Source organism: Streptomyces mutomycini (assembly GCF_001700505.1).
Lineage (GTDB): Bacteria > Actinomycetota > Actinomycetes > Streptomycetales > Streptomycetaceae > Streptomyces > Streptomyces mutomycini.
On the sequence record NZ_MAPV01000170.1, the window covers coordinates 1 to 52,499 of the forward strand.

Annotated in this window: 52 protein-coding genes and 1 pseudogene; 24 read left to right on the forward strand and 29 right to left on the reverse strand. The window is 70.6% G+C overall.

Annotated elements, in window-relative coordinates:
• Positions 1-831 (reverse strand): oxidoreductase (locus BFF76_RS23350; RefSeq protein ID WP_065848996.1); only part of this gene is annotated, 831 nt, incomplete at its 3' end.
• A gap of 58 nt (positions 832-889) precedes the next feature.
• Here BFF76_RS23350 and BFF76_RS23355 point away from each other — a divergent pair.
• A complete protein-coding gene (locus BFF76_RS23355; RefSeq protein ID WP_031098444.1) occupies positions 890-1,264 on the forward strand; it encodes a MerR family transcriptional regulator in 375 nt (124 codons plus the stop codon).
• Between the two features lie 135 nt (positions 1,265-1,399).
• The gene (locus tag BFF76_RS23360; RefSeq protein ID WP_053928885.1) at positions 1,400-2,371 is read left to right on the forward strand and encodes an SDR family oxidoreductase; all 972 of its coding nucleotides are present in this window, start codon (positions 1,400-1,402) and stop codon (positions 2,369-2,371) included.
• A 37-nt stretch (positions 2,372-2,408) separates the two neighbouring features.
• On the opposite strand, the gene BFF76_RS23365 is transcribed toward BFF76_RS23360, so the two are convergent.
• Positions 2,409-4,985, reverse strand: coding sequence for a bifunctional FO biosynthesis protein CofGH (locus tag BFF76_RS23365; RefSeq protein ID WP_079122470.1), 2,577 nt, complete (start codon positions 4,983-4,985; stop codon positions 2,409-2,411).
• 120 nt (positions 4,986-5,105) lie between these two features.
• On the opposite strand from BFF76_RS23365, the gene BFF76_RS23370 reads away from it, so the two are divergent.
• Positions 5,106-5,888 carry an HAD family hydrolase gene (locus BFF76_RS23370; RefSeq protein WP_078850740.1) on the forward strand — a complete coding sequence of 261 codons (783 nt, stop codon included), beginning with the start codon at positions 5,106-5,108 and terminating at the stop codon, positions 5,886-5,888.
• Positions 5,889-6,005: 117 nt separating this feature from the next.
• Here the strand turns inward: BFF76_RS23370 and BFF76_RS23375 are convergent, their stop codons facing one another.
• From BFF76_RS23375 to BFF76_RS23390, 4 genes are all read right to left on the reverse strand, one after another.
• A complete protein-coding gene (locus tag BFF76_RS23375; protein ID WP_031098434.1) occupies positions 6,006-7,490 on the reverse strand; it encodes a peptidoglycan D,D-transpeptidase FtsI family protein in 1,485 nt (494 codons plus the stop codon).
• 136 nt (positions 7,491-7,626) lie between these two features.
• Positions 7,627-8,472, reverse strand: coding sequence for an LLM class F420-dependent oxidoreductase (locus BFF76_RS23380; protein WP_053928886.1), 846 nt, complete (start codon positions 8,470-8,472; stop codon positions 7,627-7,629).
• 86 nt (positions 8,473-8,558) lie between these two features.
• Complete coding sequence (locus tag BFF76_RS23385) at positions 8,559-10,478, reverse strand: AMP-dependent synthetase/ligase (RefSeq protein WP_031098432.1); 1,920 nt, start codon at positions 10,476-10,478, stop codon at positions 8,559-8,561.
• A gap of 115 nt (positions 10,479-10,593) precedes the next feature.
• On the reverse strand, positions 10,594-11,871 hold the full coding sequence (locus BFF76_RS23390; RefSeq protein WP_053928887.1) for an acetyl-CoA C-acetyltransferase: 1,278 nt from the start codon (positions 11,869-11,871) through the stop codon (positions 10,594-10,596).
• A gap of 74 nt (positions 11,872-11,945) precedes the next feature.
• Here BFF76_RS23390 and BFF76_RS23395 point away from each other — a divergent pair, with 74 nt between their 5' ends.
• On the forward strand, positions 11,946-13,268 hold the full coding sequence (locus tag BFF76_RS23395; RefSeq protein ID WP_065848997.1) for a 3-oxoacyl-ACP reductase: 1,323 nt from the start codon (positions 11,946-11,948) through the stop codon (positions 13,266-13,268).
• Positions 13,269-13,271: 3 nt separating this feature from the next.
• Positions 13,272-14,111: a MaoC family dehydratase gene (locus BFF76_RS23400; protein ID WP_053928889.1), complete on the forward strand. Its 840-nt coding sequence runs from the start codon at positions 13,272-13,274 to the stop codon at positions 14,109-14,111.
• Positions 14,112-14,148: 37 nt separating this feature from the next.
• Here BFF76_RS23400 and BFF76_RS23405 read toward each other — a convergent pair whose 3' ends face one another.
• The gene (locus BFF76_RS23405; RefSeq protein WP_078850738.1) at positions 14,149-14,805 is read right to left on the reverse strand and encodes a TetR/AcrR family transcriptional regulator; all 657 of its coding nucleotides are present in this window, start codon (positions 14,803-14,805) and stop codon (positions 14,149-14,151) included.
• A gap of 214 nt (positions 14,806-15,019) precedes the next feature.
• Between BFF76_RS23405 and BFF76_RS23410 the strand changes: the two genes are divergently transcribed.
• Positions 15,020-16,240: an alpha/beta hydrolase family protein gene (locus BFF76_RS23410; RefSeq protein WP_208604873.1), complete on the forward strand. Its 1,221-nt coding sequence runs from the start codon at positions 15,020-15,022 to the stop codon at positions 16,238-16,240.
• 63 nt (positions 16,241-16,303) lie between these two features.
• Here the strand turns inward: BFF76_RS23410 and BFF76_RS23415 are convergent, their stop codons facing one another.
• From BFF76_RS23415 to BFF76_RS23435, 5 genes are all read right to left on the reverse strand, one after another.
• Positions 16,304-17,659: a dicarboxylate/amino acid:cation symporter gene (locus BFF76_RS23415; RefSeq protein ID WP_031098417.1), complete on the reverse strand. Its 1,356-nt coding sequence runs from the start codon at positions 17,657-17,659 to the stop codon at positions 16,304-16,306.
• A gap of 393 nt (positions 17,660-18,052) precedes the next feature.
• Positions 18,053-18,349, reverse strand: a complete 297-nt coding sequence (locus BFF76_RS23420) for a DUF4229 domain-containing protein (protein WP_031098415.1) — start codon at positions 18,347-18,349, stop codon at positions 18,053-18,055.
• A gap of 162 nt (positions 18,350-18,511) precedes the next feature.
• Positions 18,512-19,039 (reverse strand): GNAT family N-acetyltransferase, encoded by a 528-nt coding sequence (locus BFF76_RS23425; RefSeq protein ID WP_031098413.1) that lies wholly within the window; start codon positions 19,037-19,039, stop codon positions 18,512-18,514.
• A gap of 150 nt (positions 19,040-19,189) precedes the next feature.
• On the reverse strand, positions 19,190-20,353 hold the full coding sequence (gene mqnE / locus BFF76_RS23430) for an aminofutalosine synthase MqnE (RefSeq protein WP_031098411.1): 1,164 nt from the start codon (positions 20,351-20,353) through the stop codon (positions 19,190-19,192).
• 125 nt (positions 20,354-20,478) lie between these two features.
• A complete protein-coding gene (locus tag BFF76_RS23435) occupies positions 20,479-20,934 on the reverse strand; it encodes an Lrp/AsnC family transcriptional regulator (protein WP_053928892.1) in 456 nt (151 codons plus the stop codon).
• A gap of 132 nt (positions 20,935-21,066) precedes the next feature.
• Here BFF76_RS23435 and BFF76_RS33070 point away from each other — a divergent pair, with 132 nt between their 5' ends.
• Positions 21,067-21,204: a hypothetical protein gene (locus BFF76_RS33070; protein ID WP_167359524.1), complete on the forward strand. Its 138-nt coding sequence runs from the start codon at positions 21,067-21,069 to the stop codon at positions 21,202-21,204.
• Positions 21,205-21,215: 11 nt separating this feature from the next.
• On the opposite strand, the gene BFF76_RS23440 is transcribed toward BFF76_RS33070, so the two are convergent.
• The gene (locus tag BFF76_RS23440; protein ID WP_031098405.1) at positions 21,216-21,881 is read right to left on the reverse strand and encodes a UbiX family flavin prenyltransferase; all 666 of its coding nucleotides are present in this window, start codon (positions 21,879-21,881) and stop codon (positions 21,216-21,218) included.
• A 113-nt stretch (positions 21,882-21,994) separates the two neighbouring features.
• On the opposite strand from BFF76_RS23440, the gene BFF76_RS23445 reads away from it, so the two are divergent.
• Positions 21,995-22,600, forward strand: a complete 606-nt coding sequence (locus tag BFF76_RS23445; RefSeq protein ID WP_065849008.1) for a rhomboid family intramembrane serine protease — start codon at positions 21,995-21,997, stop codon at positions 22,598-22,600.
• Positions 22,601-22,609: 9 nt separating this feature from the next.
• Here the strand turns inward: BFF76_RS23445 and mqnP are convergent, their stop codons facing one another.
• Entirely contained in the window at positions 22,610-23,521 is a 912-nt protein-coding gene (mqnP, locus tag BFF76_RS23450) for a menaquinone biosynthesis prenyltransferase MqnP (RefSeq protein WP_065848998.1), read from the reverse strand.
• Entirely contained in the window at positions 23,518-24,975 is a 1,458-nt protein-coding gene (locus tag BFF76_RS23455) for a menaquinone biosynthesis decarboxylase (protein WP_031098394.1), read from the reverse strand. The genes mqnP and BFF76_RS23455 overlap by 4 nt, the downstream gene beginning before the upstream one ends.
• Positions 24,976-25,064: 89 nt before the next feature.
• On the opposite strand from BFF76_RS23455, the gene BFF76_RS23460 reads away from it, so the two are divergent.
• Positions 25,065-25,487, forward strand: coding sequence for a PLD nuclease N-terminal domain-containing protein (locus tag BFF76_RS23460; RefSeq protein ID WP_053928894.1), 423 nt, complete (start codon positions 25,065-25,067; stop codon positions 25,485-25,487).
• A gap of 32 nt (positions 25,488-25,519) precedes the next feature.
• Here the strand turns inward: BFF76_RS23460 and BFF76_RS23465 are convergent, their stop codons facing one another.
• Entirely contained in the window at positions 25,520-25,960 is a 441-nt protein-coding gene (locus BFF76_RS23465) for a MarR family winged helix-turn-helix transcriptional regulator (RefSeq protein WP_031098390.1), read from the reverse strand.
• A gap of 175 nt (positions 25,961-26,135) precedes the next feature.
• On the opposite strand from BFF76_RS23465, the gene BFF76_RS23470 reads away from it, so the two are divergent.
• Together BFF76_RS23470 and BFF76_RS23475 are read left to right on the forward strand one after the other, a co-directional pair.
• A complete protein-coding gene (locus tag BFF76_RS23470; protein WP_053928895.1) occupies positions 26,136-26,831 on the forward strand; it encodes a type 1 glutamine amidotransferase domain-containing protein in 696 nt (231 codons plus the stop codon).
• Positions 26,828-28,153 carry an aldehyde dehydrogenase family protein gene (locus tag BFF76_RS23475; protein WP_065848999.1) on the forward strand — a complete coding sequence of 442 codons (1,326 nt, stop codon included), beginning with the start codon at positions 26,828-26,830 and terminating at the stop codon, positions 28,151-28,153. The genes BFF76_RS23470 and BFF76_RS23475 overlap by 4 nt, the downstream gene beginning before the upstream one ends.
• A gap of 57 nt (positions 28,154-28,210) precedes the next feature.
• Here the strand turns inward: BFF76_RS23475 and ccsB are convergent, their stop codons facing one another.
• The 7 genes from ccsB to hemL all read right to left on the reverse strand — a co-directional run bounded on the left by ccsB (position 28,211) and on the right by hemL (position 35,880).
• On the reverse strand, positions 28,211-29,293 hold the full coding sequence (ccsB, locus tag BFF76_RS23480) for a c-type cytochrome biogenesis protein CcsB (protein WP_065849000.1): 1,083 nt from the start codon (positions 29,291-29,293) through the stop codon (positions 28,211-28,213).
• Positions 29,290-31,002 (reverse strand): cytochrome c biogenesis protein ResB, encoded by a 1,713-nt coding sequence (gene resB / locus BFF76_RS23485; RefSeq protein WP_053928898.1) that lies wholly within the window; start codon positions 31,000-31,002, stop codon positions 29,290-29,292. Before resB ends, ccsB begins: the two co-directional genes overlap by 4 nt.
• 6 nt (positions 31,003-31,008) lie before the next feature.
• Positions 31,009-31,773: a cytochrome c biogenesis CcdA family protein gene (locus BFF76_RS23490; RefSeq protein ID WP_031098378.1), complete on the reverse strand. Its 765-nt coding sequence runs from the start codon at positions 31,771-31,773 to the stop codon at positions 31,009-31,011.
• 4 nt (positions 31,774-31,777) lie between these two features.
• Positions 31,778-32,383, reverse strand: coding sequence for a TlpA family protein disulfide reductase (locus tag BFF76_RS23495; protein WP_031098376.1), 606 nt, complete (start codon positions 32,381-32,383; stop codon positions 31,778-31,780).
• Between the two features lie 67 nt (positions 32,384-32,450).
• The gene (locus BFF76_RS23500; RefSeq protein WP_065849001.1) at positions 32,451-33,704 is read right to left on the reverse strand and encodes a polysaccharide deacetylase family protein; all 1,254 of its coding nucleotides are present in this window, start codon (positions 33,702-33,704) and stop codon (positions 32,451-32,453) included.
• Between the two features lie 173 nt (positions 33,705-33,877).
• Positions 33,878-34,576, reverse strand: a complete 699-nt coding sequence (locus BFF76_RS23505) for a histidine phosphatase family protein (protein ID WP_053928900.1) — start codon at positions 34,574-34,576, stop codon at positions 33,878-33,880.
• Positions 34,573-35,880, reverse strand: coding sequence for a glutamate-1-semialdehyde 2,1-aminomutase (gene hemL, locus BFF76_RS23510; RefSeq protein ID WP_079122471.1), 1,308 nt, complete (start codon positions 35,878-35,880; stop codon positions 34,573-34,575). Before hemL ends, BFF76_RS23505 begins: the two co-directional genes overlap by 4 nt.
• A 293-nt stretch (positions 35,881-36,173) precedes the next feature.
• On the opposite strand from hemL, the gene BFF76_RS23515 reads away from it, so the two are divergent.
• Entirely contained in the window at positions 36,174-36,761 is a 588-nt protein-coding gene (locus tag BFF76_RS23515; protein WP_078850736.1) for a hypothetical protein, read from the forward strand.
• A gap of 151 nt (positions 36,762-36,912) precedes the next feature.
• Here the strand turns inward: BFF76_RS23515 and BFF76_RS23520 are convergent, their stop codons facing one another.
• Positions 36,913-37,266 carry a hypothetical protein gene (locus tag BFF76_RS23520; protein WP_031098369.1) on the reverse strand — a complete coding sequence of 118 codons (354 nt, stop codon included), beginning with the start codon at positions 37,264-37,266 and terminating at the stop codon, positions 36,913-36,915.
• Between the two features lie 101 nt (positions 37,267-37,367).
• On the opposite strand from BFF76_RS23520, the gene BFF76_RS23525 reads away from it, so the two are divergent.
• The 3 genes from BFF76_RS23525 to BFF76_RS23535 all read left to right on the forward strand — a co-directional run bounded on the left by BFF76_RS23525 (position 37,368) and on the right by BFF76_RS23535 (position 38,737).
• Entirely contained in the window at positions 37,368-37,721 is a 354-nt protein-coding gene (locus BFF76_RS23525) for an STAS domain-containing protein (RefSeq protein ID WP_031098368.1), read from the forward strand.
• A gap of 187 nt (positions 37,722-37,908) precedes the next feature.
• Complete coding sequence (locus tag BFF76_RS23530; protein ID WP_053928930.1) at positions 37,909-38,280, forward strand: ATP-binding protein; 372 nt, start codon at positions 37,909-37,911, stop codon at positions 38,278-38,280.
• 88 nt (positions 38,281-38,368) lie between these two features.
• The gene (locus BFF76_RS23535) at positions 38,369-38,737 is read left to right on the forward strand and encodes an STAS domain-containing protein (protein WP_065849002.1); all 369 of its coding nucleotides are present in this window, start codon (positions 38,369-38,371) and stop codon (positions 38,735-38,737) included.
• 19 nt (positions 38,738-38,756) lie between these two features.
• On the opposite strand, the gene BFF76_RS23540 is transcribed toward BFF76_RS23535, so the two are convergent.
• The 4 genes from BFF76_RS23540 to BFF76_RS23555 all read right to left on the reverse strand — a co-directional run bounded on the left by BFF76_RS23540 (position 38,757) and on the right by BFF76_RS23555 (position 43,362).
• Positions 38,757-39,182, reverse strand: a complete 426-nt coding sequence (locus BFF76_RS23540) for an STAS domain-containing protein (protein ID WP_065849003.1) — start codon at positions 39,180-39,182, stop codon at positions 38,757-38,759.
• The gene (locus tag BFF76_RS23545; RefSeq protein ID WP_065849009.1) at positions 39,179-40,264 is read right to left on the reverse strand and encodes a cobalamin B12-binding domain-containing protein; all 1,086 of its coding nucleotides are present in this window, start codon (positions 40,262-40,264) and stop codon (positions 39,179-39,181) included. Before BFF76_RS23545 ends, BFF76_RS23540 begins: the two co-directional genes overlap by 4 nt.
• 11 nt (positions 40,265-40,275) lie before the next feature.
• Positions 40,276-41,955, reverse strand: a complete 1,680-nt coding sequence (locus BFF76_RS23550) for a PP2C family protein-serine/threonine phosphatase (RefSeq protein WP_079122472.1) — start codon at positions 41,953-41,955, stop codon at positions 40,276-40,278.
• Positions 41,956-42,180: 225 nt separating this feature from the next.
• A complete protein-coding gene (locus BFF76_RS23555; protein WP_065849004.1) occupies positions 42,181-43,362 on the reverse strand; it encodes a PP2C family protein-serine/threonine phosphatase in 1,182 nt (393 codons plus the stop codon).
• Between the two features lie 94 nt (positions 43,363-43,456).
• On the opposite strand from BFF76_RS23555, the gene BFF76_RS23560 reads away from it, so the two are divergent.
• From BFF76_RS23560 to BFF76_RS23580, 5 genes are all read left to right on the forward strand, one after another.
• On the forward strand, positions 43,457-43,954 hold the full coding sequence (locus BFF76_RS23560; protein ID WP_053928902.1) for a MarR family winged helix-turn-helix transcriptional regulator: 498 nt from the start codon (positions 43,457-43,459) through the stop codon (positions 43,952-43,954).
• Positions 43,955-44,054: 100 nt separating this feature from the next.
• Complete coding sequence (locus tag BFF76_RS23565; protein ID WP_031098356.1) at positions 44,055-44,804, forward strand: Mut7-C RNAse domain-containing protein; 750 nt, start codon at positions 44,055-44,057, stop codon at positions 44,802-44,804.
• Positions 44,805-44,937: 133 nt separating this feature from the next.
• Positions 44,938-45,273, forward strand: a complete 336-nt coding sequence (locus tag BFF76_RS23570) for a YnfA family protein (protein WP_031098354.1) — start codon at positions 44,938-44,940, stop codon at positions 45,271-45,273.
• A gap of 62 nt (positions 45,274-45,335) precedes the next feature.
• Positions 45,336-46,094 (forward strand): SDR family NAD(P)-dependent oxidoreductase, encoded by a 759-nt coding sequence (locus tag BFF76_RS23575; RefSeq protein ID WP_031098352.1) that lies wholly within the window; start codon positions 45,336-45,338, stop codon positions 46,092-46,094.
• A gap of 229 nt (positions 46,095-46,323) precedes the next feature.
• A complete protein-coding gene (locus BFF76_RS23580) occupies positions 46,324-47,955 on the forward strand; it encodes an alpha/beta hydrolase (protein WP_065849005.1) in 1,632 nt (543 codons plus the stop codon).
• 71 nt (positions 47,956-48,026) lie between these two features.
• Here the strand turns inward: BFF76_RS23580 and BFF76_RS23585 are convergent, their stop codons facing one another.
• Entirely contained in the window at positions 48,027-49,220 is a 1,194-nt protein-coding gene (locus tag BFF76_RS23585) for an RtcB family protein (RefSeq protein ID WP_031098347.1), read from the reverse strand.
• 171 nt (positions 49,221-49,391) lie between these two features.
• Between BFF76_RS23585 and BFF76_RS23590 the strand changes: the two genes are divergently transcribed.
• The 4 genes and pseudogenes from BFF76_RS23590 to BFF76_RS34740 form a co-directional block, all read left to right on the forward strand.
• Positions 49,392-50,240 (forward strand): hypothetical protein, encoded by an 849-nt coding sequence (locus BFF76_RS23590; protein ID WP_031098344.1) that lies wholly within the window; start codon positions 49,392-49,394, stop codon positions 50,238-50,240.
• Between the two features lie 231 nt (positions 50,241-50,471).
• Positions 50,472-51,317: a hypothetical protein gene (locus BFF76_RS23595; protein ID WP_031098342.1), complete on the forward strand. Its 846-nt coding sequence runs from the start codon at positions 50,472-50,474 to the stop codon at positions 51,315-51,317.
• Between the two features lie 184 nt (positions 51,318-51,501).
• Positions 51,502-52,217: DUF2637 domain-containing protein (locus BFF76_RS23600; protein ID WP_244167336.1), on the forward strand; the 716-nt coding region annotated here is incomplete at its 3' end.
• 2 nt (positions 52,218-52,219) lie between these two features.
• Positions 52,220-52,499 (forward strand): annotated as a pseudogene (locus BFF76_RS34740) (DUF2637 domain-containing protein); the annotation flags it as partial.

A 52,499-nucleotide genomic window follows, 5' to 3' on the forward strand; every position in this document is an offset into this window, starting at 1 on the left:
CTGGAGGACGGAGTCTTCGGGGTCGGCACGCACCACGTGCAGATAGGCGAGGCCCCGGTCGGACAGTGCGCCGAGGAGCGCGGGGTAGAGCTGCTCGGTGTCACCCTCCTCGATGCCGTTGACCACGCTGCCCGGCGAAACGCGAAGCCCCACCCGCTCCCGCCCGACCGCCTCGGCGACGGCGTCGACCACCTCGACCACGAAGCGGATGCGCCCGGCCAGGGAGCCGCCGTAGCCGTCGGTGCGCCGGTTGGTCCCCCGGGCCAGGAACTGGTGGAGCAGATAGCCGTTGGCACCGTGCACCTCGACGCCTTCGAAGCCCGCGTCGATCGCGTTGCGGGCCGCGGAGGCGAAGTCCGCGACGGTCGTGCGGATGTCCTCGGTGGTCATCTCGTGCGGGACGACCGAGGGCACCCGCCCGGCCGGGGTGTGGATCGTCTCGGGCAGGGCGACCGGGGAGGGGGCGACGGGCACCAGCCCGCTGTTGTCGGGGTGACCGACGCGCCCGCCGTGCTGGATCTGGAGGAACATCCGGCCGCCCTCGGCCCGCACCGCGTCGGTGACCCGGCGCCAGCCCTCGACGTGGGCCGGGCTGTGGATCGCCGTGATGTTCGGATAGGTCTGCCCCACGGCGCTCGGCGTGGACGCCTCCGCGATGATCAGCCCCGCCGACGCGCGCTGGGTGTAGTAGGCGGTCATCAGCGGGGTCGGTACGCCCTCGGCCGTGGCACGGTTCCGGGTCAGCGGCGCCATCACGAGGCGGTGGGGAAGGGTGAGGGGGCCGAGTCCGGCCGGCTCGAAGATCTTCGGGGAAGCCGCTGCGTTCGTCATACCGGAACGGTAAGAATTGACATTGGTGTCAGGTTCAAGTCCGGAGGCGAGGAATTACATGCGGATCGGCGAGCTGGCCCGGCGGACGGGCGTGAGCGAGCGTTCCCTGCGCTACTACGAGACCCAGGGGCTGCTGACGGCCGACCGTACCCCCGGCGGCCATCGCGACTACGCCGAGGGCGCGGTCGACCGCGTGATCCGCATCCAGGAGTTCTACGCCGCCGGGCTGTGCAGCGCGAAGATCGCCGATCTGCTGCCCTGCGTACGGGACGCGGACGGCGGTCCCTCGGAGATCGCCACCTCGACCCTGGTCAGAGACCTCTCCGTGGAGCGCGACCGCATCGACCGGAAGATCGAGGAGCTGCGCCGTTCCCGGGATGTGCTGGACGACGTGATCGCCACGGCGGCGGGCGGGACCGCGAGCGGAGGCTGAACCACGCCCCCGCACTTCCCTCCACAAAACCCGACACAAGGTGTCGGGTTTCGCGTTGAACATGGATCCACCGGCCGCCATCGATGACATGCGCGGACCGGGACGCACAGCCTGTTCAGGACCTCGAGGGGATTCATGTCCGACACTTCCACCACATCGGCCACATCTACCGCTTCGGCCACTTCGACCGCCTCCACACAGCCACTCCACGGAAAGATCGCACTGGTCGCGGGTGCCACGCGGGGCGCCGGCCGCGGTATCGCGGTCCAGCTCGGCGCGGCGGGTGCGACCGTGTACGTCACCGGGCGCACGACGCGGGAACGGCGCTCGGACTACGACAGGCCCGAGACGATCGAGGAGACCGCGGAGCTCGTCACCGCCGCGGGCGGAACCGGCATCGCGGTGCCGACCGACCACCTGGTGCCCGAGCAGGTCCGTGCGCTGGCCGAGCGCATCGATGCCGAGCAGGGGCGGCTCGACGTGCTCGTCAACGACGTCTGGGGCGGCGAACGGCTGTTCGCGTTCGGCAAGCCGGTCTGGGAGCACGACCTCGACGACGGACTGCGGCTGCTCCGGCTGGGCGTGGAGACACACGCGATCACCAGCCACTTCGTGCTGCCCCTACTGGTACGCCGGCCGGGCGGGCTCGTGGTCGAGATGACCGACGGGACATCCGCGTACAACGGGGCGAACTATCGCAACTCCTACTTCTACGACCTGGTCAAGAACAGCGTGCTGCGCATGGCGTTCGTGCTCGCCCACGAGCTGAAGCAGCACGGCGGGACCGCGGTGGCGCTCACACCGGGCTGGATGCGTTCGGAGATGATGCTCGACGCCTTCGGCGTGGCCGAGGAGAACTGGCGCGACGCGCTGACCGAGGTGCCGCACTTCTGCATCTCGGAGAGCCCGGCGTACGTCGGGCGCGCGGTCGCCGCTCTGGCCGGTGACGCCGGCCTGGCGCGCCGGAACGGCCAGTCGTTGTCCAGCGGCCAGCTCGCCCAGGAGTACGGCTTCACCGACCTCGACGGTTCCCGCCCCGACTGCTGGCGCTACCTGGTCGAGGTCGACGACGCCGGCAAGCCGGCCGACGCGACGGGGTACCGGTGACGGACCTCGTGCGTCGGCCTCGCCGGACAGGGGAGTCTCAGCCCTCCAGCACCGGCAGCAGCTCCGGCAGATGGCCGTCCGAGGCCGCCGCTGCCGTGACGCGTTCCTCCGGGACCTCGCCGTACAGCGTCGTACGCGGCTTCGCCGGGCGTCCCGCGAGGTCGGCGATGGCCACGAGATCCTGGACGGACCGGTACGAGCCGTAACCGGAGCCCGCCATACGGGAGATGGTCTCCTCCATCAGGGTCCCGCCGAGATCGTTCGCGCCCGAGCGCAGCATCTCGGCGGCCCCTTCCGCACCGAGCTTCACCCAGCTGGTCTGGATGTTGGTGATGTGCGGGTGGAGCAGCAGCCGGGCCATCGCGGTGACGGCCCGGTTGTCCCGGTCGGTGGGGCCGGGGCGGGCGATGCCCGCCAGGTAGACCGGGGCGTTGGTGTGGATGAACGGCAGGGTGACGAACTCCGTGAAGCCGCCGGTCTCCTGCTGGAGGCGGGCAAGCGTCCTGAAGTGGCCGAGCCAGTGGCGGGGCTGGTCGACATGGCCGTACATCATGGTGGACGAGGAGCGCAGGCCCGTCTCGTGCGCCGTCCTGATGACCTCCAGCCAGGTGGCGGTCGGCAGCTTCCCCTTGGTGAGGACCCAGCGGACCTCGTCGTCCAGGATCTCCGCGGCGGTGCCGGGGATCGAGTCGAGCCCGGCCTCCTTGGCGGCGGTCAGCCAGTCGCGGATGGACATGCCGGTGCGGGTCGCACCGTTGACGACCTCCATCGGCGAGAAGGCGTGGACGTGCATGCCGGGCACGCGCTCCTTCACCGCCCGGGCGATGTCGAAGTACGCCGTGCCGGGCAGGTCGGGGTGGATGCCGCCCTGCATGCAGACCTCGACGGCGCCGACGTCCCAGGCCTGTGCGGCGCGGTCGGCGACCTGGTCCAGGGAGAGTGTGTACGCGTCGGCGTCCGTACGCCGCTGGGCGAAGGCGCAGAAGCGGCATCCGGTGTAGCAGACGTTGGTGAAGTTGATGTTCCGGGTGACGACGTAGGTGACGTCGTCACCGGCCACGTCGCGGCGCAGGGCGTCCGCGATCCGGCACAGCTCGTCCAGCGCCGGACCGTCCGCGTGGAGCAGGGCGAGGGCCTGGTCGTCGGTGAGCTTCGTGGGGTCGTCGGCCGCCTGGCTCAGGGCCTGGCGGACGTCGGTGTCGATGCGGGACGGCACCATGCCGGGCGCGGCGGCCTCGCGCAGGGCCTCCCAGTCGCCGTAGACCTCGTCGAAGTCGTCGCGCCGGTCGCCGGTGCGGCCCTCGGTGTCAATGGTGCGGTGCAGGTCGGTGCGCCCGGTGGCGTTGAAACCCTCGTCGGGCTCCTGCCAGGGCAGCCCGGACGGGATGACGCCCTCCTTCGCCAGTCCGGTCTCCGGGTCGGCGAGAGCCCGCACGTGCGGCAGGAGGCGCGGGTCGAGCCAGGGCTCGCCGCGCTGGATGAACTCCGGATAGATGGTGAGACGTTCGCGCAGCTGGAAGCCGGACTCGGCTGTGCGGGCGGCGAGTTCGTCGATGTGCGGCCAGGGGCGCTCGGGGTTCACATGGTCCGGGGTGAGGGGTGAGACGCCGCCCCAGTCGTCGATGCCCGCGCCGATCAGCAGGGCGTACTCGGCGTCGACGAGATTGGGCGGGGCCTGGATGCGGGCCGAAGGGCCGAGGATGTGGCGGGCGACGGCGATCGCGGCGGCCAGCTCCTCCAGCTCGGCGTCCGGCATCCCGCGCATCGCGGTGTCCGGCTTGGCGCGGAAGTTCTGGACGATGACTTCCTGGATGCCGTGGTAGGCGCGGGCCGTCCTGCGCAGCTCGAAGAGGGAGTCGGCGCGCTCCTCGTACGACTCGCCGATCCCGATCAGGATGCCGGTGGTGAACGGGACGTTGGACCGCCCCGCGTCCTCCAGCACCCGCAGCCGGACGGCAGGCTCCTTGTCCGGGGAGCCGTGGTGGGGGCCGCCCTTTTCCGACCACAGCCGGGTCGCCGTCGTCTCCAGCATCATGCCCATGGACGGGGCGACGGGCTTCAGCCGCTGCAGGTCCGTCCACGTCATCACACCGGGGTTCAGGTGCGGCAGCAGCCCCGTCTCCTCCAGCACCCGGACCGCCATGGCCCGCACATAGGCGAGGGTGTCGTCGTAGCCCTCGGCCTCCAGCCACTCCCGCGCCTCGGGCCAGCGGTCCTCCGGCCGGTCCCCGAGCGTGAACAGCGCTTCCTTGCAGCCCAGTTCGGCACCCTTGCGGGCGATGTCGAGGACCTCGTCCGGCGACAGGAACATCCCGTGCCCCGCCTTGCGGAGCTTCCCCGGCACGGTGACGAAGGTGCAGTAGTGGCAGGTGTCACGGCAGAGCCGGGTCAGCGGGATGAAGACCTTGCGGGAGTAAGTGATCACCCCCGGCCGGCCGGCGGCGTCGAGACCCGAGTCACGGACCCGGGCGGCGGACGCGGCGAGATCGGTCAGGTCCTCTCCCCGCGCCTGGAGCAGGACGGCGGCCTCGGCCACGTCGAGGGCGACACCGTCGCGGGCCCGCCGGAGGGCGCGCCGCATGGCGTTGGTCGTGGGGCGCTGAGGATCGGTCATGCCCCGAGCATACGAGCGCCCCGCTCCTTCCGGACCAGGGCATCTGTCAGGCGCAACCGCCCGTCCGGCACTGGCGCCTGGGCCGTTATGTCCCGCTTGGCCCATAGGCTCGGCCGGGTGATGGAAACGATCGTCTTCGACATCGGAGAAACCCTCGTCCGCGACGACCGCCACTGGGCCTCGTGGGCCAACTGGCTCGGGGTCCCTCCGCACACCGTCAGCGCGCTGGTCGGCGCCGCCGTCGTGCAGGGCCGCGACTGCACCGACGCGCTGCGTGTCCTGCGACCCGACATGGACGTCAGCGAGGCGTACCACGCCCGTGCGGCGGCCGGCCGCGGCGAGCACCTCGACGAGACGGACCTCTACCCCGACGTCCGCCCCGCCCTGGCCGAACTGCGCGCCCTCGGCCTGCGCGTCGTCATCGCGGGCGACCGGACGGCCCGGGCCGGAAAGCTGCTGCGGGCCCTGGACCTGCCGGCCGACCTGGTCGTCACCTCGGAGGAGTGGGGTGTCGGCAAACCGGACCGGGAGTTCTTCTCCCGTGTACTGGACGTGTCGGGCGCAGCGCCGGAGGCCACCCTGTACGTGGGCGACCACCCCGCCGACGACATCTTCCCGGCGAAGTCCGCAGGACTGCGGGCGGCCCACATCCGCCGGGGCCCGTACGGTCATTGGTGGGCGGATCACCCGGACGTCATGGAGACCGCGGACTGGCGCATCAGCGCCCTGACCGAGCTTCCGGCGCTGCTGGGCGGAGCCGGGAGGCGGAAGCCGACCGCCGCCGCCCCGCGCAAGCTGTACGCCCTCCCCGGGCAGCCAGTCCCGCCCGAGCCCGGGCACACGGATCAACTTCAGCAACCCGAGCCCGAGCCCGCAGAAAAACCCGAGCGCTCCGAGGCCTGACCGGTCGTCGCCCCCGGCTCACTCTCAATGGTCGTGGGGAAGATACGGACACGAAAATCGGACATAACGCCCGAACTTCTGTCCGTTTTTTCCCGACGGCACTTCGAGCAGACCCGGCTACTTCTGCAGCACCGACTGCATCACGCTGCGGGCGATCGGGCCGCCGAGGCCGCCGCCCGAGATGTCCGAGCGGGAGATGTCCATCGCGGTCGGGTCGATGAACACCGCGACCGCGACCGCCTGGCCGTCGGGGTTCTTGCCGTACGAGACGAACCAGCCGTACGGGACTTCCTTGCTCACGTCGTCACCGCGCTGCGCCGTACCGGTCTTGCCGCCCACCGTCACGCCGTCGATCAGGGCGCGCTTCGCGCTGCCCTCGGCGGCGGTGAACTCCATCATCTCCTGGACCTTCTTCGCCGTCTCCTCCGAGACTGCCTGGCTCTTGAGCTGCGGCTCGTGCTCCTCCAGGGTGGACAGGTCCGGACCGATCAGCCTGTCCACGATGTACGGCTGCATCAGCTTGCCGTTGTTGGCGAGGGCGGCCGTCACCATGGCCATCTGCATCGGCGTGCTCGTGAGGCTGCCCTGGCCCATGCCGGTGAGGGCGGTGCCGGGCTTGTCGAGCTCCTCGGGGTAGAGGCTCTTCGAGGCGAGCATGTCGCCGAAGTCGTCCGAGTAGACGTCCTCGTTGAAGCCGAACTTCTCGGCCGTCTCACGCATCCCCTCGTCGCCGACCTTGAGGGCGGCGTCCAGGAAGACGTTGTTGCAGGAGTACTGCATGGCCGTCTTCATGGAGGCCTTGTTGCACGTCGCGTCGCCGGCCTCACTGCTGATCCTGCTGGACGACAGCGGCAGGGGGTACGGGGAGACCGCGTCGGTCTTCGCGTCGACATCGGAGACGACGCCGTGCTCCAGGGCCGCGGCGGCCGTGAGGATCTTGAAGGTGGAGCCGGGCGGGAAGGTCTCGCGCAGCGGGCGGTTCGCCAGCGGCTTGCTCTTCTCGTCGACCAGCGCCTGGAACTTGTCGCCCTCCTTGAAGGAGTTGCCGGCGAAGACCGAGGGGTCGTACGAAGGCGTCGAGACCAGCGCGAGGACCTTGCCGGTCGCCGGTTCGAGGGCGACGACCGCGCCCCGTGCGTCGAGGTCGGTCAGGCCCTTGTAGGCCGCCTCCTGCGCCTTCGGGTCGATGGTGGTGACCACACCGCCGGCGCGCCGCTCCTCGCCGGTGAGGATGTCCTTGGCATGCCGGAAGGCGAAGCGCTCGTCCTGGCCGCTGAGGATGCTGTCGTACGTCTTCTCCAGGAGGGACATGCCCTGCGCCTGGGAGGCGTAGCCGGTGACGGGGGCGTACATCGGGCCCTGCTTGAAGGTGCGCTGGTACTTGAAGTCGGTCCCCTCGACCAGCTTCGACCCGGTGATCGCCTTGCCGCCCACGATGATGTCGCCACGCGGAGTGGCGAACTGGGTGATCTTGACCCGGCGGTTGTGCTCGTGGGTGGCCAGCTCCTCGCGCTCGGCGTACTGGAGCCAGTTGGTGCGTATCAGTAGAGCGAGCATCAACAGCCCGCAGAAGATGGCTATGTGGCGCAACGGCCTGTTCATCGTGCTCCCGCTCCCAAGGCAGCCGAGCACACACGCACACGGGCCGCACCATCGATGTCCGGAGGTGATAGATGCGATTTTAGCTCCGCCGGTTGCACCGGTGGATCACCCCGCCAGGTTATCGGCCGGAGGTTTCTCACAGATACGCCGCATAGGCGTCCAGTGCGCGCAGCACCTCGGCCTCCGGGGCCGGGGGCAGTTGCAGGACGGCCTCGTCGACCCCCAGGTCCGCGTAGTACGCCAGCTTTCCCGGAGACGGCTGGACGGCGTAGGGAACCACCTGGAGCTGCTTCGGGTCGCGCCCCGCGTCCTCCCAGGCCGCGCGCAGCTTCGGTACGGACTCCGACAGGCCGCGCCCGCCGATGGGCAGCCAGCCGTCCGCCTCCCGGGCGATCCGCGCGAACAGCTTCGGGCCGGCCGCCCCGCCGATCAGGGTACGCGGGCCGTTCACCGGGCCGCGCGGCCGCTGCACCGGCTTCGGGTAGGCGTAGCTGGCCCGGACCGAGCCGAACTCCCCTTCGTAGGAAGTCGGTTCGTCTGCCCAAAGGGCCCGCATCAGGGCCAGCCGGTCGCTGCCGAGCGCGCGGCGGGTCGCCCACTCCACGCCGTGGTCGGCGGCCTCCTCCACGTTCCAGCCGTAGCCGATGCCGAGCGTGAGGCGGCCGCCGGAGAGGTGGTCGAGGGTGGCGGCCTGCTTCGCCAGGTCGATGGGGTCGTGCTGGGCGATGAGTGTGATGCCGGTGCCGAGCGCCAGCCGCTCGGTCACGGCGGCGGCCTGCCCCAGCGCGACGAAGGGGTCGAGGGTGCGGCCGTACTCGGCCGGCAGCTCGCCGCCCACCGGATACGGGCTCTCCCGGCTCACCGGGATGTGGGTGTGCTCGGGCAGGTACAGCCCGGCGAACCCCCGCTGCTCCAGCTCGCGCGCGAGCCGTACCGGTGTGATCGTCTCGTCCGTGAGGAAGATCGTTGTGGCGATCCGCATGCGAGGCACCTCCGTCGTCGTCCTTGGCCGCTCCACGGTATGCGGTGATGCGCTCCCGGGGAGCCCACTCCCCGGGAGCCTCGGCGCTACTTGCGGTACAGCTCCTCGATCTCCGCGTCGAAGTCCCGCGTGATCGCGTCCCGCTTCAGCTTCAGCGACGGGGTGAGGTGGCCGCTCTCCTCGGTGAAGTCCTCCGCCAGGACCGTGAACTTGCGGATGGACTCGGCGCGCGACACGAGCCGGTTGGCCTCGTCGACCGCGCGCTGCAGCGCGGTGCGCAGTTCCTCGTCGTGGACGAGCTCGCGCAGGGGTACGTCCTCCTTCTTGCGCATCCGGCGCCAGTGGGCGAGGCCATCCGGCTCCAGGGTGATCAGGGCGCTGATGAAGGACCTGTTGTCCCCGACCACCATGCACTGGCTGACCAGCGGATGTGCGCGCAGCCAGTCCTCCAGCGGGGCGGGGGTCACGTTCTTGCCGCCGGACGTGATGATGATGTCCTTCTTGCGGCCGGTGATCGTGAGGTAGCCGTCCTCGTCCAGAGACCCCAGGTCACCCGTCGGGAACCAGTCGTCCTCCAGATACGGCGCGGCCTCGCCGCGCTCGGTGTCCCAGTAGCCCTTGAAGACCTGGCCGCCGCTGAGCAGGACCTCCCCGTCGTCCGCGATCCGCACGGCGGTGCCCGGCAGCGGCCAGCCGACCGTGCCCAGACGGGGCTTGAGTGGCGGGGTGACCGTGGCCGCGGCGGTGGTCTCGGTCAGGCCGTATCCCTCGAAGATCTGCATGCCCGCCCCCGCGTAGAAGGCGGCGAGCCTGCTTCCCAGCGGGGAGCCGCCGCAGATCGCGTACCGGACGTGGCCGCCCAGCGCGGCGCGGATACGCCGGTAGACCAGCGGGTCGTAGAGGGCACGCGCGGCACGGAGTCCGAGGCCGGGGCCGGGGCCCGTGCCGTGTTCGGCGGCCTCGACCGCCTCGCCGTAACGCTGTGCGATCCGGGCGGCGCGGTCGAAGGACGAAGCGCGGCCCATCTTCTCGGCGGTGGCCCGGCCGGTGTTGTAGACCTTCTCCAGGACGTAGGGGATGGCCAGCAGGAACGACGGCTTGAAGCCGGCCAGGTCCGCGAGCAGGTCCTCGGTCCGGATCGACGGCGCGTGCCCGAGCCGGACCCGGGCGCGCATGCAGCCGATCGCCACCATCCGGCCGAAGACATGGGAGAGCGGCAGGAACAGCAGGGTGGACGCGGGGTACTTGGAAACCGACTTGAAGACCGGGTGGAGCAGCTCGATGGCGTTGTCGACCTCGGCGAAGAAGTTCCCGTGGGTCAGGACGCAGCCCTTGGGCCGGCCCGTGGTGCCCGAGGTGTAGATGAGGGTCGCGGGGCTGTCGGGTTCCAGAGAGCCGCGACGGGCGGCGACGACCGCGTCGGGTACGTCCTGGCCGAGCGTCTTCAGCCGGCCTATGGCACCCGTGTCGAACTGCCAGAGATGGGTGAGGTCCCCGAGTTGCTGCCGCTCCTGGCTGACCAGCCGGCCCTGCTCCTTCGACTCCACGGCGCAGGCGACGGCTCCGGAGTCCTGGAGGATCCAGCGCGTCTGAAAGGCCGACGAGGTGGGGTAGACGGGCACGGTGACCAGTCCGGCGGCCCAGGACGCGAAGTCGAGCAGCGTCCATTCGTAGGTCGTACGGGCCATGATCGCGACCCGGTCACCGATCTGGAGGCCCTCCGCGATCAGGCCCTTGGCGACGGCCTGTACCTCCGCGGCGAAGGCGTCGGCGGTCACGTCCTGCCAGCTGCCGTCGGCCTGCTTGCGGCTGAGGACCGCCTCGGAGGGAGCCTCCCTGGCGTTGTCGAAGGGGATCTCGGCGAGCGAGCCACGTCGCACGGTCGGCGCGAGCGGCGGCACGGAGACTTCCCGTACGGTGCCGTCGGCCGCCCTGACCTTGGTCGGCTCGACCAGGACGGGAACGGTGGGCGCGGCGGGTACGGCGGCGGGGGCGGGCGTGGACACGAGCGGCTCCTCGACATGGGGTCCGGCGCCGGGCCCCTCCCTGGGGTCCGGCGCCGAGGCGGCTGCTGGGTGCGCGGGGTCGTTCACGTACGGGTGTGCGGCAGGCGCGGCTGGGTCAGGGGCGTTCCAGGATGGCGGTGACGCCCTGGCCGCCCGCGGCGCAGACCGAGATCAGGCCCCGGCCGGGTGCGTCCCGCTCCGCGAGGAGCTTGGCCAGGGTCGCCACGATCCGGGCGCCCGTCGCGGCGAAGGGGTGGCCGGTTGCGAGGGACGATCCGGCCACGTTCAGCTTGTCCCTGTCGACGGGGGCGAGCCCCTGCTCCTCCCAGGAGGCCAGGGTGGCGAGCACCTGGGAGGCGAAGGCCTCGTGGATCTCGAAGAGGTCGAAGTCACCGACGGTCAGTCCGGCCCTCTCCAGCATGCGCGGTACGGCGTACGCGGGCGCCATCAGCAGCCCTTCCTCGCCGTCCACGTAGTCCACGGCGGCCGTCTCGTAGAGGGACAGATACGCCAGCGGCTCCAGCCCGTGTGCCTCGGCCCACTCCTCGCTCGCCAGGAGCACGGTGGCCGCGCCGTCGGTGAGCGGGGTCGAATTGCCCGCGGTCATCGTCGCGTCGGGGTGCCCGGCTCCGAACACGGGCTTCAGCGTGGCGAGTTTTTCCACCGTGGAGCCGGGGCGCAGGTTCTGGTCGCGGTCCAGGCCGAGGTACGGGACGACGAGGTCGTCCAGGAAGCCGCGTTCGTACGCGGCGGCGAGCCGCTGGTGGCTGGTGGCGGCCAGCAGGTCCTGGTCCGCGCGTGCCACGCCCCACTTCCGGGCGGTGACCGCGGCGTGCTCGCCCATCGAGAGGCCGGTGCGGGGCTCGGCGTTGCGCGGGATGTCCGGGACGAGGTGGCTGGGGCGCACGGCGGCCAGCGCCTTGATCCGGGCGCCCGTCGACCTGGCGCGGCGTGCCTCCAGCAGGATCCTGCGCAGCCGGTCGTTGACGCCGAGGGGAGCGTCGCTCGTGGTGTCCGCGCCGCCGGCGATCGCGGAGTCGACCGCGCCGAGCGCGATCTTGTTGGCCGCGGCGATCACGGCCTGCAGACCGGTGCCGCACGCCTGCTGGATGTCGTACGCCGGCGTACGCGGGTCCAGGGCGGAGCCCAGGACGGTCTCGCGGGCCAGATTGAAGTCCCGGCTGTGCTTGAGGACCGCGCCGGCGACGAACTCGCCGACCTGCTGCCCCCGCAGACCGAGGCGCTCGACGAGTCCGTCCAGCGCGGCGGTCAGCATGTCCTGGTTCGACGCACTCGCGTACGGTCCGTCGGAGCGTGCGAACGGGATGCGACTGCCACCGATGACCGCGACCCGGCGCGGCTGCGGAAGTGCGAGGGGAATCAACTCGACCAACTCATCTCGACAACTCCTGACCCTTGAGTAACCTTACTCTGGAGTAAATCTACGACCGAGCAGGAGCAGAGACAATGGCCGATCGCTATCTGCACTTCACCGGCACGGCATCCGGCCGCTTCCTCAGCCGCAGGCTCGGCCTGCCCCAGCCCGCGCCGCTCCGCCGCTGGACACTCGAAACCCCTTCCCTCGAAGGGCCGTTGCTCCACCTCACCGCAGGTGACTCCACCCACTCCGACACGCTCGGCCCGGTCCTCGCCGCGACCGGCCTGAAGGTCACCGGCCAGGCCGGACGCCCGGCCGCCGTCGTCCTGGACGCCACCGGCATCACCACGGCCGCCGGGCTCGCCGGCGTACACGCAGCACTGCACCCCGTCGTACGGTCGCTGGCCGGCGGCGGCCGCATCGTCGTCCTCGGCACCACACCGTCCCCCGACGACCACCACCAGGCGGCGGCCCAGCAGGCCCTCGAAGGATTCGTACGCTCGCTCGGCAAGGAGATCGGCCGGGGGGCCACCGCACAGCTGCTGCGGCTCGCCCCCGGGGCGAGCGCCGCCTCCGCCGAGTCCACGCTCCGCTTCCTGCTGTCCCCCCGCTCCGCGTACATCAGCGGCCAGGTCATCGAACTCACCGCCGACGCCCCCGGCCAGGTGGCCGACTGGGCGGCGCCCCTGTCCGGACGCACCGCGCTGGTCACCGGCGCGGCACGCGGCATCGGCGCGTCCGTCGCCTCCGTCCTCGCCAGGGACGGCGCCCGGGTGATCTGCCTGGACGTCCCCCAGGCGCAGGAGGAACTGGTCCGCACCGCCGACCGCCTGGGCGCCACCGCCCTGCCGCTGGACATCACCGCACCCGACGCGGCCGGCATGATCGCCGCGGCAGCCCCCGGCGGCCTCGACGTACTCGTCCACAACGCGGGCATCACCCGGGACCGCCGGCTCGCGAACATGCCTGCCGACCGCTGGGCCTCGGTCATCGACGTCAACCTGGACAGCGTCCTGCGCACCACGGACGCCCTGCTGGAGGCGGGCACCGTGAACCGCGGCGGCCGGATCGTCGCCACCGCGTCCATCGCCGGCATAGCGGGCAACAACGGCCAGACCAACTACGCGGCCAGCAAGGCCGGCATCATCGGCCTGGTCCGCTCCCTGGCCCCGCGCGCCGCCGCCGAGCACGGCGTCACCGTCAACGCCGTCGCGCCCGGCTTCATCGAGACGAAGATGACGGCCGCCGTGCCCCTCCTCATCCGGGAGGCCGGACGCCGGATGAACTCCCTTTCCCAGGGCGGCCTTCCGGTCGACGTCGCCGAGACCACGGCCTGGTTCGCCCAGCCCGCGTCCGGCGCGGTCAACGGCCAGGTCGTGCGGGTCTGCGGCCAGAGCCTGCTGGGGGCGTGATCCATGACCGGCCTGAGCCTGTCCCTCGTCCGCGGAGCCGTCACCTCCCCCTTCAAACGGGCCGGGCGCCCCGACGCCACACTGCCCGCCGACCGTGAGGTGCTGGCGCCGGGCCGCATCAGCCCCGGCCCCCTCGCCGCGTACAGCAGGGTCTGCGGCTTCGCCGAATCGGGCCCGCTGCCGCTCACCTACCCGCACGTGCTGGGCTTCCCGGCGGCCATGCGGCTGATGACCGGCCGGAGCTTCCCGCTGCCGGTGCTCGGCCTGGTCCACACCTGGATCGAGATCACCGCCCACCGGGTGCCGCAGCCGACGGACGAGCTCGAACTCACCGTGTACGCGGCCGGGCTGACCCCCCACCGACGCGGCACCGAGGTCACGATGGTGACCGAGGCGCGGCTCTCCGGCGAACTCGTCTGGGAGTCAAGCAGCGGCTACCTCTCCCGCCACGCGACCGGAGCGGCAACAGCCCCTCCGTCGTCACCGGCCACACCCCCGGAGCTGCCCGCCGTCGCCGAGTGGCGGCTGCCCGCCGACCTCGGGCGGCGGTACGGAGCCGCTTCGGGCGACCGGAACCCCATCCACCTCCACCCCGTGACGGCACGGCTCTTCGGCTTCCCCCGGCACATCGCACACGGCATGTGGACCGTCGCCCGCTGCCTCGCGGAGACGGAAGGCGGGACCGGAACAGACGGGCCGGGCCGGATCCGTTCCGTACGGGCGGACTTCAGGGCGCCCGTCCCGCTGCCCTCGACCGTCACGTACGCCGCCGACGGCACCGCCTTCCAGGTGCGCGGCAGCAGCCGCGTCCACCTCACCGGCAGCGTGACCCGGGAGGGCTGAACCCGGGCCCCCGGTCGCGGACCTCCGCCCGGGGGCCCTACGAGAGGCCCTGCTCCCCCCGGGACTGCCAGCCGCGCCCGTGCATGAGGTTCTCCAGGCCGGCCCACGAGAAGTTCATCAGCGTGGTGGCGGCCTCCCTGGCCGAGACACCGGGAGTGGCGTTGGCCCACCCGGCGAGCGCCTCCGCCGCCCCCACCAGCGCCTGCGCGAGCCCCGCCACATCCCGGTCGGCCAGCGCGGGATCATGGCCCGCCTCACGGGCCGCCGCACCGATCAGACCCGTCACGAACGCAACGATCTCCTTCCGCAGCGCCCCCACCTCGCTGACGAACGGCTCCCCGTGCGAGCTCGCCTGCTGGTGCAGCACCGCCCAGCCGTCCGGGTTCTCAGCGGTGTGCGTGAAGAACGCCCTCAGCCCCGACCACAGTTGCCCGTCAGCCGGTATCCCCGGCTCCACCGCCGCCTGAACCGCTTCCACCAGGGCTTTCGCCTCTCGGCGTATGCAGGCGGTGAAGAGCTCCTCCTTGGAATTCAGATACAGATAGACCAGCGGCTTGGACACACCGGCCAGTTCGGCGATCTCGTCCATCGAAGCGGCCCGGTAACCGCGCTGCGCGAACGTCCGCACGGCCGCGTCCATCATCTGCTGCTCACGCACCGCGCGCGGCATCCGTTTGCTCTTCACTGCACTCACGTCAGACATCCCTCCCGCCCCCACTGCGCTACTCCTTGGTAAGACTACGGCGCACTCCTGTCCGCCGTCGTACGGAAGGAACACGGCCCGGCCACGGTGGCCGGTAGTGGCCCGCCGCCCCCTGTGCGCGTGGCACCTCGTACGCCCCCGGCCCCCGCAGGATCGCACCTTGGGACGATGCGTTCGCGCGGTTCAGCCGCCTAGTGTCCCGGGCATGACGATGAGATTCCGCAGACGGACGGCCGTCGCCGCCCTCTCAGCCACGCTCCTGCTGGCCGCGCCCGTCGCCTCCGCCCATGCCTTATCCGGCCCCGCACCGGCCGCGTCCACCACGGCCACCACGGCCACCACGGCCACCGACACGCTCGAACTGCCCCGCCCGACCGGCCCGTACGCCGTCGGCACGGAGGTCCTGCACCTCACCGACCCCGGCCGGATCGACCCGTGGGTCCCGGAGGCGGGGGACCGGGAGCTGATGGTGTCCCTGTACTACCCCGCCCGCCCGGGGCGGCCGGGCTCCGTCGCTCCGTACATGAGCACCGGGGAAGCGCGGCTCGTGCTGGCGGGCATCGGGCTGGAAGGCACCGTGCAGCCGTCGGCGCTCAGCTCGCTCGGCACCCACGCCCGCACCGGCGCGCGGACGGCCCACGGACGCTTCCCCCTGGTGCTGCTCTCCCCCGGCTTCGGCAACCCCCGCGCGACAATGACCTCGCTCGCGGAGGACCTGGCGAGCCGTGGTTACGTGGTGGCGAGCGTCGACCACGCCTACGAGTCCATCGGGACCGAACTGCCCGACGGCCGGCTCCTGACCTGTGTGGCCTGCGAGAAGATGGCGTCGGCGCCCGAGGAAGCCCGGGAGGAGCTGGGCAGGCTCGTCTCCACCGGACGGGCCACCGACCTCTCCTTCGTACTGGACCGGCTGACCGGCCACCGCCCCGCCTGGAAGAACTCCCGCATGATCCACCCGGACCGGGTCGCCGTGGCCGGTCACTCCATCGGGGGCAGTGCGGCCGCCTCCGCGATGCTCGCCGACCCGCGCTTCGACGCGGGGATCAACATGGACGGCGCGTTCCAGGAGCGCGTTCCCGCATCCGGCCTCGGTGAGCGCCCCTTCATGATGCTGGGCACCGCGGTGCACTCCCCCGGCGGCCAGGAGGACAAGACCTGGGACGAGGGCTGGCCGCACCTGGACGGCTGGAAGCGCTGGCTCGTGGTCGAGGGCGCCGGCCACTCCAGCTTCACGGACGTACCCGTCCTGGAGGACCGGATGGGTGTGACGCTTGACACCTCGGTCACGCTCACCACCGACCGCGAGGTCAGCATCACCCGCGACTACGTCGGCGCCTTCCTCGACCAGCACCTGCGCGGCCGGCACCAGCCTCTGCTGGACGGCCCGACACCCGGCAACCCCGAGGTCGTCTTCCAGCGGCCCTGACCGACCACCCGGCACACAGGAGCGCCCCCGGACACCGGTCCGGGGGCGCTCGGGTGCGTAAGGTCACGCCGTGACGGGGACGCCCTTCGGCTCCGCCTCGCGTGCCTCGGGCTCGTCGACCGGGGAGGCAGACGCCGAGTTGTACGCGTCGTGGTCGAGGATCTTCTCGCGGGCCGACACGATCACCGGGATCAGAGCCTGTCCCGCGACGTTCGTCGCGGTGCGCATCATGTCCAGGATCGGGTCGATGGCGAGCAGCAGGCCCACGCCCTCCAGCGGGAGACCCAGGGTGGACAGGGTCAGGGTCAGCATGACCGTGGCGCCGGTGAGGCCGGCGGTGGCCGCCGAGCCGATGACCGAGACGAACGCGATCAGGATGTAGTCACCGATGCCCAGCTGGACGTCGAAGATCTGCGCGATGAAGATCGCCGCCAGCGCCGGGTAGATCGCGGCGCAGCCGTCCATCTTGGTCGTGGCGCCGAACGGGACGGCGAAGGAGGCGTACTCCTTCGGAACACCGAGACGCTCGGTGACCTGCTGGGTGACCGGCATGGTGCCGACCGAGGACCGGGAGACGAAGGCCAGCTGGATCGCGGGCCAGGCGCCCTTGAAGAACTGCAGCGGGCTGACCTTGGCGACCGTGGCGAGCAGCAGCGGGTAGACGCCGAACATCACCAGGGCGCAGCCGATGTAGACGTCCGCGGTGAAGGTGGCGTACTTGCCGATCAGGTCCCAGCCGTACGTCGCGATGGCGTAGCCGATGAGGCCGACGGTGCCGATCGGGGCGAGGCGGATGACCCACCACAGGGCCTTCTGGAGGAGCTCCAGGACCGACTCGCTGAGGGCGAGGATCGGCTTGGCCTTCTCACCGAGCTGGAGCGCGGCGATACCGGCGACGACGGCCATGAAGACGATCTGCAGGACGTTCAGCTCGGTGAACGGGGTGATCACGTTCTCCGGGATGATGCCGGTCAGGAAGTCGAGCCAGGAGCCGGCGCTCTCCGGCTTGGCGCCGTCCTTCGGGGTGAGGCCGGTGCCGGCACCCGGGTTGGTGACCAGGCCGATCGCGAGGCCGATGGCCACGGCGATCAGCGAGGTGATCATGAACCAGAGCAGCGTCCGGGTGGCGAGCCTGGCGGCGTTGTTGACCTTGCGCAGGTTGGTGATCGACACCAGGATCGCGAAGAAGACGAGGGGCGCGACGGCCAGCTTCAGCAGTTGGACGAAGATGCCGCCCACCTTGTCGAGGGTGGTGACGAGCCAGCTGATGTCCTGGCTGCGGGCGAGCCACCCGAGCAGGACGCCGAGGACCAGACCGGCGACTATCTGCATCCAGAACGGGATGCTGGGCAGGCGGAAACCGGAACCGGACGGCTTGCCGGCTTCGGTCTCTGCGGCGGGCGCGGGATTCGCGGACACGGACACACTCCAGATGTGACGCATCGGGACGTACGAGGACAGACGTACGGACGTGCGGTCGAACAGGGGGACGGGGGTGCGGCGCCCGCGTCAGGGGCGGCGCCGCTGCATGATGCCGGTCAGACGCTGCGGCAACAGACCGCGGACATACAGCGGCAGAGATCGACATGCAGGCGCACCACGAGCGGGACGCTCAAGGCGTGGTGGGTGCGCACTGCTGTCATCATGACGAATACGTTAACACTGAAACTTATGGAACCTCAAAGGTCCGCTTTTCGATCAACTCGGCCGGCAGGGGGCTCCGGACACACGGAAGCCCCGGTCCGGGAGCGGCTGCTCCGGTCCGGGGCTTCGTTCGTACGGGGTGCGGGTGTGAGGAACCTTACGCGGCGCCTACCGCGCGACGCTGTCCTCGCGGGTGCGGTTCGACTCGAGCCTGGCCTTGGTCCGGTCGACCGACGAGATGATCTGCTCGGACATCTCGTCGCGCTGCTTGCGCAGCAGGATGAAGCTGAGGGGCGCGGACAGCAGCAGGCCGAGGAGGATGACCCAGACCACGTTGGAGCCGCCGACGCCCGAGGGCAGCACACCGAAGTGGACCGCCACGCCGGCGACGAAGAAGCAGCCCACGAAAATCAGCAGGCGCATGGCGGTGTACCGGATCGTTGCGCTCGGCTTGGCAGCGGACACGGGCTGGCCTTCTCTCTACGTCCGACGTTCCTGCGGTCGTGCAGTCTGGAATCCTGCCCGACCAGTGAAGCATGCCCCGAATTCGATCAGTTCGCTGGGTTGTTCCCTGCGCTTCTCCCGGCGCTTCTGTCGGCGCTGCACCCGGCACCTCTCCCGGCACCGCTACCGGAAGAGCGGGAGCAGCATGATGACGTCGTCGCGGTAGTCGTCCTCGGCGACCCGGATGGCGTTCGGGACCCGGCCCACCTCCTTGTATCCGCAGGAGGCGTAGAAGCGGTCCGCCCCGGTGCCGCCGCGGCAGGTGAGCCGGATGGCGTCGATGCCGTCGAGCCTCTGTGCGGCGTCGGCCGTGGCCGCCATCAGCGCGCGGCCGAATCCCTTGCCCTGGTGGCGCGGGTGGACCATCACCGTGTAGGCGCCGATCCAGTGCCGCATCAGCCGGTGGGTGTTGTGGGTGAGGAAGGCGGTGGCCGCCACCGTGCCGTCCTCGTCCCGGCCGACGACGAGGTGGGTGCGGCCCTCGGCCATCGCCGCGAGGTGCTTGACCAGCTCGGCCCGGACCTCGTCCTCGGCGACGGGCGGCACGAAGCCGACGGCGCCACCGGCGTTGCTGACGTCGGCCCAGAGCGCGGTGATGCCGTCCCGCAGGGTTCGGTCGAATGCGGGATCCACGGTGAAGGTAAGCGCCATATGCGGAGATTAACTATTACGCGAGGGGCTCTTCAAACGGCGTCCACCACGCGAGAAAGCCCCGGCCTGGGGACGGTGGGCCGGGACTTCCGTACAGCGGGACACCTGGGCACCCACGCGGGGCGCCGGGCGCCGGGCGGGCGTGAGGCCTCAGACGCGCATCGGCTGCGGCGTCTCGCGCCGGCCGGCGTCCGGACCCGGGTACTCGCGCAGGATCTCGTACCGGGTGTTGCGCTCCACGGGCCGGAAGCCCGCGTCACGGATGAGGTCCAGCAGGTCCTCGCGGCCGAGCTTGTTCGGGGTGCCGTAGTCGTCGGCGTCATGCGTGATCTTGTACTCGACGACCGAGCCGTCCATGTCGTCGGCACCGTGCTGGAGCGCGAGCTGCGCCGTCTGCACGCCGTGCATCACCCAGAACACCTTGACGTGCGGGACGTTGTCGAAGAGCAGGCGCGAGACCGCGAAGGTCTTGAGCGCCTCCGCGCCGGTCGCCATCGATGTCCGCGCCTGGAGGGTGTTGCGGACCTTGCCGTCCTTCATGTCCACGAAGTCGTGCTGGTAGCGCAGCGGGATGAAGACCTGGAAGCCACCGGTCTCGTCCTGCATCTCCCGCAGCCGCAGCACGTGGTCGACGCGGTGACGGGGCTCCTCGATGTGCCCGTACAGCATCGTCGCGGGGGTCTTGAGACCCTTCTCGTGCGCGAGGCGGTGAATGCGCGACCAGTCCTCCCAGTGGGTGTTGTGGTCGACGATGTGCTGGCGGACCTCCCAGTCGAAGATCTCCGCGCCGCCGCCGGTCAGCGATTCCAGACCGGCCTCGATCAGTTCGTCGAGGATCTCGGAGGCGGAGAGCCCGGAGATCGTCTCGAAGTGGTGGATCTCCGTCGCCGTGAACGCCTTGAGCGCCACCTCCGGCAGGGCTTCCTTGAGCGCGCTGAGCGAGCGCGGGTAGTAGCGCCACGGCAGGGTGGGGTGCAGCCCGTTGACGATGTGCAGCTCGGTGAGGTTCTCGCCCTGCATCGCCTTGGCGAGGCGGACGGCCTCCTCGATGCGCATGGTGTACGCGTCCTTCTCGCCCGGCTTGCGCTGGAACGAGCAGTACGCGCATGACGCGGTGCACACGTTGGTCATGTTGAGGTGACGGTTGACGTTGAAGTGGACGACGTCGCCGTTCTTCCTCGTACGCACCTCGTGGGCCAGCCCGCCGAGCCACGCGAGGTCGTCGGACTCGTAGAGCGCGATCCCGTCCTCGCGGGTCAGCCGCTCGCCGGCCCGGACCTTCTCCTCCAGCTCGCGCTTGAGTCCCGCGTCCACTAGGGCGCCTCCCATGTCTCCGTGCAACAGATCAGACGGCCCACGTTACTCCCCCGCCTCTCACGCGCAGGACCCCCGTCCTCCCGCGCGCGGGACCCCCGCCTTCCCGCGCGGAGGGGCCCGCGTCACTCCTCCTCGGGGAGCTCCCCGACCCGGTTCTCCCACTTGGTGGAGAGCACGACCGTCGTACGGGTCCGGGAGACGCCCCTCGTGCCGCTGAGCCTGCGGATCGTCCTCTCGAGGCCGTCCACGTCACCCACCCGCACCTTGAGCATGAACGAGTCGTCACCCGCGATGAACCAGCAGTCCTCGATCTCGGCGAGGTCCTTCAGCCGGTGCGCGACGTCCTCGTGGTCGGCTGCGTCGGAGAGGGAGATGCCGATCAGCGCGGTGACGCCGAGTCCGAGCGAGGCGGCGTCGACGGTCGCGCGGTAGCCGGTGATGACACCGGCGGTTTCCAGCCGGTTGATGCGGTCGGTGACGCTGGGCCCGGAGAGCCCTACGAGCCGTCCCAGCTCGGCATACGAGGCTCTGCCGTTCTCTCTGAGGGCCTGGATGAGCTGCCTGTCCACCGCGTCCATGTGACTGAAACCTTCCATTGTTCAGCAGTACCGCAAGTTTACGTGTAGAATCTAAGGCGCGACAGGGTCAAACCCTGTAAATCTTTCTCATCATCCAAAAAATACTTTCGAATCTTCAGGAGTGACTTCACCGTGTACACGCTCGAGATGGCCTACGCCCGGATGCGCGAGATGCAGGACCTGGCCAACCGCTCGCGTGCCCACCAGCCCGCCGCCACCCGCCCGGCCGACCGCACCCGCACCCCGCGGATGAGCCGCAAGAAGCGCTGACCCCCACCGGCTCAGCTCCGGGAGGCGCCACCGAGCTCCCCCTCCCACCGGCGGTACAGCTGGTGCGGCACTCCCGCCGCGTCCAGCACCCGCCCGGCGACGAAGTCCACCAGATCCTGGATGTGCGTCGCCCCCGCGTAGAACGCCGGAGAGGCGGGCAGCACCACGGCGCCCGCCTCGTCGAGCGCGACCATCTGCTTCAGCGTCGAGCCGCTGAGCGGGGTCTCGCGTACGGTCACGACCAGCTTCCGCCGCTCCTTGAGCGTCACGCTCGCGGCCCGCTGGAGCAGATCCTTCGAGAGTCCGAGCGCCACCCCGGCCACGCACGCAGTCGACGCCGGGACGATCAGCATCCCCTTCGCCGGGTACGACCCCGAGGAAGGCCCGGCCGCCAGATCCCCGGCCGCCCAGTGACGCACTGGGCCGATGTCGGGCCGGAAGGTGTCCGGCTTCCCGTCGGCTCCCCGCGCCAGCCAGCTCCGCAGGTCCTCCTGCCAGTGGGCGTCACGGAAGGCGATCCCCGTCTCGTCCAGCAGCGTCAGCCGTGAGGCACGGCTGACCACCAGATCGACGCTCTCCCCTGCGGCGAGCAGCCCGCGCAGCACCGAGGCCGCGAAGGGGGTGCCCGATGCGCCCGACACCCCGACAATCCAAGGTCTGCGCTGCTGCTGAGTCATCGAAGTCCCGGCTGTCACACCACCGAGCCTATCCGGCACCCCGCTCCAGGAACTGAGCCAGGCCCTTCGGACGTTGCAACGGATGAGAGAACAGCCATGGACAGGGGGTGACCATGACGGGCACACGCACGAGCGCCACCGCACGGGCCGTGACCGCCGGCGCGGTGATGCTCCTCTGGATCGCGCTGCTGTGGCTGCTGGAGGCCGTCGACACGGCCACGGGCCATTCCCTCGACACCTACGGCGTCAGCCCGCGCGAGCCCGCGGAGCTGGCCGACATCGTGCCGTCCGCGTTTCTGCACAGCGGCTGGGAGCATGTGGCGTCCAACAGCGTCCCGCTGCTCGTCCTCGGCTTCATAGCCGCGCTCGGCGGGACGGCGAGGTTCGCGTCCGTGGTCCTCGTGGTGATCGTGACGAGTGGCCTCGGCGTCTGGATCACCGCACCACCGGACACGGTCACCCTCGGGGCGTCGGGCGTGGTGTTCGGCCTGCTCGGCTATCTGCTGGTCCGCGGCTTCGTGAACCGCAGCCCGCTGGACATCGTCACTGGCGTGGTCGTGGCCGCGGTCTACGGCTCGCTGCTCTGGGGCGTGCTGCCGACCGACTCCGGCATCAGCTGGCAGGGCCATCTCTTCGGGCTCATAGGCGGGGTGGCGGCGGCCTTCCTCTTCCGCAGGCCCCGCCGCCCGCGGGAGCCGAAGGGCTACGTCACGGTGTGAGGCCGCGCGTCACGGTGTGAGGCCGCGCACCAGCAGGTCGAGCAGCGCGCAGGCGAAGAGGGCTATCCCGATGAAGCCGTTGACCGAGAAGAAGGCCCGGTTGAGCCGGGACAGGTCGTGCGGCCGCACGACCCGGTGCTCGTAGACGAAGGCCACGGCGACGATCACCATGCCGATCCAGTAGAAGACCTCCGCGTCCGTCGCCAGTCCGAACCACACCAGCAGCCCGGTCGTCACCACATGGCAGACCCGTGCGCCCCACAGCGCGGCCGGGATCCCGAAGCGCGCGGGGAAGGAGAGCACTCCGTGGGCCCGGTCGGCCCGGACGTCCTGGCAGGCGAAGATCAGGTCGAAACCGCCGATCCAGATGCCGACGGCCAGTCCCAGGATCACCGCGTCCCACGACCAGCTCCCGGTCACCGCGAGCCAGGCGCCGATCGGCCCCATGGCCTGGGCGAGGCCCAGGATCGCGTGCGGGAAGTTCGTGAACCGCTTGCCGTACGGGTAGACGACCATCGGCACGACGGCGACCGGGGCAAGCACCAGGCAGAGGGGGTTCAGCAGGGCCGCGGCGCCCAGGAAGACGACGAGGGCCACGATCGCGCCGGTCCACGCGGACCGCACCGTGACGGCGCCGGTCACCAGCTCCCGGCCCTCCGTCCGCGGATTACGGGCGTCGATCTCCCGGTCGATGATCCGGTTGACGGCCATCGCGAACGTACGCAGCCCGACCATCGCGATGGTCACGAGCAGCAGCGTGCCCCAGTGGATCTTCTCGTCCACCCGGAACATCGCGGTCAGTGCGGCGATGTAGGCGAAGGGCAGCGCGAAGACCGAGTGCTCGATCATCACGAGCCGCAGGAACGCGCGGGACCTGCTGCGCGGCTGCGGGACAGCGGCTGCCGAGGCTGAGGCACTCACAGGCCGTACTCCTTCCACCGGCGGTCGACCTTCGCCGCCGTCTCCGGGTCGGACTCGACCATCTCCGGCCAGCCCCCGTCCCGCGTGTACCCCTCCTCGGGCAGCTTGCGCGTGGCGTCGATACCCGCCTTGCCACCCCAGAACTGCTGGTAGGAGGCGTGGTCGAGATGGTCGACCGGACCTTCGGTGACCGTCAGGTCCCGCGCGTAGTCGGTGTTCCCCAGCGCCCGCCAGGCGACCTCGTGCAGATCGTGGACGTCGCAGTCGGCGTCGACGACCACGACCAGCTTGGTCAGCGACATCATGTGCGCCCCCCAGATGGCGCTCATGACCTTCTGGGCGTGCTTCGGGTACTTCTTGTCGATCGAGACGATCGCGCAGTTGTGGAAGCCACCCGCCTCGGGCAGGTGGTAGTCCACGATGTCCGGGACGATGATCTTGAGCAGCGGCAGGAAGAACCGCTCGGTGGCCCGCCCCAGCGGACCGTCCTCGGTGGGCGGCCGGCCCACGACGATCGACTGCAGCAGCGGACGCTTCCGCATCGTCACGCAGTCGATCTTCAGCGCGGGGAAGGGCTCCTGCGGGGTGTAGAAGCCGGTGTGGTCGCCGAAGGGCCCCTCGGGCAGCATCTCACCCGGCTCGAGCCAGCCCTCGATGACGACCTCCGCCTGCGCGGGGACCTGGAGGGGGACGGTCTTGCAGTCGACCATCTCGATCCGCTTGCCCTGGACGAAGCCGGCGAAGAGGTATTCGTCGATGTCCCCGGGCAGCGGCGCCGTGGAGGCGTAGGTGACCGCGGGCGGCGCACCGAACGCGATGGCGACGGGCAGCTTCTCACCGCGCCGGGCGGCGACCTGGTAGTGGTTGCGGCTGTCCTTGTGGATCTGCCAGTGCATCCCGATGGTGCGCTTGTCGTGGCGCTGCAGCCGGTAGAGCCCGAGGTTGCGGATTCCCGACTCGGGGTCCTTGGTGTGCGTGAGGCCCAGGTTGAAGAAGGAGCCGCCGTCCCCGGGCCAGGTGAAGAGCGCGGGCAGTTGGTCGAGGTCCACGTCGTCGCCGGTCAGGACGACTTCCTGGACGGGTGCGCTGTCGGACTTCACCTTCTTCGGCGGCAGGTGGGTCACCGCGCCGAGCTTCCCGAACGCCTCACGGATGCCGACGAACCCCTGCGGCAGTTCCGGCTTGAGGAGGCCGCCGATCTTGTCGCTGATCTCGGCGTAGGACTTCAGCCCGAGTGCCTTGAGCAGCCGCCGGTCGGTCCCGAAGACGTTCATGGCCAGGGGCATGGAGGCGCCCTTGACGTTCTCGAAGAGAAGCGCGGGGCCGCCCGCCTTGTTCACCCGGTCGACGATCTCGCCGACCTCCAGATAGGGGTCGACCTCGGCCTTGATGCGCTTGAGATCGCCCTCGCGCTCCAGAGCCCGGAGCAGGGAGCGAAGATCGTCGTAAGCCATAACGTTCAGTATCGGACACCGGCTACCCTGGGCCCGTCACCGGGGGCGGTCAGTGCGCCTCCTCACCTCACCTCGGGAGATCTTGCACCATGCTCAGGGCCCTGATCTTTCTTCTGCCGCTGGCGCTGACGATCTTCGCGTTCATCGACTGTCTGAACACGCCCGAGGACGAGGTGAAGCACCTGCCGAAGGTGGCCTGGGTCTTCATCATCCTGCTGTTCTGGATCGTCGGACCGATCGTCTGGCTCGCCGCGGGCAAGGTGCGCAGCACGCGCGGCGGGGGCCGCACCCCCTCGCAGTGGCAGCGCGGGCGCCGCACCACGTGGGTGGCGCCCGACGACAACCCGGACTTCCTCAAGTCGCTGAAGGACGACAACGAGAAGGACGGGAGCAAGAAGGACGAGTCGCTCCTCGACGACCGGGAGGCGGACCTGCGCCGCCGCGAGGACGAGATCAAGCGCCGCGAGAGCGGCACCGGTCCTGATGACCAGGCCCCGCCGACCGCCTCCTGAGGCCCTGCTCACGGCGTCATGGCGTCGAGCCGTCATGACGACAGCAGGCGCCCCAGCCGGTCGAGCAGGGGCAGCAGCGCCGTGCGCTCCTCGGGGGTGAGGGCCTCCAGGGCGCCGTGCACCACGCGCATCTCGGCGCGGATGCGATGCGCCAGCTCGGTGCCCTCCGCCGTGCGGGAGGCCACCTTGGAGCGGCGGTCGCCGGGCGCCGGGGTACGCGTCACCAGGCCGCGGGTCTCCATCCGGCCGATGAGGCCGGTGGCGTTGGACGCGTCGCACACCAGATGACTGGCCAGCGCGCTCATGGGCATGGGCTCGTTGAGGGCGATCAGCGCCCGGGCCTGCGAGGTGCTGAGGCCGTGACGGCCGGCGACGGCGGTGAGGTCGTCGTGGTGGCCGCGTACGACCACTGCGAGGGGTTCCAGCAGTTCGTCCGGCGTAGGGACGGCGCGGGGTGCCGGTTCCGTCGTCATGGTCGGTCATCCTTCGTTCGGTACGCGCGGTCCGGAGGCCCGGACGCTGTCCGCCACGCACCCGCATTCATTTGACATGCTCAACTTTGACCCGTTACATGAAGGGTATTGCTTGAGCATATCAAGCTTAATGTTCACGCGTCTCACGTCTCGCGTCTCGTAGGGAGCACCCCTCATGCCCTCCGTACTCTTCGTCCTCACCGGTGCCGACCACTGGACCCTCAACGACGGCACCGCCCATCCGACCGGCTTCTGGGCCGAGGAGCTGGCCGCCCCGCACCGCGTCTTCGCCCAGGCCGGCTTCGACATCACGATCGCCACGCCCGGCGGTGTCGCCCCCACCGTGGACAGTGCCAGCCTCGCCGCCGAGGCCAACGGCGGCCAGGAGCAGGCCGACGCCGTCGCCTCCTACCTCGCCTCGATCGACGAGACGCTGCGCATCCCGGCCCGGCTGGAGGACGTCGTGCCCACCTCGTACGACGTCGTCTTCTACCCCGGCGGCCACGGCCCCATGGAGGACCTGGCCGTGAGCGAGGTGTCCGGCCGGCTGCTCACCTCCGCCCTGGACTCCGGCGCCCAGGTCGGCGTCCTGTGCCACGCGCCCGCCGCCCTGCTGCCGGCCCGCCGCGAGGACGGCAGCTGGCCGTTCGCCGGCTACCGCATGACCGGCTTCAGCAACGCCGAGGAGACCCAGGCCGGACTCGCGGAAAAGGCGCCCTGGCTCCTGGAGAACCGCCTCGTCGAGCTCGGCGCCGACTACGCGGCCGCCGAGCCGTGGTCGGTGCACACCGTGCACGACCGCAACCTGCACACCGGTCAGAACCCGGCCTCCTCCGAGCATCTGGCACGCGAGATCCTGGCGGCGCTGTGAGCGCCGCCGAGACCGTGCGGGAAGCCCCCGCCGACGTCGTCGCCAGGCTCCGCGCCACCTTCCGCACCGGCCGCACCAGGGACCTCGCCTGGCGGACCGCCCAGCTGACGCGGCTGCGTGCCCTGCTCACCGAGCGCGGCGACGAGCTGGCCGAGGCCCTCCGGGCCGACCTGGGCAAGAGCCGCAAGGAGGCCTACCGGACGGAGATCGACTTCACCGTCCGCGAGATCGACCACACCCTGGAGCACCTGGAGGCGTGGCTGGAGCCCCAGCCCGCCCCCGTACCTGCGGTCCTCGCGGGGGCCACCGCCCACACCGTGCAGGACCCGCTCGGGGTCGTCCTCGTCATCGCCCCGTGGAACTACCCGGTGCAGTTGCTGCTCGCGCCCGTCGTGGGTGCGCTCGCCGGGGGCAACGCGGTCGTCGCCAAGCCGAGCGAGCTGGCGCCCGCGACGTCCGCCGCCGTGGCCCGGCTGCTCCCGGAGTACCTGGACACGGACGCCGTCGCCGTCGTGGAGGGCGCGGTCCCGGAGACCACCGCCCTGCTCGCCGAGCGCTTCGACCACATCTTCTACACCGGCAACGGCACGGTCGGCCGGATCGTGATGGCCGCCGCGGCGAAGCACCTCACACCGGTGACCCTCGAACTGGGCGGCAAGTCGCCCGTGTTCGTGGACCGCGACACGGACCTGAAGACGGTGGCCGCACGGCTGGCCTCCGGGAAGTTCCTCAACGCCGGCCAGACGTGCGTCGCCCCCGACTACGTCCTGACCGACCCGGAGACCGCTCCGGCCCTGGCTGACGCCCTCGCGGCGGCGGTGGAGGGCCTGTTCGGGACGGACGCCTCCGCCAGTCCCGAGTACGGCAGGATCGTGAACGAGCGCCACTTCGACCGGGTGGTGGGCCTCCTGGACTCCGGCCGCACGGTGACGGGCGGCACCCACGACCGGGCCGAGAAGTACATCGCTCCGACCGTGCTCGCCGATGTCGCCCCGGACTCCCCCGTGATGCGGGAGGAGATCTTCGGTCCGGTCCTGCCGATCATCACCGTGGACGGGCTCGACGGCGCCATCGGCTTCATCAACGACCGTGACAAGCCGCTGGCGCTGTACGCGTTCACCCAGGACCCCTCCGTACGCGAACGGCTGCTGACGGGGACCTCGTCCGGCGGGGTGGGCATGGGTCTGCCCCTCGCCCATCTGACCGTCTCGGACCTGCCGTTCGGCGGGGTCGGGGAGAGCGGGATGGGCAGCTACCACGGCCGGTACTCCCTGGAGACGTTCAGCCACCGCAAGGCGGTCCTGGACGTTCCCCTCGGCTGACCGCGCACACGACGGGAGGGCGCGNNCGCGCCCTCCCGTCGTGTGCGGGTGTTCCGGTCAGACTCCCGCGTAGGAGTGCTTGCCGGTGACGAAGATGTTCACGCCGTAGTAGTTGAACAGCCAGCAGCCGAAGGCGGCCAGGGCCAGGTAGGCGGCCTTGCGGCCCTTCCAGCCGGCCGTCGCGCGGGCGTGCAGGTAGGCGGCGTACGCGACCCAGGTGATGAAGGACCAGACCTCCTTGGGGTCCCAGCCCCAGTAGCGGCCCCAGGCGTCGCCCGCCCAGATCGCGCCCGCGATGATCGTGAACGTCCAGAGCGGGAAGACGGCGGCGTTGATGCGGTACGAGAAGGTGTCCAGGGACTTCGCGGCGGGCAGCCGCTCCATGACGGAGGTTGCGAACTTCCCGGGTGTGCCCCCGCTCGCGATCTTGTTCTCGTAGCTGTCGCGGAACAGGTAGAGCAGCGTGCCGACGGCGCCGAGGTAGAACACGGCGCCGCAGATGATGGCGGTGGAGACGTGGATCCACAGCCAGTAGGAGTGCAGCGCAGGGACCAGCTGGTCGCTGTCGGTGTACAGCGTGGTGGTCGCGATGCCGAGGTCCAGCAGGACGGTGGTGACCAGCAGCAGCCCGATCCAGCGGACGTTCTTCCTGAGCGCCAGGAGGGTCAGGTAGGCGCCGACCGCCACGGTGGAGAAGGTGATCGAGAACTCGTACATGTTGCCCCAGGGGGCACGCTGCACCGACAGGGCGCGCGCGACGACCCCGCCCGCCTGGACGGCGAAGGCGACGACGGTCAGGGAGACCGCGATCCGCCCCCAGAGGTCACCCTTGAAGGTGCCGCCGGCGGCCCCGGGGCCGTCCGGGACGTCGCGTGTCCCGGCGGCGGAACGGGTGACGACCTTCGGGCGCTCCAGCACCGTGGTGCCGCCCGCCTGCGCGGCCCGCACCATCACCGGGGAGGCGGCGGTGGACGAGTCCTTCTTCAGCGCGGCGGCCGTGCGGCCCACCTTGCTGCGGCTGCCGAACACCCACTCCGCGATGTGCGCGAAGAAGGCCAGGGTGTAGACGGCCATCGACGAGTAGATCAGCGTGTTGCTGATGTTCGCCAGATTCTCGTTGGTTGCGGCGGCGAGATTCACTTCTCAGCCCCTTCGGCAGGTTCTTCGGCAGGTTGTCCGGGCTCGGTCCCGGGCGCGGGGTCCGGCTCCGGGTCGGGTGCGGTCGGCGCCACGGTGTTGAGGGCGACCGCGAGATCGGCCAGCTCCTCGGGAAGCTTCGCGGACTCGCTGCGGCCGAGGCCCGCCATCTCGACGACGGTGACACCGTCCGGTCCCCGTACGGCCCGCACCCACACCCGGCGGCGCTGGATGAAGAGCGAACCGGCGAGCCCGATGATGGCGGCGACGGCGCCGGTGAGTGCCCAGCCGCTGGCGGGCTGGCGCGAGATCTGGAAGCTGGCCCATTCGTCGACGCCCTCGAAGGTGACCGAACCCGCGCCGTCGGGGAGCTTCATGGTCTCGCCGGGGCGCAGCCGCTTCTTCAGCTTGTCCCCGTTGCTGTCCTTGAACTCCTTCATCTTGGACGTGTCGAGCTGGTAGACGTTCTGCGGCAGCCCGGAGTCGACGCCGAGGCTGCCGTAGTAGCCGTTGAGCGCGAGAACCGGGTAGTCGAGGCCGGGGTACTGCGAGAACATCGTGCCCTGGCCGTCACCGGCGAACGTCGGGACGAAGAACGCCTGGAAGCCCAGCTGGGTCTTCTTGCCGTTCCTGTCCTTGTAGCCGTCCATCACCTTGATCGCACCGGTCGAGGTGACGTTGTTGTCGATGGGCAGCAGGGGCACGGAGGTCCTGTAGACCTCCTTGCCCCGGCCGTCCTTGACCGAGATGACCGGGGCGTAGCCGTGGGCGTTGAGGTAGACCTTCGTGCCGTCGACGGCGAGCGGCTTGTTGACCTCGATGACCTTCTTCTTCGTCTCCCCGTCCGCGCCCTCGGCGTACGTCACCCTGGCCTCGTAGGTCCGGGGCGTACCGCGCTGGGGGCCGCTGCGCTCGTACGTACCGACGAAGTCCTGGAGGTCGAAGCTGAAGGGGGCCAGGTCGTCGTTGTCGAAGAGCGATCCGGACTTGAAGTCGTCGTACTGGGTGATCGTGTTGGCGAAGCCGTCACCCTCGACGATCAGCTTGCCGCCCTCGGACTTGAAGAGCTGCCCGCCGGCGAACGCGACCAGCATGACGATCAAAGCGATGTGGAACAGCAGGTTCCCGGTCTCGCGCAGATAGCCCTTCTCGGCGGCGACCGCGTCACCGGCCATGTCTGAGCGGAAGCGCCGCTTGCGCAGGATGCTGAGAGCGGCCTCTCGGACCTGCTCGGGTCCGGCGTCGGTGCGCCAGGTGGTGTACGCCGGCAGCCGGGTCAGCTTCTTCGGGGCGCCGGGCGGGCGGCCGCGCAGCTGGCCGACGAACTGCGCGGTGCGCGGGACGATGCAGCCGATCAGCGAGACGAACAGCAGGATGTAGATCGCGGAGAACCACACCGAGCTGTAGACGTCGAAGAACTGCAGCTTCTCGTAGACCGGCGTGACCGTGGTGTGGGCCTCCTTGAAGGTCTGCACCTTCAGTTCGTCCACGCTGTTCTGCGGGATGAGCGAGCCGGGGATGGCGCCGAGCGACAGCATGAAGAGCAGGATCAGCGCGACCCGCATCGAGGTGAGCTGCCGCCAGAACCAGCGGGCCCAGCCGATGACGCCCATCGACGGCAGGGAGGCGGCGGACTCCTCGCGCGGGGCGGTGGAGAGCTGATCCCCGGCCTGGCCGAGGTCGCGCTCGTCCGTGGTGTTCGTGTTGCTCATGAAAACTCAGATCCCCACAGTGAAGCCGTCGGACCAGACTTGCATCTCCTGCAGGAGCGCGTCCCAGGCACCCGTCAGCAGGAGTATTCCGGTCACGATCATCATGCCGCCGCCGATCCGCATCACCCACGCGTAGTGGCGCTTGACCCAGCCGAACGCTCCGAGCGCCTTACGGAAGGCGACCGCCGCCAGGACGAACGGGACGCCGAGCCCGATGCAGTAGGCCACGGAGAGCACCGCTCCGCGGCCCGCGGTCCCCTGGTCCACCGCGAGCATGCTGACGGCGGAGAGCGTCGGGCCGAGGCACGGCGTCCAGCCGATCCCGAAGAGCGCACCGAGCAGGGGCGCGCCGGCCAGTCCGGTCACCGGGCGCTTGTGGATGCGGAATTCGCGCTGGGTCATCCAGGGCATCAGGCCCATGAAGAAGACGCCCATCAGGATCATCAGTACGCCGAGGACCTTGGACAGGATCCCGCTGTAGTCCTGCAGGGTCTGGCCGAAGTAGCCGAAGAGCGCCCCGCCGGAGACGAAGACGGCGGTGAAGCCGAGCACGAAGAGAGAGGCGCCCGTCACGGTCCTGCCGCGCCGGCCCTGGGCCAGGTCGGTGCCGCTGACGCCGGTGACGTAGCTCAGGTACCCCGGCACGAGTGGCAGGACGCACGGCGAGAAGAACGAGACGAGACCGCCGAGCAGGGCGATGGGCAGAGCCACCAGCAGCGCACCGTTGAAGACGGTGTCGTTGAAACCGGTTGCCGCGGCCAGCTGGAGCACGGCGTCACTTCTCCGCGATCAGCGGGTCGATCATCTTCCGCAGCTTCTCCGCGTCGAGGGCGGCGAGCGTGCGGGCGGCCAGCTTCCCGTCCCGGTCGACGACCACGGTCGACGGGATGGCCTGGGGGTTCAGCGTGCCCTTCGGGAAGCGCAGGAGCAGCTTCCCGGTCGGGTCGTAGATGCTCGGGTAGGTCACCCCGAAGTCCTCCTCGAAGCTGACCGCGAGGGACTTCTTGGGGTCTCGGGTGTTGATGCCGACGAACTGGACGCCCTGGTCCTCGGTCTCCTTCGAGACCTTCTGGAAGTGCTTGGCCTCGGCACGGCAGGGGCCGCACCACGATCCCCAGAAGTTGAGGACGACGACCTTGCCCTTGTAGTCGGCGATGTCGAGGGACGTGCCGTCCAGGGTCGCCCCGTCGAGCTTCGGCGCGTCGGTGCGTTCGCCCTTGGCGACCGTGGAGATCCCTCCGCTGCCGGTGACGAAGTTCGTGTTGCCGCCACCGCCCGCCTGGCCGCCGTCACCACTGCATGCGGACAGGGTCAGGACACCGGCCACGGCAGTGGCGGCGAGCAGGGTGGAGCGGCGTCGGGGTGCACGGCCAGAGCTCATGTGAAAAGTTTCGCATGGCAGTTCCAGGGATCTTGGGCACCCCCCTCGGTGCCCGTAAAGCCCCTTGTCAAGCCTGTTTAAAGAAGGAGTTCCAGCCACCCGCGGGCGCCTGTCCGACCTGAAGCGTACGGAGCTTCGCGAGTACCGCCGGGTCCTGTACGTCGAGCCAGTCGACGAACTGCCGGAAGGAGACGAGACGCACATCCGGCTTGCCGGCGATGTGTTTGAGCGCGTCCTCCACGGCGTCCATGTAGATGCCGCCGTTCCACTCCTCGAAGTGGTTGCCGATGTAGAAGGGCGCACGGTTCGTCTCGTAGGCGCGGTCGAATCCGGCGACATAGGCCTCGGTGGCCTGGGTGCGCCACCCCGGATAGCGCGAGGGCATGCCGTTGGTCGAATTCTTCGACTGGTTGGCGAGGATGTTGTAGTCCATGGAGAGGACCTCGAAGGTGTGGCCGGGGAAGGGAATGCCCTGCAGGGGGAGGTCCCAGACGCCCTGGCGCTTCTCGGGCCACATCTGCAGGCCGCCGGGCGAGCTCGCGTCGTAGCGCCAGCCCAGCTGCTTCGCCGTGGGCAGGAGGTTGTCCTGGCCGAGCAGACAGGGCGTGCGGGCCCCTGCCAATTCCTTCCGGTAGTCGAACGGCAGCGGCTCGACGTCCTCCCAGCCGGTGTTCGTGCGCCATTCGGTGACGAACGACACGGCCTGGTCGATCTCGCTCCGCCATTGCGCGGGCGTCCAGTCGCCGACCGATCCGGAACCGCCGCAGAAATGCCCGTTGAAATGGGTGCCGATCTCGTGCCCGTCGAGCCATGCCTGACGGACGTACTTCAGGGTCTGCTTGACGTGGTCGTCGGTGAGGTAGCCGATGTCGGAGGCGCCACGGGGGTTGTTGGGCGGCCGGTACAGGGACTTCTTGGACTCGGGCAGCACATAGAGCCCCGAGAGAAAGAAGGTCATCGCCGCGTCGTGTTCCCCGGCGAGTTCGAGAAAGCGGGGAAAGAGCCCGTTGCCGACCTCGCCCGCCCCGTCCCAGGAGAAGATCACGAACTGCGGCGGAGTCTGACCGGGTTCCAGCGGGACGGGGGCCGTGGGCTGGTTCGGCTGCTTCCCGGTGTCCGCCGTGGAACCGTCGCCGATCAGCCTGACGTGTTTCTCGGAGGAGCCGCCGCTGCCGTGCGTCCCCTTGCCTCCGCTGCCGCCCTTCTCGGGTTCCGTTCCACCGCCGCCCGATGACCCGAGGGAGCCGCAGCCGGTCATGGTGAGTGCGGCTGCGGCTCCGAGTCCGGCCCCGAGCAGGCCCCTTCGGTTCATTTCACGCATAGCGTCCCCATCTGCGGTCGTATTACCTCAATGCCATACAAACTGGCGATGGCTTAGATGAGGAATGCAACACGGGGGTTCCGCCGATAATCACAAAAGTTGTCACGTGAACAGACCCTTACAGGTGCTGCACATGACACACAGAAGGGCGGGGCCCCGGCCCCGGCGAGCCCTCAGGCCCCGAAGGCCTTGGACTTCCCCTTGACCGGCTTCGCACCCGCGAGCAGATGCGCAGGCACCAGATCCCGGGCGGGCTCGGTGTACCCGACGGACACGATCTTGTCCCCCTGGTACGTGAAACTCGTCAGCGAGGCCAGGGTGCACTGCCGCTTGCGCGGGTCGTGCCACAGCCTGCGCCGCTCCACGAAGCTCCGCACGATCCAGATCGGCAGCTGGTGGCTGACGCAGACCGCCTCGTGCCCCCGCGCGGCGTCGCGCGCGGCGTCCAGGGCGCCCATCATCCGTACGACCTGATCGATGTACGGCTCACCCCAGGACGGCTTGAAGGGGTTGGTGAGGTGCTTCCAGTTCTCGGGCCTGCGCAGCGCGCCGTCGCCGACCCCGAAGGTCTTGCCCTCGAAGACGTTGGCCGCCTCGATGAGGCGTTCGTCGGTGGCCATTTCCACACTGTGGGACTTGGCGACGGGCATGGCCGTCTCCTGGGCCCGCTCCAGCGGGGAGGCCACGACATGCGTGATGTCGCGGCCCTCCAGGTGCTCGGCGACCCGGTCCGCCATCCGGCGGCCGAGCTCGGAGAGGCTGTACCCGGAGCGGCGCCCGTAGAGCACGCCGTCCGGGTTGTGCACCTCACCGTGGCGCATCAGGTGGACGACGGTGATGTCCTTCTCGCTGTTCCCGGCGTTCCCGTTCATGCGGCGGCCTCCGATGCGGCGCGGGCGGCGGCGGGCAGCGCCGCGGCGATCCGCTCCAGGGCCCGCTCGTCGTGGGCGGTCGAGACGAACCAGGACTCGAAGGCGGACGGCGGCAGGTACACGCCCTGCTCCAGCATCGAGTGGAAGAACGCCGTGAAGCGGAAAGCTTCCTGCTTCTTCGCGTCCTCGTAGTTCCGGACGGGCCCGTCCGTGAAGAAGACGGAGAACATGTTGCTCGCCGCCGACACCGTGTGCGCGACGCCCTCCTTGGTGAACGCCTCGCCGACCAGGGAGCGCAGCTCCGCGGAGACCGCGTCGACCTTCGCGTACGCCGCGTCGTCGAGCAGCCGCAGCTGGGCGAGGCCGGCCGCGGTGGCCACCGGGTTCCCGGAGAGGGTGCCCGCCTGGTAGACGGGACCGGCGGGGGCCAGGTGAGCCATCACGTCGGCACGGCCGCCGAAGGCCGCGGCCGGGAAGCCGCCGCCCATGACCTTGCCGAAGGTCATCAGGTCGGGCCGCACCCCGTCGATGCCGTACCAGCCGGCCTTGGACGTACGGAATCCGGTCATCACCTCGTCGGAGATGTACAGCGCGCCGTTGGCCGCGCAGATCTCCTTCAGGCCCGCGTTGAAGCCGTCCAGCGGCGGCACGACGCCCATGTTGCCCGGCGACGCCTCGGTGATCACACAGGCGATCTCACCCGGCTGTGCGGCGAAGGCGGCCCGGACGGCCTCCAGGTCGTTGTACGGCAGCACGATCGTGTCGCCCGCCTGGGCGCCGGTCACGCCGGGCGTGTCGGGCAGACCGAAGGTGGCGACCCCGGAGCCGGCCGCGGCCAGCAGCGCGTCGACGTGACCGTGGTAGCACCCGGCGAACTTCACGACCTTCGCGCGCCCGGTGAAGCCACGGGCGAGCCGGATCGCGGACATGGTCGCCTCGGTGCCGGACGACACCAGCCGCACCTGCTCGACGGGCTCGATCCGGGCCACGATCTCCTCGCCGAGCGCGACCTCGCCCTCGCCCGGCGTACCGAACGAGGTACCGCGGGCCACCGCGGCCTGGACGGCGGCGATGACCTCGGGGTGCGCGTGGCCGAGGATCATCGGCCCCCACGAGCACACGAGGTCGACGTACTCGCGGCCGTCGGCGTCGGTGAGGTACGGACCCGTACCGGACACCATGAACCGGGGCGTACCGCCCACGGCCCGGAAGGCACGCACGGGTGAGTTCACGCCGCCGGGGGTCACGAGGGACGCACGGTCGAAAAGCGTCTGCGAAATTGGGGCTTCGTATGAATACGCCACTTTGGTCCTGATCTGCGATTCGGGATTCGGGGGGCCTGACCGGGAATTACCGGCCGCCGGTGAGCGGGGAGCGCGCTCTCCCCGTATGAGGCTCGTACAACGAAAGGGCGTCAGTCTCCTCGCGTCTGCGAAACTGGGGCGTCATGGGGAAAGCTCACACATGCCATGGTGTCAGAGCCGTCGACGGTCTTGCGGACAGGTGTTTCACCGCACGCCCGTGGGGGAGGTCACTGACGATGATCGGGTTGCGCGGCGGGGCTGAGTCTCCTAAGAAGTAGTCGGGTGGATGAGATATGCATCGCGGTGGCGGAGTGGGCGAAGGGACCGACGACCTGGGGCCCGAGCCTGCCCGGCGAGGGCGGCACCGGCGGCGCGAGGCCGAGCGCCTGCGGAACGCTCAGGCGGAAGGTGCCGATGGTTCGGGGAGCAGGAGCAGTGGACGGGTGGGGGTGACCTACAAGTACTTCGGAGCCCCTGACGGGGCGACCGCCGCACGCGTGCCCATTTCCATGCGTCCCGAGGAGCTGGGCGGTGACGAGCTGGGCATGGGCGGCATGTTCAGCAAGATCAAGCCCGAGACGGTGGCGGCCATGGTCCTCACCGGCATAGAGGGCATACCCCTGAACAAGGTCCCCCCGCTGGAGCTGGTCGTGCTCCATCCCGACTACGCCGTGGTCAAGCTGCCGATGACGGTGGTCGACCCGCTGCGGGAGGTCGGCGAGGAATCGGTCGGCGCGGCGGCCTTCATCTGGTCCACCGTCCCGGACCGCGGCGGTCCGCGCGACGCGTTCAACGTCTACCAGCTGCTCCACGAGTGGCAGGACTTCTCCCACCGCCTGCATGACGCGGGACACCAGGCGTACTGCCTGGTGTGGCCCTGACCGGGGACTCCCCCGGCGGGGGGCGCGCCCCCGCCGGGACCAGCCGCGGACTCCTGGCGTGGCGGGGCCGGGGACGCCGTCGCCCCGTGGGGCCGGCCGACGTCCGCCGGACCCCAGCCGTAGCCCTAGCGGTCGCCCTCAGTGGTAGCCCTCAGTGGTAGCTGAAGTCACCCACGGTCCAGGCGTCCACGTCCTCGATCGCGACGCGGTACATCCCTCCCGTCTCCGGGATACCCACCGTGCCCTGAAGGATGCGCGCGACGTGGAAGTGCAGGTGGGTCGGCGGCCCGTCCCTGTCCGCACGCCGTGTGAACACGGCCGAGAAGGCGCCCAGGTGGTCCGAGTCGTCCAGGACCTCCGAGACGCGTCGGCTCCACACCGCTTCGGGAGCCAGCCGGCCGGTGATCACGGCTCCGCCGGTGACCACCGTGAGGGACATCTGGTTGCTGCGCCCGGACTCCACCAGTGCGGCGAGGTCAACGAGCAGCTCGTCAGGCTTCGACATGGGAGCGGATTCTATGCACGGACCCGGCGGCACCACCGCCCGGGACTCCCGGAGCACGAGAGGGCCGACGCTCCCCTCGCGCGATGTAGGAAGATATCGCCATGACGGGAGATGATCTGAGCGTAGTCGTCGAGACCGCGCACGACGGGGCCGTACTGATCCGGGTCCGCGGCAGCCTTGACGCGTGGTCGGGCTCCAAGGAGCTGGTCGGAGCGCTGACGGGTGCCGCCAGGGGCGGCGGACGCCGCACGGTGGTGGACCTCTCGGGGGTGGAGTTCGCCGACTCGGCAGGGCTGCACGCCCTGCTGCACGGCCGGCGCAAGCACGGCGAGGCCGGCGTACCCCTGGTGCTGGCAGGGCCGATGACAGCGACCCTGCGACGGCTGTTCGAGGTCACGGGCACGCTCGACGCCTTCGAGGTCGCGGACTCGGTGGAAACGGCGTTCACCTGGTGACCGGAGGCGACCGCCGCGGCCCTCTCGCGGGCGGATGGTGTGACCTGCGGCCCACCGGGCAGTCGGAGAGTGCATGAACGGGGAGAAGGAACATCCGGTGTACGGCACGAGCCCGGGGCGCGGCCCGGGAGACGCAGGCCCAGGCGCCGCACCGTCAAGGGCGGCTCCGGCGGGCGGGCCGGCCTCCGTGCCCCGCAACGCGGCGGCAGCGCGCGAGACCGTCACGCGCCTCCTGGCGTCCCGGATCCACGGACCGGCCGGGGAGGGCCTGGCGGAGGTCGTCGTCTCCGACGCCCTCCTGGTGACCTCCGAACTGGTGACCAACGCCTTCCGGCACGGGGGAGGGCTCACGGGCTTCACGGCCGAACTCACGGGCGAGGGTCTCCTGCTGGCCGTGGCGGACGCCAGCACGGACGCGCCCGTCGCCTCCCCCCACCCGCCGCGGACAGCCCATGTCGGAGGCTACGGCTGGCCGTTGGTGTGCCGTCTGGCGGAGCGGGTGTCCATCACGTTCCATCCCGGCGGCAAGCGCATCGTCGCCCTGATAGCCCTGGCCTGACCACCTGCGGAAAGCCGCCGCACGGGGACACCCCCGACGCGGTCGAGCCCCGTCGGCGCGGCCCGGCGCGCTTGGCATAATCTGCGGCATGTCCAGTCCGCCTCCGCCGCCGCATCCCGGATCCGTACCGGCGCGGGCCCCTGTGGCCGCCGAGTTCGAAAGCGACGGCTGCTGGGTCCTCCAGGCGCGCGGAGACCTCGACAGCGATACCGTCGACCCGCTGTTCCTCGCCATGTGGGAGGCAGCCGCCAGTCACGACGTCGTCGTACTGGACACCGCCGCGGTCACGTTCGCGGACTCCACTTTCCTGAGCCTGCTCATCCAGGTGCACCAGCAGACGGAACTGCGCATAGCCGCTCCGGGGACGACTCTGCGGCGCCTGCTCGGCACCGCCGGCGTCGACCACCTCCTGGACTGCTACAGCACCCTTGAGGAAGCCCTGGCCGCTCCCCGCTGAGCGGTCCGGCCTGCGCCGCTCAGCCCGAGGGCGTACGGGGCGGAAGCCCGTACATCGCCGGGGCGGCCGGCCCCGAGCCCTCGTCCGCGTGCGCCTGCTCGGGCTGTTCGTCCGCCGCGGTCGTCTCGAAGAGGTGGCGGATGCCCGTGACCGCGAGGATCCGCTCGAGGAACGGCGGCGGGGCGTCCAGGTGGAGGCGTACGCCGCGCGCGGCACAGCTCCGGTGGATCAGGAGCAGCGTGGAGACCCCCATGGAATCGCACACCCGCAGGTCCGCGCAGTCCAGGTGCAGGTCGTCCGGGCCGTGCGCGCCGAGACATGCCTCTGCCTTCGCGGCGAGCTCACCGCTGGTGTCGTAGTCCAGGTCGCCGCCGATACGCAGGCGTACCGTCCGGGGTCCGGCCTCGACGGCCACCGTGATGAGCGGGTGGGGCAGAGCTGTCATGCAGGGGCTCCGGAGTTGTGACCGGCCGACGCCAGCGTGGCGTCCAGCGCGAGACGGGCATGATCGAGCAGCCGGACGCTGCGGGGGAAGTCCTGGAGTTCGGCTGCGAGAACGTCCAGGACGGGGAGGATGGACCTGGCGGGAACGGAACGGGCGGTGAGGATGCCCGCCGTCCAGTCCAGGAACGTCGGGAGCAGATCGTCGTCGTCGGTGTAGAGGCCGACCGCGAGATGGTCCACGATGTGCGCGATGTCCTCGGCGGTGTGCTCCCTCTGCTGGGACGTGTAGGCGTTCATCGCCGGGAAGCGCTGCTCCAGCTGGGTCAGGACCTCGCGGACGAGCTGCCCCTGGCTGCGGGCGACGTAGGTGTACTCCTGATCGGCCAGGTGCGGCAGATCGTCCACCTGTGTGCGGCCGATGGCCAGATCCGGGGCGGGGATACCGTCCGCGAGCAGCCGGACGGCGGTGCGCGCGTCGGGCGCCCAGGCGTTGGCGCCCAGCAGGCGCGCGTAGCGTCCGTCGGGCCCGAAGGCGGCTCCGCCCGCCAGGACGGGAACCCCCACGGCCTGGCAGGCGGTGATCGCCGCGTGCGCGGTGGGCAGCCGGGTGCACAGGGACGAGGAGAGCGCCACGGTCTCCGCACCGCTGGTGTGCAGGTGCGCGATGAGGTGCGGGGTGGGGACCTGGGCGCCGAGGAAGTCGACGCCCCAGCCGCGCAGCGTGAGGACCTCCGCGAGCAGACGGGCCGGCAGCACGTGCCATTCCTTGTCGACACAGGCCACCGTGATCCTGCCCGGCCGCGGCACCCGCCGGGTGGACGGATGGCGCGCGAGGGCCGCGATGACCCGCTCGGCTATCGCACTGGCGGCGTGCTCCTGCGCGACGGTGAGGCGGTTGGCCGCCCACTCGGTGCCCACCTTCGCCTGGACCGGCGCGATGACGTCCAGGAGGACGGTCTCCGCGTCCGTCCCGGCGTCCAGCGCGGCGAGGACGACGCCCGCGGCGGCGTGTTCGTCCCGGTCGGTCACCGCGGCCCACAGCTGGTCCCGCAGCGCCTCGCAGTCGTCCGTACCGGTGGTCATGACAGGCGTGTTCATGCGGTGTACCTGCCCCGCGTATGCCCGTTCACCGCACTCAGGTGTGTGGTGCGCGGGGCCGTGATCGCCACGAGGGCCATGTCGTCGTGCCTGCCGTCACGGAGCCACTGGGAGGCGAGCATCTGGATCCGCTCCACCACGGCCGCGCCGGGCAGACCGGCACACCCGGACAGGGCGCGTGCGAGGCGTTCCTCGCCGAAGAGTTCGTTGCCCAGAGGGCCTCCCCGGGCTTCGGTGACCCCGTCCGTGTAGAGCAGGCAGGTCTCGCCCGGCTGGAGATGGACCTCCACGCTGCGGGCCTCCACGTGCGGGAGTGCGCCGACCAGGGTGCCGTGCGTGGCGGCCTCCTCGACCCGGCCGTCGTTGCGCACCACCAGAGGGGCCGGGTGGCCCGCCGAGGTGAGACGCAGCCGCACCTGGCTCTCCGTGCGCAGGACGGAGGCGAGCACCAGGGTGGCGAAACGCGTGTGATGCGAGTTCAGGAGCGCTCCGTTGAGGAGCCGCAGCATCTTCTGGTGGTCGTCCGCCATCGGCGTCAGCGCCTGCACCGTGTTACGGATCTTGCCGGTGAGTACGGCGGCGTCCAGGCCCTTGCCGCAGACGTCGCCCAGGACCACCAGGGACGGCTCCGACTCCGTGCCGCCCGGATGGACGTCGTAGAAGTCGCCGCCCACCGGCTCCCTCGCTCCGGCCGGCTGGTAGCCGCCCGCGAACTCGACACCGTTCACCCGGTGGAGATCGGGCGGCAGCAGGTCCCGCATCAGCGTCCGGGTGATGTCGCTCTGCTCCGCGTACAGCCGCGCGGCGGAGAGCGCGGCCCCGGCCCGGGCCGCGAACTGCCGGGCGAAGAGCTCCTCGCTCTCGCTGAACTCCGCCCGCCCGTTGCTGCGCAGCAGGATCAGGGCACCCGCGGGCACCCCGTGTCCGGGAAGCGGGGTGACGGCGACCGAACCGATCGGTCCGGTGAAGCCCTCGGGAAGCATCCATCCGGGCAGGGTGACGGGGTCGATCCACCGCGAGGGCACGGGCGGGAAGCCCTGGAGCGCCTCGCTCAGCCCCGGCACGAGGGACGGGTCGTCGGCCACCAGGGCCCGGGTGGCCTCCTGGCCCGCGACGGCGTGCGCCACGGGCATCGTGCGACCGGAGGCCGGTGCGACGACGACCGCGGCGTCGGCGAGGTACCGGGCGGCGAGCCGCGCGGTCGCCAGCATGCACCGCTCGGTGTTCAGGGAGGCCATCAGCACGTTGGACGCCTCGGCGAGGAACGTGGCCCGCTCGCGCTCGGTGCTCAGGGCCGCTTCCGCCAGCCGCTGGCCGGTGTCGTCGACCAGCCACCACACGACCTGCCCGTCCCGGCCCCACGACGGGTGGGCCTCGAAACTGTGGTCCCCGATGTGGCCCCGGACGGAGGGCAGTACGCCCGCCTCGCCCGGGCTGCGGGGAACCGCGCCTCCGACGACGGCGTCGGCGTGGGCCTCCGCCAGCCAGGAAGGTGCCACGTCTGTCATACCTGCGCCCGGCACCACACCGTCCATCAGGAACGCGGCCGCCGCGTTCACCTCGACGACCGTGCCGGACCCGTCGGCCACGACCACGGGATAGGGAGCGGCGACCCATGCACCGCTTGCGGGCTGCTCATGAATGATCGTGGTGGAACTTTCCTTCGGAGGAGCCATGAGGGGGGGCCCGCCTGGGGCGAGCCGCACCACCTTCCAACTGGACGAAATTACTTTCCCTCCGGCAACCATCGCCCAGAGGCGCTCGGAATAGCAACCCGCCCTCCGGGTGTCGTCCGCCCGCACGACCCTGACCGGCCCTCACTCACGCGCCGGTTTCTATACCTTCACCGCGCCTGCACGATTCCGGTCCCCCGGTGCGACCGCCAGGGGCCTGCGGCCCGCTCAGGCCTCGGCCTGCCTGCCGTGCCAGTCCAGACACAGCACCAGCGCGTCATCCATGGACGGCCCAGGACCGCGGTGGCCGAGCAGCTTCTCCAGCACCGCCCGCGGCACCTGCGTAGCGGGCAGCAGACGGGTCTCGGTGATCGCGCTGACCAGCGCGCGCACGCTGTACTTCTCACCGGAGGGCGACAAGGCGTCGTAGACACCGTCACTGACGAAGAAGAGGCGGTCCCCGGGCTCGACGGTGAAGTGCTGCGGTGTGTAGACCGTGTCCTCGAACATCCCCAGCGGCATCTGCGCCTCCAGCTCGATCGCCTCGACGACCCCCGCACGCAGCCGCCAGACCCGCGGTGACCCCGCGTCGATGATCTCCACGTTGCCGGTGGGGAGATCGAACCGGAGCAGCAGCGTGGCCAGATAGCTGCTGCCCTGGTACTGGCCGTAGATGGCCTGATCGGCGAGGTACGCCTGGTCCGCCAGGCTCAGACCGGCACGGCGCGCGTTGCGCAGGGCGTTGACCGCGAGGTTCGTCAGCAGGGCTGCCTCGATGCCCTCACCCATTCCGTTGTTGACGGTCAGGGTCAGGTCGTCGGCGGACGCCGACCAGTCGAAGTTGTCCCCGTGGACGGCGTAGGCGGGTTCCAGCTGGGCGCCGACGCTGTACTCGGGCCGGGCGCAGGACCGGCCAGGCAGCAGCTGCCACTGCATCTCGGCCGCGAGGGTCAGGCGTTCGGCCCGCCGGGCCCGCAGGAACAGGTCGGTGTCCCGCTCCGCGACGACGAGCTCGTGCGCCAACGCGTCCGCGCAGGCACGGAAATCCTCCACGAGAGCCTCGTCGGGGCCGCCCCCGTCGTCGGGCAGTGTGATGCTCAGCACTCCGTGCCGGTCGCCGCGGACACTGACCGGTACATACACGGTTACAGTGGATGCATCGGGGTTGCGCACAGTGTGCGGCTCCTGGGCACCGAAGGCCCGCCCCGGGTCGCTTCCGTGGACCGGCACCGGGCTGCGGGTGTGAGGAAGGACACCAACGGGCTGGAGCATGGTCATCGCGTAGTCGGCGACCAGCAGGTCCACCTGCGACGCACCGTAACGGCTCTCGATCAGGTCTCGGAGCGCGTCAAAGATCTGGTGCGGGGCAGCCTCGCGAAGTACACGCTCGATGCCGTTGGGTCTGTCCACCTGTACCGGTCCTTCTTTCTTTGACATATTTTCTTTACTCGACTGTTCACATCGACCAGCCGGAACGGGCAAATGCCCCACTCGGGAGTGTCACATGCGCGAGGAGCCAGTCCCGCTCGACCGTTATGCCCCGGACGAGGCACCCGAGGTCAGGCAGGTCCTCGAACTCCTCGAGATCGCCTGGGAACGAGGCCGTAACACCCTGGCGCCCGCACCCGTCTCCGCGGCACAGCTCCGCGTGATGTACATCATCGAACGCGATCCTGGAATCAATCTTCGGACACTCGGCCGCCACCTGGATGCGGCGGCCCCCTCGGTCAGCCGTTTGTGTGACCGTCTGCAGGCGGCCGGATTCGTCGGCAGGACGCCTCGCCCCGACGACCGCCGCGAGATGCTCCTGGAGCTCACGGAAGCCGGCGCGGCGCATCTGCGCGACGTACGGCGCCGCCGCGAGCAGGCCCTGTACCAGGCGATGCAGCGCATGACCCCCGCCGCCCGGGAGGCCCTCACCACCGGGCTGTCGGCTTTCTGCGAGGCGGCCGAGGAACCCTTTCTGCCGGCGGAGTCCCCGCGGCGGCAGGAGACCGTCTGAGGCACGGGCGCGGCGGGTTCCGCCGGTGCGCCGTCGCCCTGCACCCGCCGAGGGGGCCCGCTCCGGCCCGGTCTCCTTCACGCGATGGCATCCTGACCAGGTGAACGGACCCGAGATCACCCTCGAAGTAGCCCCCGAACTGCGGCTCTTCGTCGCCCACGACCGCCGCCACGGGCGCACGGCCGTCACCACGGACGGTTCGTCGACACTCGGACACGTCGTGGAGTCCCTCGGCGTCCCGCTGACCGAGGCCGGACAGCTCCTCGTCGACGGCCGCCCCGTGCCCGTGTCACACATCCCCGGCGCGGGCGAACTGGTCGAGGTGCGGGCGGTGCGGCGCCCTCAGCAGGTCCCGGGCGCGCCGCTGCGTTTCCTGCTCGATGTCCATCTCGGCACCCTCGCCCGGCGGCTGCGGCTCCTCGGCGTGGACGCGGCGTACGAGAGCGAGGACATCGGTGATCCGGCGCTCGCCGCCCTCTCGGCGGAGCAGCGGCGTGTACTGCTCTCCCGTGACCGTGGGCTGCTCCGGCGCAGGGAGATCTGGGCGGGGGCGTACGTCTACAGCGACCGGCCCGAGGAGCAGCTCCGTGACGTCCTGGGCCGCTTCGCCCCCGTACTGACGCCGTGGACCCGGTGCACCGCGTGCAACGGGGAACTCACGGCGGCGGACAAGGACTCCGTGAGCTCCCGGCTGGAGCAGGGCACGCAGGCGTCCTATGACGTGTTCGCGCAGTGCGCCGCCTGTGGGCGGGTGTACTGGCGGGGCGCCCACCACGCCCGTCTCGAAGCCGTCGTGGCCGAGGCCGTACGCGAGTTCGGCGGGGCGGGGAGTCAGGCGCCGACGGCCTGAGGGGCCGTAGGGCGCCAGGCCCCTGACGCGCGGGCCCGGCTCACAGGACGTACGCGTCGCCCGTGGAGAGGGCCGGTTCGCCGTGTCCGCACCACTCGCCCGGCCCGCCGCACCCGCATGACACGCTGGCCCCATGCTCGTGGCCCGTTCCATCGCCCTCTTCGTCGTAGCCGCGCTCTTCGAGATCGGGGGCGCCTGGCTCGTCTGGCAGGGCGTGCGCGAGCACCGGGGCTGGATCTGGATCGGCGCGGGCGTCATCGCGCTCGGTGCCTACGGATGCGTGGCCACGCTCCAGCCGGACGGCGACTTCGGGCGCATCCTCGCCGCTTACGGCGGGGTGTTCGTCGCCGGCTCGATCGCCTGGGGCATGGTCGCCGACGGCTACCGCCCGGACCGCTGGGACGTGACCGGCGCACTGATCTGCCTGGCCGGCATGTCGGTGATCATGTACGCCCCCCGCGACCACTGATCCCGCTCAAGGACCGCCCGCCTATTCTGGCCCCTCACCGACCAGCCGTCCGAGGAGTTCGCATGGCCGCCACCCCCATCGCCGTCATCACCGGCGCGAGCAGCGGCATCGGTGCCGCGACCGCCAGGCAACTGGCCGCCGCCGGATACCGCGTGGTGCTCACCGCACGCCGCAAGGACCGCATAGAGACACTGGCCGCCGAGCTCACCGAGGCGGGCCACCAGGCGACGGCCTACGCCCTGGACGTCACCGACCGTACCGCGGTCGACGAATTCGCCACCGCGTTCCGGTCCCTGGCCGTCCTGGTCAACAACGCAGGCGGGGCGCTGGGCGCCGACCCCGTCGCCACGGGCGACCCGGCCGACTGGCGCCAGATGTACGAGACCAACGTCATCGGCACCCTCAACGTCACCCAGGCCCTGCTCCCCGCCCTCACCGCGAGCGGGGACGGCACCGTCGTGATCCTCTCCTCGACGGCGGGCCTGTCCACGTACGAGGGCGGTGGCGGTTACGTCGCCGCCAAGCACGGCGAGCACGTACTGGCGGAGACCCTGCGCCTGGAGATCGTCGGTACGCCGGTCCGCGTGATCGAGGTCGCGCCCGGCATGGTCAAGACCGAGGAGTTCGCCACCACCCGCTTCCGCGGCGACACGGAGAAGGCCGCCAAGGTCTACGCGGGCGTCGAGGCCCCGCTCTCCGCCGACGACGTGGCCGACACCATCACCTGGGCCGTCACCCGCCCGAGCCACGTCAACATCGACCTCCTGGTGGTACGCCCCCGTGCCCAGGCCTCCAACTCCAAGGTGCACCGCACCCCCTGAGTGCCGACCGCCGACGACCCGGGCGAGCCCCGGACCCCGCGCCACAGGGGTCCGGGGCTCGCGCACGCCGGGACCGCCCCGGTGGCCACGACGCGGGAGATCGGCCATTCGGCCGCGATCGCCTCGCGCGCGGCACCGGACCGTTGTGTCGTGGACGCGAATGCGTGCCGGGATTCAGGTCGTCGGCGGTCCCGGGCGCTCGGCCACCAGCAGAAGAGAGAGCCGGACCATGCCTCCTCGACACCCCCTACGCGGACACATAACCGCCCGGCGCCGTCAGGCCGCGGTCATCGCGGCGGCGATGGCCTGCTCGACGGTACTGACCGGGCAGGGCCCCGTCGCCGCCGACGGGTCGCCCACCCCTTCCGCGCCCGCCCCGCAGCTGGACTGGAGTCCCTGCGTCCAGGGCAGCCCCTTCGACTGCGCCACCGCGAAGGTGCCACTGGACTACGCCAACCCCGGTGGCCGCTCCATCGAGCTGGCTGTCGTCAGACGGAAGGCGACCGGCCCCGGCCGGCGCGTCGGCACCCTGTTCTTCAACCCCGGCGGCCCCGGCGGCCCCGGGACGGTCCAGATGCCGCAGAACTACGGGTTCTTCCCGCGCGAGGTGCGGGAACGGTTCGACATCGTCAGCTGGGACCCCCGCGGCATCGGCAGCAGCACGGCGGTGAACTGCTTCCCGAGTCCCGAGGAGGCCGCCGACTGGAGCACGACCAAGGCGGCGGGCTTCCCGGTGGGCGAGAAGGAGCGGACCGCCTTCATCGCCGCATACAAGGATCTGGTCCAGCGCTGCGAACAGAAGGACCCCGAGCTCCTGAGCCATGTGTCGACCGCCGACACCGCCCGCGACCTCGACGGGCTCCGCAGGGCGGTGGGTGAGCCGCAGCTCAACTACTACGGGATCTCCTACGGCACGATCCTGGGCGCCACCTACGCCAACCTCTTCCCCGGCAAGGTCCGGGCCATGACGCTGGACAGCAACATCGCCCCGTCGGCCTGGACGAACGACGCCTCCGGCGACGCCCGGCTCACGACCTTCCTGCGGGTGGGCTCGGACCGCAGCGCGGCGGCGACGCTGGACAGGTTCCTCGACCTGTGCGGTTCCACCACCACCTCCCGCTGCGCCTTCTCCGCGGGCAGCGCGAAGGCCACCCGGGACAAGTTCGACCGGCTGACACAGCGGCTCCGGAAGGAGCCCGTCGGCACGTGGACCTATGCCGCCACGGTCGCCGACGCGGTGAACAGCCTCTACCTCGTCAGCGGGTGGGCCGGCCTCGCCGGCCGGCTGGAGGCACTGTGGCAGGGCCGTACGCCTGAGCCGGCCCCCTTCCCGCCCGCACCGCCGGTCCCGGACCCGAGTCCGTATCTGGGCGAGGAGCAGGCAGCGGCGGTGCTCTGCGGCGACAGCCCCAACCCGCGCGATCCCGGCGCCTACCACGCCCTGGAGGAGGCCTCGGCGGCCCGGGCGGGGGACGCCGGACGCTTCTGGACCTGGGCGGCCGCGGGGTGCGCCACCTGGCCGGCCTCCCCCGGCCGCTACGACGGCCCCTGGAACAGGCCGACCGCGAACCCCGTCCTGGTGGTCGGCACCACCTACGACCCCTCGACGGCCTATCCGAACTCGCGGGCCATGACGAAGGAGCTGGCCGACGCCCGGCTGCTCACCAACGAGGGCTACGGGCACACCGCGCTGCTCAACCCCAGCAGCTGCGTCCAGGACCACGAGAGCCGCTACTTCATCGACGGCGTCCTCCCGCCTGCCGGAACGACGTGCAAGCAGGACACGCCGCCCTTCTCGGCCCCCGAGCCGGTCGGCGGCGTAGCCACCGGAGGGGGCGGGATGGCCGGCCTCGTCCCCTGAGACCGTCCCTGCCCCCTGCCCACAGCGACGTGCCCCGGACCGCGGTCCGGGGCACGTCGCTCAGGCGGGTCTCAGCCCTTCACACACACGAGCTGCTTGAGCTTCGCGACGACCTCGACCAGGTCCCGCTGCTGGTCGATGACCTGCTCGATCGGCTTGTACGCCGCGGGGATCTCGTCCACGACACCGGAGTCCTTGCGGCACTCCACGCCCCGCGTCTGCTCCTCCAGGTCCCGCGTCGAGAACTTCCGCTTGGCCGCGTTCCTGCTCATCCGCCGGCCCGCACCGTGCGAGGCGGAGTTGAACGACTTCTCGTTCCCGAGGCCCTTCACGATGTACGAGCCGGTCCCCATGGAGCCGGGGATGATCCCGAACTCCCCCGAGCCCGCCCTGATCGCGCCCTTCCGGGTGACCAGCAGGTCCATCCCGTCGTACCGCTCCTCCGACACGTAGTTGTGGTGGCAGGAGATGACCGGTTCGAACGTGACCCCGGCCTTCTTGAACTCCCTCCGGACCACGTCCTGGAAGAGGCCCATCATGATCGAGCGGTTGTACTTGGCGTACTCCTGGGCCCAGAACAGGTCGTTCCGGTACGCCGCCATCTGCGGGGTGTCGGCGATGAAGACCGCCAGGTCACGGTCGACGAGGCCCTGGTTGTGCGGAAGCTTCTGGGCCTGCCCGATGTGGAAGTCGGCGAGCTCCTTGCCGATGTTCCGGGAACCGGAGTGCAACATCAGCCACACCGTTCCCGCCTCGTCCAGACAGAACTCGATGAAGTGATTCCCGCTTCCGAGCGTTCCCATCTGTTTCGTGGCGCGTTCCTGACGGAATTTGACCGCGTCGGCGATTCCGTCGAACCGCGACCAGAAGTCGTCCCACCCGCTGGTCGCGAAGCCGTGGAGCTTTCGCGGGTCGACCGTCTCGTCGTGCATCCCCCTGCCCACCGGGATCGCCTGCTCGATCTTCGACCGGAGCCGCGAGAGGTCCCCCGGCAGGTCGTTGGCCGTGAGCGACGTCCTCACCGCCGACATCCCGCAGCCGATGTCCACGCCCACCGCGGCCGGACAGACCGCGCCGTGCATCGCGATCACCGAACCGACCGTCGCCCCCTTGCCGAAGTGGACGTCCGGCATCACGGCGAGGCCCTTGATCCAGGGCAGTGTGGACACGTTCCGCAGCTGCTGCATCGCGCCGTCCTCGACCGACGCCGGATCCGCCCACATACGGATGGGAACCTTCGCACCCGGTACCTCTACATACGACATAACCCCTCGATTCCCCCGAAAAGACTGAAAGCGCAAAACCGGTGCCGAGATCGGCATATAGGTCGGCCGACCGGCATTCACAGCGGTGCGTGCGATACACATTGTGTCCACCGGCCGCTATCGAGCGGCAACCCGTTTTCGTACCGAAGGGAGCCTGGGACCGTGCGACACATGGCGTACGTACCCGGCGTCGCGCTTCTCGTGGCGCTCGTCGCCGGCTGCAGCGCCGGCTCCGACGCCGCCGACTCCGACGCCGACATGAAGCCCGGCAGCCCGACGGTCTCGGCCGCGCCTCCCGGGAAGTACCGGACGCTGCCCGAATCCTGCCGTGCCGTGCCGCGCTCCACGCTCAAGGACCTGCTGCCGGGCGCCGCCCAGCTTCCCGATGAGCAGCAGGAGAAGGTGTTCGAGGGCACGGCCGTCGTCACCTACGACACCGACCGCAAGGTCGGCTGCCGCTGGAAGTCGGACGCCCAGGACGCCTCCAGGAATCTGTCCATCGACTTCGAGCGCGTCGTGTCGTACGACCCTGCGGTGAGCGACGACGACCGCGCCCGGGAGGTGTACTCGACGAAGGTGGAGGCAGCCGACCTCCCCACCTCCGCCGGTGTCACGCCCAGTGAGACCCCCAGCGCACCGGCTTCCGGGGCGCCCGGCGGCAAGCCCTCCGGTTCCCCGAGCGGCACACCCTCCAGGAAAGCCACCGCGAGCCCGTCCGGCAGCGACGGCGCCGAAGCCGACCCGTCGGGCGGCACCACCGACGCCGACCCCGGTCTGGATCTGCGGCCGCGGCTCCTCGACGAGCTCGGGGACGCCGCGTTCCTGGACGATGCGCTCACCCGTGCGGGTTCCACCGCACAGCACCGCACCGTGAGCGTGGTATTCCGCACATCGAACGTCATCGTGACCGTCCTCTACACCGAGCAGCCGGCCCGCGTCTCCGAGGTTCCCGACAGCAGGGAACTGCAGGAGAAGGCCCAGGCCCTGGCACGGAAACTGGCCGAGACCCTCGCCGAGTAGCCGGGGCCGACGGCCCCGGGCCGGGGCCCCGGGCACACCCCGGGGCCTGGGCCGGAGGCGGCATCCGGTCGCCGTCCGACGTACCGTGGCCCCCGGCCCGACGTGCCGCCCGGCCTTCCGAGCGGTGTACGGCCCGACGTACCGACCGACCGATGCAAGCGCCCGACCGCCCGACGTACCGCCCGACCGCCCGCACGACCGAGACCGCCGTGCCGTCCGAGTGAAGGAACCATGCACCGATCAGCCCCGCGACTGTCCCGCATACTCGCCTGCGCCGCCGTTCCGGTGATGCTCGTCGTCGCCGGCTGCTCGTCGGACTCCGACGACGCGAAGAGCTCGGGCGCCTCGGCCTCCCCGAGCGCGAAGAAGTCCGAGCCGACCGTCGAGGCCGCGAAGTTCGCCTCGCTGCCCGACGCCTGCGCGTCGATCGGCAAGAAGACGATCGAGGACCTGGTTCCGAAGACCAAGAACAAGGGCGGCACCCCGGGCAAGTCCAGCGACACCACGAGCCGCGGCGGCTGCTCCTGGAACGGCCTGGACGACAACGGCGTCAAGGGCTCGCAGTACCGCTGGCTCGACGTCGGCTTCACCCGCTTCGAGTCGGACCAGTCCCTGGGCAGCGGCGCCAAGCGCGCGACGGCCGAGTACACCAAGCAGGTCGCCAAGGCCCAGGCGACCGAGGACGCCAAGAAGCTGTCCGCCGAGCCCGTCACCGGTCTCGGCGAGCAGGCCACCTCCGTCACGTACGGCCTCAAGAAGTCGGACGAGGACTTCGAGTACGCGACGATCGTGACCCGCACGGAGAACGTCGTCGTCACCCTCACCTACAACGGGGCCGGGTTCGCGGGCGCCAAGTCCCCCTCTGCCGCCGACATCCTCAAGGGCGCGAAGAAGGCCGCCGAGGAAGCCGTCTCCGCGGTCGGTGGCGACGGGGATAAGTCCTCGGTGTCGCCCTCCGCCAAGGCATCGTCCTCCTCGTCCTCCAAGGAATCGGACACGTCGTCCTCCGGAGCCGGCTCCAGCCCGTCGCCCAAGACCGGCGCCAAGTCGTCCTCGAAGGCCGTCGCCAAGTCCTGATCCGGAACCGGCGGGAGGAGCGACTTCCCCTGCCCACAGGTGCCTTGACGAAGCCCGGTACTCCCCCGAGTGCCGGGCTTTCGCCCCTCCCCCCGCAACGGGCCCGGCCGGGCATGTGCCAGGCTGTGCCCGCGCCGGACGCCGAAGTGGAGCCGGTTCACCGAAGTCGGGAGGGGATTCGCGGGTGGCCGCAATGCAGCTGACACGCACACACCGCGTACTCATCGGGGTCGTCGTCGCAGGCGCCGTGCTCATCGCCGCGATCGGTTTCGCCGGCTCGTACGCCGCCGTGCGCGAACTCGCGGAGGAGAAGGGCTTCGGCCAGTTCTCGATCGTCTTCCCGATCGGCATCGACGCGGGCATCTGCGTCCTGCTCGCCCTGGACCTGCTGCTGACGTGGATGCGCATCCCGTTCCCGCTGCTGCGCCAGACCGCCTGGCTGCTGACCGCGGCGACGATCGCCTTCAACGGGGCCGCCGCCTGGCCAGACCCGCTGGGCACCGGCATGCACGCGGTGATCCCCATCCTGTTCGTCGTCGCAGTCGAGGCCGCGCGGCACGCCGTGGGCCGGATCGCGGACATCACGGCCGACAAGCACATGGAGGGTGTCCGCCTCACCCGCTGGCTGCTCTCCCCCATCCCCACGTTCAAGCTGTGGCGCCGGATGAAGCTGTGGGAGCTGCGCAGTTACGAGCAGGTCATCAAGCTCGAACAGGACCGGCTGATCTACCAGGCCCGCCTCCAGGCCCGCTTCGGCCGCAACTGGCGCCGCAAGGCGCCCGTCGAGTCGATGATGCCGCTGCGTCTGGCGAAGTACGGCGTCCCGCTCGCGGAGACCGCCCCGGCCGGCCTGGCCGCCGCGGGCATCGAGCCGGCCCTGCTGCCGCCGGCCCCGGCGGCNNCCGGCGGCAGCCGTGGAGACCGCGCAGCACCCCGAACTCCCGTACGTCCCGGAGGCACCCAGGGAGCAGAGGCACAGCCCTCGGCAGGACCGGCACAGCCGGCTGGACGAGTACGACCGGTACGACGAGCAGGAACGCTTCGTCCAGCAGGACGAGTTCGATCAGCAGGAATACTTCCGGGAGGGTCCCGGCTCGCACGAGAGTCCCTGGTTCGCGGCCCCCAAGGTGCCGGACGAGGCGTACGAGGGTGCGTACGACCCCGCGTACGACGAGGGCACGG

Bases quoted from the DNA above. Each gene is read 5' to 3' on its own strand.
- BFF76_RS23355 (WP_031098444.1), top strand. From the start codon at position 890: ATGCGGATCGGCGAGCTGGCCCGGCGGACGGGCGTGAGCGAGCGTTCC.
- BFF76_RS23445 (WP_065849008.1), top strand. From the start codon at position 21,995: ATGACGGGCACACGCACGAGCGCCACCGCACGGGCCGTGACCGCCGGC.
- BFF76_RS23505 (WP_053928900.1), bottom strand. From the start codon at position 34,576: ATGAACGGGAACGCCGGGAACAGCGAGAAGGACATCACCGTCGTCCAC.
- BFF76_RS23395 (WP_065848997.1), top strand. From the start codon at position 11,946: ATGGCCGATCGCTATCTGCACTTCACCGGCACGGCATCCGGCCGCTTC.
- BFF76_RS23520 (WP_031098369.1), bottom strand. From the start codon at position 37,266: ATGTCGAAGCCTGACGAGCTGCTCGTTGACCTCGCCGCACTGGTGGAG.
- BFF76_RS23465 (WP_031098390.1), bottom strand. From the start codon at position 25,960: ATGACGACGGAACCGGCACCCCGCGCCGTCCCTACGCCGGACGAACTG.
- resB (WP_053928898.1), bottom strand. From the start codon at position 31,002: ATGAGCAACACGAACACCACGGACGAGCGCGACCTCGGCCAGGCCGGG.
- BFF76_RS23595 (WP_031098342.1), top strand. From the start codon at position 50,472: ATGCACCGATCAGCCCCGCGACTGTCCCGCATACTCGCCTGCGCCGCC.
- BFF76_RS23540 (WP_065849003.1), bottom strand. From the start codon at position 39,182: ATGACAGCTCTGCCCCACCCGCTCATCACGGTGGCCGTCGAGGCCGGA.
- BFF76_RS23360 (WP_053928885.1), top strand. From the start codon at position 1,400: ATGTCCGACACTTCCACCACATCGGCCACATCTACCGCTTCGGCCACT.
- BFF76_RS23550 (WP_079122472.1), bottom strand. From the start codon at position 41,955: ATGGCTCCTCCGAAGGAAAGTTCCACCACGATCATTCATGAGCAGCCC.
- BFF76_RS23495 (WP_031098376.1), bottom strand. From the start codon at position 32,383: ATGAGCTCTGGCCGTGCACCCCGACGCCGCTCCACCCTGCTCGCCGCC.
- BFF76_RS23560 (WP_053928902.1), top strand. From the start codon at position 43,457: ATGCGCGAGGAGCCAGTCCCGCTCGACCGTTATGCCCCGGACGAGGCA.
- BFF76_RS23435 (WP_053928892.1), bottom strand. From the start codon at position 20,934: ATGGACGCGGTGGACAGGCAGCTCATCCAGGCCCTCAGAGAGAACGGC.
- BFF76_RS23425 (WP_031098413.1), bottom strand. From the start codon at position 19,039: ATGGCGCTTACCTTCACCGTGGATCCCGCATTCGACCGAACCCTGCGG.
- BFF76_RS23370 (WP_078850740.1), top strand. From the start codon at position 5,106: ATGGAAACGATCGTCTTCGACATCGGAGAAACCCTCGTCCGCGACGAC.
- BFF76_RS23410 (WP_208604873.1), top strand. From the start codon at position 15,020: ATGACGATGAGATTCCGCAGACGGACGGCCGTCGCCGCCCTCTCAGCC.
- BFF76_RS23590 (WP_031098344.1), top strand. From the start codon at position 49,392: ATGGCGTACGTACCCGGCGTCGCGCTTCTCGTGGCGCTCGTCGCCGGC.
- BFF76_RS23460 (WP_053928894.1), top strand. From the start codon at position 25,065: ATGCTCAGGGCCCTGATCTTTCTTCTGCCGCTGGCGCTGACGATCTTC.
- BFF76_RS23500 (WP_065849001.1), bottom strand. From the start codon at position 33,704: ATGCGTGAAATGAACCGAAGGGGCCTGCTCGGGGCCGGACTCGGAGCC.
- BFF76_RS23535 (WP_065849002.1), top strand. From the start codon at position 38,369: ATGTCCAGTCCGCCTCCGCCGCCGCATCCCGGATCCGTACCGGCGCGG.
- BFF76_RS23455 (WP_031098394.1), bottom strand. From the start codon at position 24,975: ATGGCTTACGACGATCTTCGCTCCCTGCTCCGGGCTCTGGAGCGCGAG.
- BFF76_RS23470 (WP_053928895.1), top strand. From the start codon at position 26,136: ATGCCCTCCGTACTCTTCGTCCTCACCGGTGCCGACCACTGGACCCTC.
- BFF76_RS23585 (WP_031098347.1), bottom strand. From the start codon at position 49,220: ATGTCGTATGTAGAGGTACCGGGTGCGAAGGTTCCCATCCGTATGTGG.
- BFF76_RS23570 (WP_031098354.1), top strand. From the start codon at position 44,938: ATGCTCGTGGCCCGTTCCATCGCCCTCTTCGTCGTAGCCGCGCTCTTC.
- BFF76_RS23515 (WP_078850736.1), top strand. From the start codon at position 36,174: ATGCATCGCGGTGGCGGAGTGGGCGAAGGGACCGACGACCTGGGGCCC.
- BFF76_RS23440 (WP_031098405.1), bottom strand. From the start codon at position 21,881: ATGACTCAGCAGCAGCGCAGACCTTGGATTGTCGGGGTGTCGGGCGCA.
- BFF76_RS23380 (WP_053928886.1), bottom strand. From the start codon at position 8,472: ATGCGGATCGCCACAACGATCTTCCTCACGGACGAGACGATCACACCG.
- BFF76_RS23545 (WP_065849009.1), bottom strand. From the start codon at position 40,264: ATGACCACCGGTACGGACGACTGCGAGGCGCTGCGGGACCAGCTGTGG.
- BFF76_RS23400 (WP_053928889.1), top strand. From the start codon at position 13,272: ATGACCGGCCTGAGCCTGTCCCTCGTCCGCGGAGCCGTCACCTCCCCC.
- BFF76_RS23525 (WP_031098368.1), top strand. From the start codon at position 37,368: ATGACGGGAGATGATCTGAGCGTAGTCGTCGAGACCGCGCACGACGGG.
- BFF76_RS23365 (WP_079122470.1), bottom strand. From the start codon at position 4,985: ATGACCGATCCTCAGCGCCCCACGACCAACGCCATGCGGCGCGCCCTC.
- BFF76_RS23375 (WP_031098434.1), bottom strand. From the start codon at position 7,490: ATGAACAGGCCGTTGCGCCACATAGCCATCTTCTGCGGGCTGTTGATG.
- BFF76_RS23580 (WP_065849005.1), top strand. From the start codon at position 46,324: ATGCCTCCTCGACACCCCCTACGCGGACACATAACCGCCCGGCGCCGT.
- BFF76_RS23575 (WP_031098352.1), top strand. From the start codon at position 45,336: ATGGCCGCCACCCCCATCGCCGTCATCACCGGCGCGAGCAGCGGCATC.